Annotated in this window: 36 protein-coding genes, 1 tRNA gene, 3 rRNA genes and 2 pseudogenes (2 of these 42 only partly in view); 14 read left to right on the plus strand and 28 right to left on the minus strand. The window is 68.4% G+C overall.

Annotation, left to right across the window (positions count from 1 at the left end):
* The 3 genes in view from RLT59_RS08645 to RLT59_RS08655 are tightly spaced (at most 10 nt apart) and all read right to left on the minus strand, a layout consistent with a single transcriptional unit that may run on beyond the window.
* Positions 1-293: the 5' portion of an AzlD domain-containing protein gene (locus RLT59_RS08645; RefSeq protein ID WP_311302875.1), read on the minus strand. Its footprint begins 13 nt before the window's first position; only the first 293 of its 306 coding nucleotides appear in the window; it begins with the start codon at positions 291-293; its stop codon lies off the left edge, out of view.
* Complete coding sequence (locus tag RLT59_RS08650) at positions 290-1159, minus strand: AzlC family ABC transporter permease (protein WP_399125061.1); 870 nt, start codon at positions 1157-1159, stop codon at positions 290-292. Before RLT59_RS08650 ends, RLT59_RS08645 begins: the two co-directional genes overlap by 4 nt.
* Positions 1160-1169: 10 nt before the next feature.
* Positions 1170-2033 (minus strand): AraC family transcriptional regulator, encoded by an 864-nt coding sequence (locus tag RLT59_RS08655; RefSeq protein ID WP_311302876.1) that lies wholly within the window; start codon positions 2031-2033, stop codon positions 1170-1172.
* Between the two features lie 56 nt (positions 2034-2089).
* Here RLT59_RS08655 and RLT59_RS08660 point away from each other — a divergent pair, with 56 nt between their 5' ends.
* The 3 genes from RLT59_RS08660 (at position 2090) to RLT59_RS08670 (ending at position 8504) form a co-directional block, all read left to right on the plus strand.
* Positions 2090-6763: an Lhr family ATP-dependent helicase gene (locus RLT59_RS08660; RefSeq protein WP_311302877.1), complete on the plus strand. Its 4674-nt coding sequence runs from the start codon at positions 2090-2092 to the stop codon at positions 6761-6763.
* 88 nt (positions 6764-6851) lie between these two features.
* Positions 6852-7703, plus strand: a complete 852-nt coding sequence (locus RLT59_RS08665) for a DNA-formamidopyrimidine glycosylase family protein (protein WP_311302878.1) — start codon at positions 6852-6854, stop codon at positions 7701-7703.
* 36 nt (positions 7704-7739) lie between these two features.
* Positions 7740-8504 carry an SDR family NAD(P)-dependent oxidoreductase gene (locus tag RLT59_RS08670; protein ID WP_311302879.1) on the plus strand — a complete coding sequence of 255 codons (765 nt, stop codon included), beginning with the start codon at positions 7740-7742 and terminating at the stop codon, positions 8502-8504.
* Here the strand turns inward: RLT59_RS08670 and RLT59_RS08675 are convergent.
* The 11 genes and pseudogenes from RLT59_RS08675 to RLT59_RS08725 all read right to left on the minus strand — a co-directional run bounded on the left by RLT59_RS08675 (position 8452) and on the right by RLT59_RS08725 (position 23768).
* Positions 8452-8751, minus strand: coding sequence for a hypothetical protein (locus tag RLT59_RS08675; RefSeq protein ID WP_311302880.1), 300 nt, complete (start codon positions 8749-8751; stop codon positions 8452-8454). The genes RLT59_RS08670 and RLT59_RS08675 overlap by 53 nt on opposite strands.
* A 263-nt stretch (positions 8752-9014) precedes the next feature.
* On the minus strand, positions 9015-9209 hold the full coding sequence (locus RLT59_RS08680; protein ID WP_311302881.1) for a CsbD family protein: 195 nt from the start codon (positions 9207-9209) through the stop codon (positions 9015-9017).
* A gap of 38 nt (positions 9210-9247) precedes the next feature.
* Positions 9248-9718, minus strand: a complete 471-nt coding sequence (locus RLT59_RS08685) for a Dps family protein (protein WP_073737761.1) — start codon at positions 9716-9718, stop codon at positions 9248-9250.
* Positions 9719-9944: 226 nt separating this feature from the next.
* Positions 9945-10328, minus strand: a complete 384-nt coding sequence (locus tag RLT59_RS08690; RefSeq protein WP_024492760.1) for a helix-turn-helix domain-containing protein — start codon at positions 10326-10328, stop codon at positions 9945-9947.
* A 109-nt stretch (positions 10329-10437) separates the two neighbouring features.
* Positions 10438-10947: a CinA family protein gene (locus RLT59_RS08695; protein WP_311302882.1), complete on the minus strand. Its 510-nt coding sequence runs from the start codon at positions 10945-10947 to the stop codon at positions 10438-10440.
* A complete protein-coding gene (pgsA, locus tag RLT59_RS08700) occupies positions 10944-11726 on the minus strand; it encodes a CDP-diacylglycerol--glycerol-3-phosphate 3-phosphatidyltransferase (RefSeq protein WP_311302883.1) in 783 nt (260 codons plus the stop codon). The genes RLT59_RS08695 and pgsA overlap by 4 nt, the downstream gene beginning before the upstream one ends.
* Complete coding sequence (gene rimO / locus RLT59_RS08705) at positions 11723-13201, minus strand: 30S ribosomal protein S12 methylthiotransferase RimO (RefSeq protein WP_311302884.1); 1479 nt, start codon at positions 13199-13201, stop codon at positions 11723-11725. Before rimO ends, pgsA begins: the two co-directional genes overlap by 4 nt.
* Positions 13202-13332: 131 nt before the next feature.
* Complete coding sequence (locus RLT59_RS08710; protein ID WP_311302885.1) at positions 13333-14133, minus strand: helix-turn-helix domain-containing protein; 801 nt, start codon at positions 14131-14133, stop codon at positions 13333-13335.
* 236 nt (positions 14134-14369) lie between these two features.
* Positions 14370-17212 (minus strand): annotated as a pseudogene (locus RLT59_RS08715) (DNA translocase FtsK).
* A 158-nt stretch (positions 17213-17370) separates the two neighbouring features.
* Complete coding sequence (locus RLT59_RS08720) at positions 17371-18048, minus strand: response regulator (protein WP_024494564.1); 678 nt, start codon at positions 18046-18048, stop codon at positions 17371-17373.
* Between the two features lie 245 nt (positions 18049-18293).
* Positions 18294-23768: a HAMP domain-containing protein gene (locus tag RLT59_RS08725; protein WP_311302886.1), complete on the minus strand. Its 5475-nt coding sequence runs from the start codon at positions 23766-23768 to the stop codon at positions 18294-18296.
* 400 nt (positions 23769-24168) lie between these two features.
* On the opposite strand from RLT59_RS08725, the gene RLT59_RS08730 reads away from it, so the two are divergent.
* A complete protein-coding gene (locus RLT59_RS08730; RefSeq protein WP_311302887.1) occupies positions 24169-26796 on the plus strand; it encodes a SpoIIE family protein phosphatase in 2628 nt (875 codons plus the stop codon).
* Here the strand turns inward: RLT59_RS08730 and RLT59_RS08735 are convergent.
* A pseudogene (locus RLT59_RS08735) lies at positions 26793-26978 on the minus strand (alpha/beta fold hydrolase); the annotation flags it as partial. The gene RLT59_RS08730 and the pseudogene RLT59_RS08735 overlap by 4 nt on opposite strands.
* Before the next feature lie 63 nt (positions 26979-27041).
* Between RLT59_RS08735 and RLT59_RS08740 the strand changes: the two are divergent.
* Together RLT59_RS08740 and RLT59_RS08745 are read left to right on the plus strand one after the other, a co-directional pair.
* The gene (locus RLT59_RS08740) at positions 27042-30212 is read left to right on the plus strand and encodes a Tn3 family transposase (protein WP_311302888.1); all 3171 of its coding nucleotides are present in this window, start codon (positions 27042-27044) and stop codon (positions 30210-30212) included.
* Positions 30213-30644: 432 nt separating this feature from the next.
* Entirely contained in the window at positions 30645-31823 is a 1179-nt protein-coding gene (locus RLT59_RS08745; RefSeq protein ID WP_311302889.1) for a Cmx/CmrA family chloramphenicol efflux MFS transporter, read from the plus strand.
* Positions 31824-31938: 115 nt separating this feature from the next.
* Here RLT59_RS08745 and RLT59_RS08750 read toward each other — a convergent pair whose 3' ends face one another.
* The 8 genes from RLT59_RS08750 to thyX form a co-directional block, all read right to left on the minus strand.
* Positions 31939-32745, minus strand: a complete 807-nt coding sequence (locus tag RLT59_RS08750) for an alpha/beta fold hydrolase (RefSeq protein ID WP_311302890.1) — start codon at positions 32743-32745, stop codon at positions 31939-31941.
* A gap of 162 nt (positions 32746-32907) precedes the next feature.
* Positions 32908-32980 (minus strand) — tRNA-Thr (locus tag RLT59_RS08755).
* Between the two features lie 195 nt (positions 32981-33175).
* Positions 33176-33292: ribosomal RNA gene (rrf, locus tag RLT59_RS08760) — 5S ribosomal RNA — on the minus strand.
* Positions 33293-33371: 79 nt separating this feature from the next.
* Positions 33372-36499: ribosomal RNA gene (locus tag RLT59_RS08765) — 23S ribosomal RNA — on the minus strand.
* A 300-nt stretch (positions 36500-36799) separates the two neighbouring features.
* Positions 36800-38326: ribosomal RNA gene (locus RLT59_RS08770) — 16S ribosomal RNA — on the minus strand.
* Together the 16S, 23S and 5S rRNA genes with 1 tRNA gene alongside form the textbook arrangement of a ribosomal RNA operon.
* 642 nt (positions 38327-38968) lie before the next feature.
* A complete protein-coding gene (locus tag RLT59_RS08775) occupies positions 38969-40654 on the minus strand; it encodes a ribonuclease J (RefSeq protein ID WP_311302891.1) in 1686 nt (561 codons plus the stop codon).
* 132 nt (positions 40655-40786) lie between these two features.
* The gene (gene dapA, locus RLT59_RS08780; RefSeq protein WP_073739187.1) at positions 40787-41686 is read right to left on the minus strand and encodes a 4-hydroxy-tetrahydrodipicolinate synthase; all 900 of its coding nucleotides are present in this window, start codon (positions 41684-41686) and stop codon (positions 40787-40789) included.
* 152 nt (positions 41687-41838) lie between these two features.
* Positions 41839-42576 carry an FAD-dependent thymidylate synthase gene (gene thyX, locus RLT59_RS08785; protein WP_311302892.1) on the minus strand — a complete coding sequence of 246 codons (738 nt, stop codon included), beginning with the start codon at positions 42574-42576 and terminating at the stop codon, positions 41839-41841.
* 186 nt (positions 42577-42762) lie between these two features.
* On the opposite strand from thyX, the gene RLT59_RS08790 reads away from it, so the two are divergent.
* On the plus strand, positions 42763-43002 hold the full coding sequence (locus tag RLT59_RS08790; RefSeq protein WP_073739185.1) for a hypothetical protein: 240 nt from the start codon (positions 42763-42765) through the stop codon (positions 43000-43002).
* A 94-nt stretch (positions 43003-43096) separates the two neighbouring features.
* The gene (locus RLT59_RS08795) at positions 43097-43648 is read left to right on the plus strand and encodes an SCO5741 family PH domain-containing membrane protein (RefSeq protein ID WP_311302893.1); all 552 of its coding nucleotides are present in this window, start codon (positions 43097-43099) and stop codon (positions 43646-43648) included.
* Positions 43649-43717: 69 nt separating this feature from the next.
* Here RLT59_RS08795 and RLT59_RS08800 read toward each other — a convergent pair whose 3' ends face one another.
* From RLT59_RS08800 to rpsO, 5 genes are all read right to left on the minus strand, one after another.
* Positions 43718-44221 (minus strand): tetratricopeptide repeat protein, encoded by a 504-nt coding sequence (locus tag RLT59_RS08800; protein WP_311302894.1) that lies wholly within the window; start codon positions 44219-44221, stop codon positions 43718-43720.
* A gap of 14 nt (positions 44222-44235) precedes the next feature.
* Positions 44236-44988: a 4-hydroxy-tetrahydrodipicolinate reductase gene (dapB, locus tag RLT59_RS08805; RefSeq protein ID WP_311302895.1), complete on the minus strand. Its 753-nt coding sequence runs from the start codon at positions 44986-44988 to the stop codon at positions 44236-44238.
* A 19-nt stretch (positions 44989-45007) separates the two neighbouring features.
* Positions 45008-46387, minus strand: coding sequence for a M16 family metallopeptidase (locus tag RLT59_RS08810; RefSeq protein WP_311302896.1), 1380 nt, complete (start codon positions 46385-46387; stop codon positions 45008-45010).
* Positions 46384-48597, minus strand: coding sequence for a polyribonucleotide nucleotidyltransferase (locus RLT59_RS08815; RefSeq protein ID WP_311307656.1), 2214 nt, complete (start codon positions 48595-48597; stop codon positions 46384-46386). The genes RLT59_RS08810 and RLT59_RS08815 overlap by 4 nt, the downstream gene beginning before the upstream one ends.
* 270 nt (positions 48598-48867) lie before the next feature.
* Entirely contained in the window at positions 48868-49158 is a 291-nt protein-coding gene (gene rpsO, locus RLT59_RS08820; protein ID WP_018551846.1) for a 30S ribosomal protein S15, read from the minus strand.
* Positions 49159-49439: 281 nt separating this feature from the next.
* Between rpsO and RLT59_RS08825 the strand changes: the two genes are divergently transcribed.
* The 6 genes from RLT59_RS08825 to RLT59_RS08850 all read left to right on the plus strand — a co-directional run.
* Positions 49440-49673 (plus strand): DUF397 domain-containing protein, encoded by a 234-nt coding sequence (locus tag RLT59_RS08825; RefSeq protein WP_073739179.1) that lies wholly within the window; start codon positions 49440-49442, stop codon positions 49671-49673.
* Positions 49674-50085: 412 nt separating this feature from the next.
* A complete protein-coding gene (locus RLT59_RS08830) occupies positions 50086-52677 on the plus strand; it encodes an SCO5717 family growth-regulating ATPase (protein ID WP_311302897.1) in 2592 nt (863 codons plus the stop codon).
* A 197-nt stretch (positions 52678-52874) separates the two neighbouring features.
* On the plus strand, positions 52875-54752 hold the full coding sequence (locus RLT59_RS08835) for an ABC transporter substrate-binding protein (protein ID WP_311302898.1): 1878 nt from the start codon (positions 52875-52877) through the stop codon (positions 54750-54752).
* Between the two features lie 120 nt (positions 54753-54872).
* A complete protein-coding gene (locus tag RLT59_RS08840) occupies positions 54873-55955 on the plus strand; it encodes an ABC transporter permease (protein ID WP_311302899.1) in 1083 nt (360 codons plus the stop codon).
* Between the two features lie 11 nt (positions 55956-55966).
* Positions 55967-56920, plus strand: a complete 954-nt coding sequence (locus tag RLT59_RS08845) for an ABC transporter permease (protein ID WP_399126855.1) — start codon at positions 55967-55969, stop codon at positions 56918-56920.
* Positions 56917-57671 carry the 5' portion of an ABC transporter ATP-binding protein gene (locus tag RLT59_RS08850; RefSeq protein WP_311302900.1) on the plus strand. Its footprint extends 274 nt past the window's final position, so 755 of the gene's 1029 nt are visible here — the first part of the coding sequence; its start codon is at positions 56917-56919; the stop codon falls past the right edge of the window. Before RLT59_RS08845 ends, RLT59_RS08850 begins: the two co-directional genes overlap by 4 nt.

Genomic DNA, 57671 nt, shown 5'->3' on the forward strand with positions numbered 1-57671 from the left:
CGCACCGCGGCGGTGACGACCACGGCAGCGCCCACCACCACGAGGAAGGGCGCGCGCAGGACGAGCGCGAGCGCTGCCGCAGCGAGACCCGCGCCCCTGGCGTCCAGCGCCAGGTGCTGTCCGTCACCGAAGGTCTGCTGCGCGGTCAGGGCGGCCAGAAGCGCCACCGGCAGCAGCGCGGCGAGGCGCTGCACGATGGGGCGTTCCAGGACTCCGGCGGGCACCAGCAGGCCGAGGAGCTTGGCCAGGTAGCAGCCGACGGCGGTGAGTGCGATGGCGATCCAGACGTTCATCGGCCGTCCTCCGGCGTGGTCGTGCGTGAGCCCTTCGCGCCCTCTGCGCGCGGCGCCTTCCCGGCGGGCTGGGCGTGCTGATCGTTCCGAGGGGCCGGGCCCTTGTCGCGTCCCTTCATAAAGAGGACGACGGGCGCGGCGAGCGCGGAGACCAGTACGGGCACCCCTGCGGGCAGCAGCGGCAGCAGACCGAGGGCGAGGACGACCGCCAGCCCGGCGGTGACGCGCTCCGTCGTGGTCTTCAGCATCGGCGCGAGCAGGGCGAGGAAGACGGCGGGGCTGGCCGCGTCCAGTCCCCAGGCGTCGGTGTCACCGAGCGCCTCGGCGCCCAGGGCGCCGACCAGCGTGGTGAGGTTCCACAGCACGTAGAGCGTCAGCCCGGTGACCGTGAAGCCGATCCGGGCTGCGCGCCGGGTGGGCTGGGGCAGGGTCACGGCCGTCGTCTCGTCGATCACCCAGTGGGCGGCGAAGGGGCGCACGGCGCGCGGGAGGGCGAGCAGTTGCGACAGCCGCAGGCCGTAGAACGAGTTGCGCACTCCGAGGAAGAAGGCGCCGGCTGCCGCGGTGTACGGGTTGCCGCCCGCCGCGAGCGCGCCCACCAGGGCGAACTGGGAGGCGCCGGTGAAGACGAAGAGGCTGAGCGCGCAGGTCTGCAGCAGGCTCAGTCCGGAGCCGGCCGAGGTGACGCCGAAGGCGAAGCCGGAGAGTCCGACGGCTATGCCGACGCCGAGCGCGTCCCGTACGACGGCCGCGTCCGGTTTGGTACCGGCGGTGATCACACTGCCGTCGGCGATCATGCTTCCGTCGGCGATCGCACCGGCGTCGGCCGGTCCACCGACTCGTTGGGGTGTTGTCTGTTCTGCCACGTTCGGAACGCTACCGGGGCGGTTCCGGATCGGTCTTGTACGTTCTTGCGCGTTCGCGCTGGTAGGCGCCCGGTGGTACGCCCACGATCCGGGTGAAGTGACGGTTGAGATGCGGCTGATCGGTGAAGCCGACCTCGGCGGCCGCCACCGCCGGTGGCGTGCCCGCGTCGAGCATCCGGCGGGCACGGCGGACCCGGGCGTCGGTGAGCCAGGTGTGCGGCGGCATTCCGTACTGCTTCTTGAAGGCTCTCAGCAGCGCGAACGGGCTGGTGTCCAGCTCGGTGGCCAGCGCCTCCAGGGTGGGCGGCCCTGCCATCCTGCTCTCCAGTACGGCGCGGGCGCGCTCCGCGTCCCGCGATCCCGCCGCCCGGGGCTCGAACGTGGGAAGAGCGCTGCCGTGCCGGGTGAGCAGGTGCGTGACGAGGACCCGCAGCACGCTGTCCGCCGCCAGCGCGTTGCCCTCCTCCGCGGCCCGGTGAACCGCGCGGATCAGCCGGGCCGCTCGCGGATCGCTCACCCGGGTCTCCGCGAAGCCGACCGTGCCGCGCAGGCTCGTCGTATCCGCCGCGATGTCGCTGATCACCTGTGCGGACGGGTAGAGCGTGGCGTACACCCAGCCCTCGGGAACACCGGCCCTGGCGGTGTGCGGCACCTCCGGATTGATCATCACGACGGAGCCGGGGCCCGCGTGGACGGTGCCGCCGGGCAGGGCGACGTCCTCGATGCCCTGGCTGACGGCGCCGAGGACATAGCCCTCATGGCTGTGACGCGGGAAGGTGTGGCGGACGTAGCGGGCCCGCAGCAGGTCGAGCTCCGGCAGTGCCTCGTACTGCCAGTGCCTCGCCCACTCTCCCCGTCCCACGACTCCCGCCATACCCGGATTCTCGCAGCTCGCGGCCGTTGTCAGTGGCTGGGTGCACGATGGGGAGCATGACCGGCTCCGCACTCGATTCGTTCTCCGCCGCGACCCGCGGTTGGTTCACGGGGGCCTTCAGCGCGCCCACCGCCGCGCAGGAGGGTGCCTGGCGGGCGATCGGTGAGGGCTCTGACGTACTGGTCGTCGCACCGACCGGATCGGGCAAGACCCTGGCGGCCTTCCTCGCCGCTCTGGACCAGCTGACGGCGGTCCCGCCGCCCGCGGAGGCGAAGAAGCGCTGCCGGGTGCTGTACGTATCGCCGCTCAAGGCCCTCGCGGTCGATGTGGAGCGCAACCTCCGCTCCCCGCTCACCGGCATCCGCCAGGAGTCGGTGCGCCTCGGACTGCCCGAGCCCGAGGTACGGGTGGGCATCCGCTCGGGCGACACCCCGCCCGCCGAGCGCCGCTCGATGGCGACCAGGCCGCCGGACATCCTCATCACCACCCCCGAGTCCCTGTTCCTGATGCTCACCTCCTCCGCCCGGGAGGCGCTGGCCGGGATCGAGACGGTGATCCTGGACGAGGTGCACGCCGTCGCGGGCACCAAGCGCGGCGCCCACCTCGCCCTGTCCCTGGAGCGTCTCGACGAGCTGCTGCCGCGGCCGGCCCGCCGGATCGGCCTGTCCGCCACGGTCCGCCCTGTCGACGAAGTGGCACGGTTCCTCTCCCCGCAGCGAAGAGTGGAGATCGTCCAGCCGCCGTCCACCAAGCAGTTCGATCTCTCGGTGGTCGTACCCGTCGAGGATCTGGGCGAGCTCGGCGGCTCCCCCGCCGCAGGACCGGACAGCGCGGACCAGGCGGAGAAGCCTTCGATCTGGCCGCATGTGGAGGAGCGGATCGCCGATCTCGTCCAGGCGCACCGCTCCACCATCGTGTTCGCCAACTCCCGCCGGCTGGCCGAGCGGCTCTGCAACCGGCTCAATGAGATCGCGTACGAGCGGGCCACCGGCGAGACGATGCCGGAGGATCACTCACCCGCCGAGATCATGGCCGAGTCGGGTGCCGCGAAGGGCGCCCCCGCCCTGCTCGCCCGTGCGCACCACGGATCGGTCTCCAAGGAGCAGCGGGCCCAGGTCGAGGAGGACCTCAAGGCGGGCAGGCTGCCCGCCGTGGTCGCCACCTCAAGCCTGGAGCTGGGGATCGACATGGGCGCGGTCGACCTGGTGATCCAGGTCGAGTCACCGCCGTCGGTCGCCTCCGGGCTGCAGCGGGTGGGCCGGGCCGGACACCAGGTGGGCGCGGTATCCACCGGGGTCGTCTTCCCGAAGTACCGCGGAGACCTGGTGCAGGCCGCGGTGGTCACCGAGCGGATGCGGGAAGGGGCCATCGAGGCGCTGCGCATCCCGTCCAATCCGCTGGACGTGCTGGCCCAGCAGCTGGTCGCGATGGTCGCCCTGGACAGCTGGCAGGTGGACGACCTGCTGGCCGTGGCCCGCCGGGCGGCGCCCTTCGCCTCGCTTCCCGAGTCGGCGTTCACCTCCGTCCTCGACATGCTGGCCGGCCTCTATCCGTCCGACGCCTTCGCGGAGCTGCGCCCGCGCGTGGTCTGGGACCGCGTCGCGGGCACGGTCACGGGCCGCCCCGGCGCCCAGCGGCTCGCCGTCACCTCCGGTGGCACCATTCCCGACCGAGGGCTCTTCGGGGTCTTCCTGGCGGGCGCCGACCCGAAGAAGGGCGGCGGCCGGGTCGGTGAGCTGGACGAGGAGATGGTCTACGAGTCCCGGGTGGGGGACGTCTTCACGCTGGGCACCACGTCCTGGCGGATCGAGGACATCACCCGCGACCGGGTCCTGGTGTCCCCCGCGCCCGGCGTCCCCGGACGGCTGCCGTTCTGGAAGGGCGACCAGCTGGGCCGGCCGCTGGAGCTGGGCCGGGCCCTGGGCGCCTTCCTCCGCGAGCTCGGCGGGCTGTCCCCAGAGGACGCCCGCGAAAGACTGCTGGCCGCCGGACTGGACACCTGGGCCGTGGACAACGTGCTGTCGTACATCGACGAGCAGCGCCGGGCCTGCGGCCACGTACCGGACGACCGGACGATCCTCGTCGAGCGTTTCCGCGACGAGCTGGGCGACTGGCGCGTCGTCGTGCACTCACCGTTCGGCGCCCAGGTGCACGCCCCCTGGGCGCTCGCGCTCGGCGCCCGCCTGGCCGAGCGGTACGGCATGGACGCACAGGTCATGCACGCCGACGACGGCATCGTGCTCAGGCTGCCGGACGCCGACATGATGGGCCTGGATCTGCTGGACTTCGACCCGGTGGACCAGGACCGGGCACCCGAATCCGGGGGCGGGACGGCCCTTCCGCCACCGAACACCGCCCACGACAGCGACCAGCCCCCGGTCGGCGCCGCCGACGTCGCCTTCGAGCAGGGCGAGATCGGGCAGATCGTCACCGACCAGGTCGGCGGCTCCGCCCTGTTCGCCTCCCGGTTCCGCGAGTGCGCGGCGCGGGCCCTGCTGCTCCCCCGGCGCAACCCCGGCAAGCGCACCCCACTGTGGCAGCAGCGGCAGCGGGCCGCCCAGCTCCTCCAGGTCGCCTCCGAGTTCGGCTCGTTCCCCATCGTTCTCGAAGCGGTCCGCGAATGCCTTCAGGACGTCTTCGACGTCCCCGGGCTCACGGAAGTGATGGGCGATCTGGAAGCCCGCCGGATCCGCCTGGTCGAGGTGACGACCCAGGAACCCTCACCGTTCGCGCGCTCGCTGCTCTTCGGCTACGTCGCACAGTTCCTGTACGAGGGCGACTCCCCCCTTGCCGAGCGGCGGGCGGCCGCGCTCTCCCTCGACTCCCATCTGCTGGCCGAGCTGCTGGGCCAGGCGGAGCTGCGCGAACTGCTGGACGCGGACGTCCTGACCGAGCTGGAGCGGGAGCTCCAGTGGCTGGCCGATGACCGCAGGATCAAGGACATCGAGGGCGTCGCCGATCTGCTGCGGGTCCTCGGACCGCTCACCACCGCCGAGCTGACCGAGCGCGGGGCACAAGCGCCGTGGGCGCAGGAGCTGTCATCGGCCCGCCGGGCCATCCGGGTCCGGATCGGCGGTGACGAGCACTGGGCGGCGATCGAGGACGCGGGCCGGCTGCGCGACGCACTGGGCACGGCCCTCCCCGTCGGCGTCCCGGAGGCCTTCACCGAACCGGTGAAGGACCCTCTCGGTGACCTCCTCGCCCGCTACGCCCGTACGCACGGCCCGTTCACCTCCACCGCCGCGGCGGCCAGGTTCGGCCTCGGCACCGCGGTCACGGACGGCGCGCTGCAACGCCTGGCGGCCTCCGGCCGGATCGTCCAGGGGGAGTTCCATCCGGCCGGCATCGGCCAGGAGTGGTGCGACGCCACGGTGCTGCGCCGACTGCGGCGCCGCTCACTCGCCGCGCTCCGTCATGAGCTGGAGCCGGTCCCGCCCGCCGCCCTCGCGGGCTTCCTGCCCCAGTGGCAGCACCTCGGCAGCAACAGCCTGCGCGGAATCGACGGGCTGGCCCGCGCCATCGAGCAGTTGCAGGGCGCTCCGGTCCCCGCCTCGGCCCTGGAGAAGCTGGTCCTGCCCGGCCGCGTCACCGGCTACTCCCCCGCGCTCCTGGACGAACTCACCACCACCGGCGAGGTCGTGTGGGCCGGTGCGGGCGCACTCCCCGGCAAGGACGGCTGGCTCTCCCTCTACCTGGCCGACAGCGCGCCCCTGCTGCTCGCTGCCCCGCGCCCGCTCGAACTCAGCGCGCTGCACGAATCCGTGCTCACCGCCCTCACCGGCGGATACGGGCTCTTCTTCCGCCAGATCGCTGATCAGGTGCGGGCCACCACCCACCCGGACTGCACCGACCAGCAACTGGCGGACGCCGTCTGGGACCTCACCTGGTCGGGCCGGCTCACCAACGACACGCTCGCACCGCTGCGCTCCCTCCTGGGCTCGGGCCGCACCGCCGGATCCACCGCGCACCGCTCCAGACGGAACGTCCCGCGCGGCCGTTACGGCTCACTGACGGCCGCCGCCCGTCCGGCCTCGCGCACCGGTCCGCCCACGGTCTCCGGCCGCTGGTCCCTGCTGCCCGCCACCGAACCCGAACCCACGCACCGGGCCCACGCGCTGGCCCGCACCCTGCTGGACCGGCACGGTGTGGTGACGCGCGGCGCGGTCCAGGCCGAGGGCGTCGAGGGCGGGTTCTCCGCCGCGTACCGCGTGCTGGCCGCCTTCGAGGACAACGGGCAGGCCCGGCGCGGCTATGTCGTGGAGGGGCTGGGGGCCGCACAGTTCGCGATGGACGGCGCGGTGGACCGGCTCCGCGCGGCCTCCACCGCCCGCGACCGCAGGGAACCAGGCCTGGCCCCCACCGCCCTGGTCCTCGCGGCGGCCGACCCGGCCAATGCCTACGGAGCGGCGCTGCCCTGGCCGGAGCCGCCGGACGGAGCCGGGCACAAGCCCGGCCGCAAGGCCGGCTCCCTGGTGGTCCTGGTCGACGGCGAGCTGGCGCTGTACATGGAACGCGGCGGGAAGACGCTGCTGGCCTGGCCGGCCGATCCGGAGGACCCCGCGCTGCGGGCTGCCGCCGCCGCCCTGGCCGAGGCAGCCCGTGCCGGAGCCCTCGGCACGGTGACGGTGGAGCGCACCAACGGCGTCTCGGCGCTGACCTCACCGCTGGGCCGTACGCTGGAGGCGGCCGGCTTCCTCGCCACCCCCAGAGGCCTCCGCCTCCGCGCCTGACCCGGCGCGCACACGCGTACGGGCTCGTCCCCCGCCCGCGCACCGCGCATCCCCCGCATCACCCGCCCGCGCCCCGCATTATGGAGGCATGCCAGAAGGAGACACCGTCCTGCAGACCGCCAGGCGTCTGCACCGGGCGCTCGCGGGCCAGGTCCTCACCCGGTCCGACCTCCGCGTCCCTCGCTTCGCCACCGCCGACCTCACCGGCCGGACCGTGCTCGACGCCATCTCGCGCGGCAAGCATCTGCTGACCCGCTTCGAGGGCGGCCTGACCCTTCACAGCCATCTGCGGATGGACGGCGCCTGGCGGATCTACGGCCCCGGCGAGCGCTGGCGCGGCGGCCCCGCCCACCAGATCCGCGCCATCCTCGCCAACACCGCGCACACGGCCGTCGGTTACCGCCTCCCGGTCCTGGAGCTCCTGCGCACCTCGGACGAGGAGAAGGCGGTGGGCCATCTCGGCCCCGACCTCCTGGGCCCCGACTGGGACGCCGGCCAGGCGCTGCGCAATCTGCTGGCCGAGCCGGCCCGCCCGCTCGGCGAGGCGCTCCTCGACCAGCGCAACCTGGCCGGCATCGGCAACATCTACAAGGCCGAGCTGTGCTTCCTGGCCCGTGCCACCCCGTGGCTCCCCATCGGTGACCTGCCCGCCGCCACGGCCCCCCTGCTGGTGAGCACCGCCCACCAGCTCCTCGAAGCCAACCGTGACCGCCCGGTCCGTATCACCACCACCGGCGCACGCCCCCGGACAGCCACCGGCACACGCCCCCGCGCCGCCACCGGCCATCCGTTCCGCGCCGGCCGCCCGAGCGAGAACCTCTGGGTCTACGGCAGAACCCACCGCCCCTGTCTGCGCTGCGGGACACCGATCCGCGCGGCGGAGCAGGACGCCAGGCCCTCCTACTGGTGCCCGCGCTGCCAATCCGGCCCCACCCCCTAGTTGACGGCCCGTCAGATCCGGTCGTACGGTCCGGTCATGTCCCTTGCCGCGTACGACCTCACCGGCCGATCCGCGTTCGTCACCGGCGCGGCGGGCGGCATCGGCCGCGCCTGCGCCGTCCTGCTCTCGGAGGCGGGCGCCACCGTCCACTGCGCGGATCTCGACGCCAACGGCCTCCGGGAGACCCTGGAACTGATCACCGCGGCGGGTGGCGAAGCCCACACGCACCCGCTGGACGTCACGGACCGCGATCAGGTCCGGGCCGCCGTCGCGGGCGCCGGAGATCTCGACATCCTGGCCGCCGTCGCCGGGATCATGCACACCAGCAGCGTTCTGGAGACCACTGACGAGGACCTCGACCGCGTGCTCTCGGTCAACTTCAAGGGCGTGCTGTACGCCTGCCAGGAAGTGGCCCGCACGATGCTAGCCCGCGAGGCCCCCGGCTCCCTGATCACCATGGCCTCGGGTGCGGTCGACGCCGCGAGCCCGGGGCTGCTCTGCTACAGCGCGGCCAAGGCGGCGGTGGTCCAGCTGACCAGGACCCTGGCGACCGAACTGGGGCCGCACTCCATCCGGGTCAACGCCGTCGCGCCGGGCTGGGTCCGCACCCCCATGACCGCCCGCCACGACGCGGAGCAGCAGCACCGGGCGGAGGCCACCATGGCGCGGATCTCGCCGCTGGGCAGGGTCGGGGAACCCATGGACGTGGCGCACACGGTGCTGCATCTGGCGTCCGGCGCGTCGGCCTTCATGACGGGTCAGATCCTCCGCCCGAACGGCGGCGTCGCCATGCCCTGGTAGCCGCCGCACCGGCCCACCGGGACCGCGCCCCCGCGGCGCACCGCCGCAGCAGGCCGGTGCACGCGTCGAATATCCCGGTCGGCCGGGCGGTCGCCGCCACATGGACCGGCAGGAGGCTCAGCCCCCAGCCGCCCGCCGCCACCGCTCCCTCGACCACCCCGGCGTGCGCAGGCTCCAGCACCAGCCGCAGCACGGCCCACCACCACACACCGCCGAGCACGAGCGCCGGCACCCATCGCCGTACCATGGCTGCCTCCTCCGGCCGAACCCAGTACCTCCCGGCAATATGTCCGGCCTGATCACCCAATGGGAGAGCGCACCGGTGCAGTACCGGCGCGCACGGCGCAGGCGCACACCCTCGCAGTCTCACCCGGCTCCGCCGGGGCCGCATCCAGAGCGGAGCCCCCACCGTCTCCGATGGGGGCTCCGCACCCAGGCACAGGCACACGCGCTCAGGCCTCTCGGGCCTCAGGCGCAGCCCTCAGGCCTCACGGCCTCAGGCTTCGCGCCTCAGCTCTTGTCGTCGTCGGTCAGGGAGTCCTTGACGCCCTCGGCATGCCCCTTGGCATCGCCCACGGCGCCCTTGGCCTTGCCCTTCGCCTGGTCCGTCTTGCCCTCGGTCTCCATGCGGCGGTCACCGGTCATCTTGCCCATGGCCTCCTTGGCCTTACCGGCGATCTTGTCCTTCGCGCCCTTGTCGGTCATGGCTACTCCTCGGTTGGAAGGGAAATGGGGGCGGGGGCTCAGGCGCTTTCGGCCTGGAACATCCACGCGTGCTTCTCAAGATCAGCGGTCAGCGTGATCAGGATGTCCTGGCTGACCGGGTCGGGGTCGCCGGTCAGCTCGATCCGCTCCCGCATCCGGCCGATGACCACGCCCAGGGCGTCGACCAGCGTGCGTACCGCGTCCACGTCCTTGACCCAGCCCTCCGGGACGGAGTCGATGGCCGTGGTCCGGGCGATCGTCCCCGACCGCCCGTCCGGATTGACGCCGAGCGCGGAGGCCCGTTCGGCAACCGTGTCGGAGTGCTGGCGGGCGGTGTCGACGACCTCGTCGAGCTGAAGGTGCACAGACCTGAAGCGCGGCCCCACCACGTTCCAGTGGACCTGCTTGGCGACCAGGGAGAGGTCGACGAGGTCCACCAGCGCGCCCTGGAGCGCACCGCCGACAGACTTGAGGTCGGCCTCGGACAGCGGGCTCTTCACCACAGACATGCACGTCTCCGATCTGTATCCGTTCAGTTCAGCACCATCCACGATGGCACAAACGAAGCGAAACGGTCATTCGGGGGAATCTCTGGACGAGATCGCCCCCCGGTCTCACAGAGAGCGCCTTCCCGGCATCGCGCGGACGACACACGGAAACGGACCACACACAGAAACCCCGGTCCGCCCCCTGAGGGGAGGACCGGGGTTCCGGATTCACACCGAACCGAGCGGGTCAGGCGGCGACGACATCCACCGCTTCCGCAGGCGCCTTGATGGTCACCCGTCCCGTCGGTACACCAGCCACCGACGAAACAGAGACGGAATTGAGCCTGGGCCGCACCGGTACGGGTACCGGATCGCCGGCTGCTGCCGACTCGGCCAGTTCAGCCAGTGACAGATCATCGCTCACTTCACGCATGAGCTCGGACATCCGTACGTCAAGCGCGTCGCAAATGGCGGAGAGCAGTTCGGAGGATGCCTCCTTCTGCCCCCGCTCCACCTCGGAGAGATAGCCGAGCGAAACTCGGGCGGACGAGGAGACTTCGCGCAGAGTACGGCCTTGGCGCTGGCGCTGCCGACGCAGCACGTCACCAAGCAGGCGACGGAGCAAAATCATCGGTGGCTCCCTCCTCGGACCGCGTAGCCGCATCCTTCACGCCCCACCGTACCGCCTAGCGCCGCGGCCGTGCGGGGAGCGATGTCGTGTTCACTCAGGGCTGCAAACATCAATTCCCCCCGATCTGTTCCGTATCCTGTGCGCTCGCGTACCCGCCGAGTTCGCCGGAGAGCAGATCGAGCACGCTCCGTACGCTCTCATTACGAATGTCCGCTCGTCCGCCGTTCAACCTCAGTGTGGCCACTTTCGCCTCGCCGTCAGGCCCGCAGGCTGCGACGAAGACCGTTCCCACCGGCCGGCCGTCCTGCGGCTCGGGGCCCGCTACTCCGGTGGTGGCCAAGCCCCAGTCCGCGCCCAGTACCCGGCGTACTCCCGCCGCCATCTGGCGGGCCACTTCGGCGTCCACCGCACCGCGTGACGCGAGAAGGGCTGGATCCACACCCAGGACTTCACTCTTGAGGGGGGTCGCGTAGGCCGTCACGGACCCGCGGAAAGACCGCGAGGCACCGGGTACGGACGTCAACTCCGCAGCGACCAGGCCGCCGGTCAGCGACTCCGCCACAGCCAGCGTCTCGCCCCGCTCGACGAGCAGTCGCAGCACCCGGGCCGCGGCTGTCACCGCTCGGCCTCCGCCGCACCACGGGCCCCTGAGGCCCCGGAGACCCGGTCTGAGGCGCCGGAGACCCGCTCCGCGCCCTCGCTGCTCCCGGGCGCCTCCGCAGCCGCCTCGACGGCCTCCTGTGCCGCCGCGGACCGTTCCGCCGCGAGCCCCTGGCGACGCAGCACAATGGCCTGGCGCACATAGTCCAGACCGGTGACGACCGTCAGCACGACGGCCACCGCTATCACCCAGAACCGCAGCGTCGCCAGCGGCCCGGTCAGCGCCAGGACGTACATCCCGACCGCCGTTCCCTGCGCCAGCGTCTTCATCTTCCCGCCGCGGCTGGCCGGGATCACCCCGTGGCGGATCACCCAGAACCGCAGCACGGTGATGCCGAGCTCCCGGAAGAGGATCACGCCCGTGACCCACCAGGGCAGATCGCCCAGGTACGACAGGCAGATCAGCGCAGCGCCCATGATCGCCTTGTCCGCGATCGGGTCGGCGATCTTCCCGAAGTCGGTGACCAGGTTGTACGTACGCGCCAGATGCCCGTCGAACAGGTCGGTGATCATCGCGATGGCGAAGGCCGCCCAGGCGAAGGAGCGCCAGGCCGGGTCGTATCCGCCGTTGTGGAGCAGCAGCATGACGAAGCCGGGGACCAGCACCAGCCGCGCCATGGTGAGGAGATTCGCGATGTTCCACAGGCTCGCCTGATTGACGGCCGCAGTGCCCAGCTTCCCGCCGCGGACCGGCGTAGCGCCGGAGCCCCCTGTCGCGGATGCCGGCGCTCCGGTCATCTGGCCACCTCCGCAAGCTCACGGCATTCCGCCACCAGGTCGACGCCCTCGGTGCCCACTGCCTTTGCCTCGACCATACGGCCAGGGACGAGTCCCTCGCGTGCCGTGAAGAGCACTTGGCCGTCCGTTTCCGGGGCCTGGTGCGCCGCGCGGCCCACGGCGCGTGACTCGTCCTCGGTCGCCTCGACCGATTCCACGAGCACCTGGAGCGTCTCCCCGACACGTTCCTCCGCCCGCTGGGAGGTCAGCTCCTCGGCCAGCTGCGAGATGTGCGCGAGCCGTTCCGCGATGATGTCGGCGTCCAGCTTGTTGCCGTAGCCGACCGCCTCCGTGCCGTCCTCGTCGGAGTAGCCGAAGACGCCGATGGCGTCGAGGCGCGCACCGGTGAGGAACCGTTCCAGCTCAGCCAGGTCCGCCTCGGTCTCGCCGGGGAAGCCCACGATGAAGTTGGAGCGCGCACCGGCGTGCGGCGCCTTGCTCCGGATGGTGTCCAGAAGTTCGAGGAAGCTGTCGGTGTCCCCGAACCTGCGCATCGCCCGCAGCACGCCGGGGGCCGAGTGCTGGAAGGAGAGGTCGAAGTACGGCGCGACCTTCGGCGTCGAGGTCAGCACGTCGATGAGGCCGGGCCGCATCTCGGCGGGCTGCAGATAGCTGACCCGGATGCGCTCGATCCCGTCGACGCCCGCGAGCTCCGGCAGCAGCGTCTCCAGCAGCCGGATGTCACCGAGGTCCTTGCCGTACGAGGTGTTGTTCTCGGAGACCAGCATGACCTCCTTCACCCCCTGCTCGGCCAGCCACCTGGTCTCGCCCAGGACGTCCGAGGGGCGGCGCGAGATGAAGGAGCCGCGGAAGGACGGGATGGCGCAGAAGGAGCACCGGCGGTCGCAGCCGGAGGCCAGCTTCACCGAGGCGACCGGGCTGGTGCCCAGCCTGCGGCGCAGGGGTGCCCGGGGTCCGGAGACCGGGGCGATGCCCTCCGGGAGATCGGCGGGGGCCGGTGCGGCCTCCTGGGCGTGGCCGGGCAGGGCGACGGTGGCGTCCTGGCGCTCGGCCGGGCTGACCGGCAGGAGCTTTCGGCGGTCGCGCGGGGTGTGGGAGGCGTGGATGCCTCCGTTGAGGATGGTCTGGAGGCGGTCCGAGATGTCTGCGTAGTCGTCGAATCCGAGGACTCCGTCCGCTTCCGGCAGGGCCTCTGCGAGGTCCTTGCCGTAGCGCTCGGCCATGCAGCCGACGGCGACGACGGCCTGGGTGCGGCCGTGGTCCTTCAGATCATTGGCTTCGAGCAGGGCATCGACGGAGTCCTTCTTGGCGGCCTCGACGAATCCACAGGTGTTGACCACGGCGACATCGGCATCGGAGGCATCCTCGACGAGCTCCCAGCCGTCCGCTGCCAAGCGGCCTGCGAGCTCCTCCGAGTCCACCTCGTTACGGGCGCAGCCAAGAGTGACAAGGGCGACGGTACGGCGTTCGGGCATGGGCTCAAGACTACTTTGTCCCGGCACTGGCCCCCGCGTGCAGGTTCCTCGGTCACAGGGAGTGACAGAGCGGCGAGCGCCCGGCCTGGTGGCCGGGCGCTCGCCGCAGTGTGTGAGCCGTGGAGTACGGGTCAGCCGACCTCGGGGTCACCCTTGGTGTACGAGAGCCGCTCGACCTGACCGGGCTGGAACTGGTCCTCGACCTTCTTGCCGTTGACGAAGAGCTCGACAGAACCCGCGTCACCGAGGACGAGGTCGACCCGCTCCTTGTCCTGGAACGTCTTGGACTGGCCCTGCTGGAGCAGCCCGTCGAAGAGCAGCCGGCCGTTGTGGTCCTTGGCGGAGATCCAGCTCTTGCCCTGACTGGCGCTGAGCTTGACCGTCACCTTGTCCTGCGGCGCCGCGGCAATGGCGCTGTCGGAGGGGGCCGGCTTGGGATCGGCGGGCTTGCTGCTCGCCGGCTTGGGGGTGATCTTGTCGGACGTCGGGCCTTCGGCGACCCGGCCGGCGGTCGAGGGCTCGTCACCGCCCTTGAAGAAGGTGAAGCCGACGAACCCCACCACGGCGACGATGGCCGCGACCATGGCCGCGGTCCAGTTGGGCCGCCGGGGTTCGGAACGGATCCGCTCGGCTTCGAACAGCGGAGCCGCCGGGGTGGGCGAGGGACGGCCGCCGTGCTCGCCGTCGAACTGCGAGACCAGCGGTTCCGGATCGATGGAGACGGCGCGTGCCAGCGTACGGATGTGGCCGCGCGCGTACACCTCGCCGCCGCAGCGGGAGAAGTCGTCGTCCTCGATCGCGTGCACGATGGGGATGCGCACCCGGGTGGACGTGCTGACCTCTTCGACCGTGAGGCCTTCGGCGATTCGAGCCTGCTGGAGCACTCGACCGATCGAAGGCCGGTCGTCTTCGGGGGAGTTGCCGATGGACACGGGGGCGCCTTTCGAGCGTGAGCCACCTGCTGGATGTTCAGTCTAGGGGGGTTAGGAAAGGGTGGGGCAACCGGGAGGGAGCACTTTGTACGCCATCAGATTCGAACAGACTCCGATGCGCCGGACCGCCCCCCGGAAGGACACTCTGCCGTCCCTCCCTTCAACTTGACGTACGACCCGGCGAAACGGTTGCCCGCAAAACCCTCACGAACCAAAACCCGCACGGGTCAAAGCCCTCACGAACCGGATTCCCCGCGGATCAGCGCCAACACCCCGTCGAGCTCGTCCGGCTTCACCATGACGTCGCGCGCCTTGGATCCCTCGCTGGGTCCGACGATGTTCCGGGACTCCATGAGGTCCATCAGCCGGCCGGCCTTGGCGAAGCCCACCCGCAGCTTGCGCTGGAGCATCGAGGTGGATCCGAACTGGGTGGAGACGACCAGTTCGGCAGCCTGGCAGAGCAGATCCAGGTCGTCGCCGATGTCCTCGTCGATCTCCTTCTTCTGCTTCGTGCCGACCACCACGTCCTCGCGGAACACCGGGGCCATCTGGTCCTTGCAGTGCTGGACCACCGCGGCGACCTCGTCCTCCGTGACGAAGGCGCCCTGCATCCGGGTCGGTTTGTTCGCCCCCATCGGCAGGAACAGTCCGTCACCCTTTCCGATGAGCTTCTCGGCTCCGGGCTGGTCGAGGATGACCCGGCTGTCGGCGAGGGACGAGGTCGCGAAGGCGAGTCTGGAGGGCACGTTCGCCTTGATCAGACCGGTGACGACGTCCACGGAGGGCCGCTGGGTGGCGAGCACCAGATGGATACCGGCGGCGCGGGCCAGCTGGGTGATGCGGACGATCGAGTCCTCGACATCGCGCGGGGCGACCATCATCAGGTCGGCCAGCTCGTCGACGATCACCAGCAGATACGGGTACGGCGAGAGCTCCCGTTCGCTGCCCTCGGGCGTCTTGAGCTTTCCGGTACGCACCGCGTGGTTGAAGTCGTCGATGTGCCGGTACCCGAACGCGGCGAGGTCGTCGTAGCGCAGATCCATCTCGCGCACGACCCACTGAAGGGCCTCCGCGGCCTTCTTCGGGTTGGTGATGATCGGCGTGATCAGGTGCGGAATGCCCTCGTACGCGGTCAGCTCGACGCGCTTGGGGTCGACCAGGACCATACGGACGTCCTCCGGGGTCGCCCTTATCATCACCGAGGTGATCAGGCAGTTGATGCAGGAGGACTTTCCGGAACCGGTCGCACCGGCCACCAGGACGTGCGGCATCTTCGCCAGGTTGGCCATCTCGTAGCCGCCCTCGACGTTCTTGCCGAGCGCGACGAGCATGGGGTGGTCGTCCTCGGCCGCGTCCGCGAGACGGAGCACGTCTCCGAGGTTGACCATCTCGCGGTCGCTGTTGGGGATCTCGATGCCGACCGCCGACTTCCCCGGGATCGGGGAGATGATCCGGACGTCGGGGCTGGCGACGGCGTACGCGATGTTCTTGGCGAGCGCCGTGATCCGCTCGACCTTCACGGCCGGGCCGAGCTCCACCTCGTACCGCGTCACCGTCGGCCCGCGGGTGAAGCCGGTGACGGCCGCGTCGACCTTGAACTCGGTGAAGACGTTGGTCAGTGACGCGACGATCGCGTCGTTGGCGGCGCTGCGGGTCTTGCCGGGGCCGCCGCGCTCCAGCAGATCGAGCGAGGGCAGCGAGTACGTGATGTCGCCGGACAGCTGGAGCTGCTCGGCGCGGGCCGGCAGCCCCTGCGGCTCCGGGCGCTCGGGCACCGGCTTGGTCAGGTCGGGTACGCCGCCGGAGGGCGAGGACGCCTTCTCGCCGGGCCGCCGGGCGGGCTCCGCCTCTCCCCTGGCCCCCGGTACCGGGGTGCCGGGGCGCTCGCGGTCCACGGAGACGCCCTGGGTGAGGTCGGCGACGACGGGCGAGGGCGGCATGCCGTTGAGCACGGCTCCGTCGAGCGCTGCTGCGGCGGCGGCCGCGACGTCGACCGCGTCCATGGTGCGGTTCATCGCGGGCTGTACGGAGGGCCTGCGCGGCCGGCCGCGGCGCTTGGCGAGTGCCTCGGCCTCGACGCGGTCGGTGTCGTACACATCCTCGGACGCCTCGGGGGCCTCAGAACGCCGGAAGGAGCGCCGGGAGCGGGCGGGCAGCGCCTCGCGCCACTGCTCGCCGTACCGCTCGTCGTCGCTCCCGTCCTCCGCCTCCGGGCCGTCCAAGGGGTCGACGATCCCGAGCCGGACGCCGAGCAGCCGCAGCCGCTGCGGGATGGCGTTCACCGGGGTCGCCGTGACCACCAGCAGGCCGAAGACGGTGAGCAGCAGGAGCAGCGGGACGGCGAGCACCTCGCCCATGGTGAAGATCAGCGGTTTGGACGCGGCCCAGCCGATCAGCCCGCCCGCGTCCTGCATGGCCTCCGTGCCGTCCTCGCGCCCGGGTGATCCGCAGGCGATGTGGACCTGGCCGAGCACCCCGACGACGAGCGCGGACAGTCCGATGACGATCCGGCCGTTGGCCTCTGGCTTCTCCGGATAGAGGATCAGCCGTACCGCGATGGCGCCCAGCAGTATCGGCACCAGCAGGTCGAGCCGACCGAAGGCGCCGGTGACGAGCATCTCGACGAGATCACCGACGGGACCGCGCAGATTCGACCAGGTGCCGGCGGCGACGATCAGCGCGAGGCCGAGGAGCAGCAGCGCGACACCGTCCTTGCGGTGCGCGGGGTCGAGCCCCTTGGCGCCACGCCCTATGCCGCGGAACATCGCGCCGATGGCGTGGGCCGCGCCGAGCCAGACCGCGCGCACCAGGCGGTACACACCGCCGGTGGGTGAGGGCGCCGGTCTGGGCGCGGCCGCTTTCTTGGCCACCGCCTTCTTCGCGGGGGCCTTCCTGGGGGGCGCGCTCTTCTTGGCAGCCGCCTTCTTCGCGGGCGCGGCTTTCTTCGCCGGACCCGGGCCACCGCCGACGCGCTTCGCGGTGCCCGCCGTGCCCTGGGAACCCTTGCCGGACGTACGTGAGGCCATGGGCCGAGGTTACCGTTGTCCGCGGTGGTGAACACGTGCGCGGGCCCGTTCACCCGACCGTGTCGTCCTGCGGAGGACGCGAACTGACGCGCCCTCACCCGCTCCGCACCCCGCGTGGACCGCCGACCGGCCCGCCCCGCCGGGCACTTGTCGCAGCCGGGACCCGAAGGCACCTGCCGGGAAAGGGCGGTACGGGCCGTGGCCCGACGCGCTACGAGGTGAGCGGGGCGGGTCCGCCGTTGGTGCCGGGCTCCAGGGCGTCCAGCGCCCGGCGCAGCCCGGTCAGTTTCCGTTCGAGATGGGCGGCGGTGGCCACCGCTCCGGCGTCCGCCGACTCGTCGTCGAGCTGCTTGGACAGCGCCTCGGCCTGCTCCTCGACGGCCGCGAGCCGTGCGGAGAGTTCGGCCAGCAGCCCGGCGGGCTCCTTCTCGTGGTTCGCACCCGCGGGCACGCCCCCTTCGAGCTGGAGCCGCAGCAGCGCGGCCTGCTCGCGGAGCTGGCAGTTCTTCATGTACAGCTCGACGAAGACCGAGACCTTCGCCCGCAGCACCCACGGGTCGAACGGCTTCGAGATGTAGTCCACCGCGCCGGCCGCATAACCCCGGAAGGTGTGATGCGGACCATGATTGATCGCGGTGAGGAAGATGATCGGGATGTCCCGTGTCCGTTCCCGCCGCTTGATGTGCGCGGCGGTTTCGAAACCGTCCATGCCCGGCATCTGCACATCCAGCAGAATGACCGCAAAGTCGTCCGTGAGCAGCGCTTTGAGCGCTTCCTCCCCTGACGATGCCCGCACCAGTGTCTGATCGAGCGCAGAGAGGATGGCCTCCAGCGCCAGCAGATTCTCCGGCCGGTCATCGACCAGGAGGATCTTGGCCTTCGGCACCATGGCCCGTCCTCCTCGCCCCGGAATTGCACCGGGCGCCGCCCCAGGGGACGACTCCCTTACGCCGTCCGTCCTTGTGCCGGTCATGGTAGCCGCACCCCGCCCGTCACCACACCCTGTCACCGCGATGTCACTGTGCACATACCAGAAACGCGGTGAGAGACCAAAAGGTTCCCCGGATACCGCATTCCCACACCACTTCGGACACACTCGATCAACAAATCATCATTGATTCGCTCAATCGACGATCACTCTCCGCGCATCCAACCCTCCATGACGGAAAGAAGATGATCAGGATCGACCGGCTTGGTGACGTAGTCGGAGGCTCCCGACTCGATCGCCTTCTCCCGGTCGCCCTTCATCGCCTTGGCCGTCAGCGCGACGATCGGCAGCCCGGCGAACTGCGGCATCCTGCGGATCGCCGAGGTCGTCGCGTAACCGTCCATCTCCGGCATCATGATGTCCATCAGTACGACCGTCACATCGTCGTGCTGCTCAAGGACTTCGATCCCCTCGCGCCCGTTCTCCGCGTACAGAACGGCCAGTCCGTGCTGCTCCAGCACGGAGGTGAGCGCGAAGACGTTCCTGATGTCGTCGTCGACGATCAGCACCTTCTCGCCGTTGAACCGGAACGTCCTGCGGACCTCTGGCTCCTCCTGGACCGCGGGCGTCCAGGACTCCTGCGGAGCGCTCCTGGGCGCCTGGGGGGCCGCGGGGGCCTCCGGCAGTGCGGGCTGCTGCCCGGAGCCGCCCAGCGCCTTGCGGCGGCGCCTGAACAGCCCTGCGGCGCCACTCTGGTCGTGGCCGCCGCCCTGCTGGCCCATCTCCCGTCCGAAGTCCTGGAAACCCTCTCCGAGCCCCTGGCCGGCCTCGGGCAGCCGCCCGCTCTCGACCCCGGCACCATGCGTCTCGATGGGGCCGGGGCCGATCTGCGGGTAACCCTGCGGCGGGAGTTCGCTCGGGTGCAGCGGCAGGTACAGCGTGAAGGTCGAGCCCCGGCCGGGCTCGCTCGCCGCGTGGATCTCGCCGCCCAGCAGCCGGGCGATCTCCCGGCTGATGGAGAGGCCCAGGCCCGTACCGCCGTACTTGCGGCTGGTCGTGCCGTCCGCCTGCTTGAACGCCTCGAAGATCACCAGCATCTTGCTGGAGGCGATCCCGATACCGGTGTCGGTCACCGAGAACGCGATCAGATCGGCATCGGCGTCACGCAGCGAACCGGCCTCCAGCAACTGTTCCCGGATGGCGTTCGGCACCTCCGCCCCCGCATGCCGGATCACCAGCTCGACCGCACCGCTGTCGGTGAACTTCACCGCGTTGGAAAGGAGGTTGCGCAACACCTGGAGCAGCCGCTGCTCGTCGGTGTGCAGCGTCGCCGGAAGTTCCGGCGACACCCTGACGGAGAAGTCCAGCCCCTTCTCCGCGGTGAGCGGGCGGAATGTCGCCTCCACGTAATCGACCAGCTGGACCAGCGCGATCCGGGTCGGGCTGACATCCATCTTGCCCGCCTCGACCTTCGACAGATCAAGGATGTCGTTGATCAGCTGGAGCAGGTCGGATCCGGCGCCGTGGATCGTCTCGGCGAATTCCACCTGCTTCGGTGACAGGTTGCCCTCGGCGTTGTCCGCCAGCAATTTGGCCAGAATGAGCAGCGAATTGAGTGGCGTACGCAGCTCGTGCGACATGTTCGCCAGGAACTCCGACTTGTAGCGCATCGAGACCGCGAGCTGCTCGGCGCGCTCCTCCAGGACCTGCCGCGCCTCCTCGATCTCGGTGTTCTTGACCTCGATGTCGCGGTTCTGCTGGGCGAGCAGCTCGGCCTTCTCCTCCAGTTCCGCGTTGGACGCCTGGAGGGCCTTCTGCCGGTTCTCCAACTCCTGTGAGCGGTCCCGCAATTGCTCGGTCAGTTCCTGCGACTGTTCCAGCAGTTTCTCGGTGGTCGTATTGACGCTGATGGTGTTGACGCTCGTGGCGATCATCTCCGCGAGCTGGTTGAGGAAGTCCCGCTGGATATGGGTGAACGGCTGGAAGGAGGCCAGTTCGATCACTCCGAGGACCTTCCCCTCGAAGAGCACCGGCAGCACGATCACATGCGCGGGCGGCGCCTCACCGAGGCCGGAGGAGATCTTCAGGTAACCCGGCGGAACGTTGTCCACCTGAATCGTCCGCTTCTCCTCCGCGGCCGTGCCGATGAGCGTCTCGCCGGGCCGGAAGGACGTCGGCATGGAGCCTGCGGAGTAGCCGTAGCTGCCCCGCATCCGGAGCACGTACGCCCCCTCCTTGTCGCCCTCCGCGCCCAGCGCGTCGGTGTCGCCGGTGGCCATGGCCAGGAAGAACGCGCCGTGCTGGGCGGAGACGACCGGGGTCAGCTCGCTCATGATCAGCGAGGCCACGTCGTCGAGATCGCGCCGCCCCTGCATCAGGCCGGAGATCCGGGCGAGGTTGCCCTTGAGCCAGTCCTGCTCCTTGTTGGTCGCCGTGGTGTCACGCAGGTTGGCGATCATCGTGTTGATGTTGCCCTGCAGCGCCTGGATCTCGCCGGCCGCGTCCACGTCGATCTTCAGGTTGAGATCGCCGCGGGTCACCGCGGTGGCCACGGCCGCGATGGCGCGCACCTGACGGGTGAGGTTTCCGGCCATCTCGTTCACCGACTCGGTGAGGTCGCGCCAGGTGCCGTCGACACCCCGGACACGGGCCTGGCCGCCCAGCTGCCCCTCGGTACCCACCTCCCGGGCCACCCGGGTCACCTGCTCCGCGAAGGAGGACAGCTGGTCCACCATCGTGTTGATGGTGTTCTTGAGCTCCTGGATCTCGCCGCGGGCATCGATGTCGATCTTCTTGGTGAGATCGCCCTTCGCGATGGCCGTGGTGACGGTGGCGATCTGGCGCACCTGACCGGTCAGATTGGACGCCATCGAGTTCACGGACTCGGTGAGGTCCTTCCAGGTACCCGCGACCCCGGGAACCCGCGCCTGTCCGCCCAGTTCGCCTTCGGTACCCACCTCGCGGGCGACCCGGGTCACCTCGTCCGCGAACGAGGACAGCGTCGTCACCATCGTGTTGACGGTGTCCGCCAGTTCGGCCACCTCGCCGCGTGCCTCGACGGTGACCTTCTTCGTCAGGTCACCGTTGGCGACGGCGGACGAGACCCGGGAGATGTTCCGCACCTGACTGGTCAGGTTGTTGGCCATCAGGTTGACGTTCTCGCTGAGGTCCTTCCAGATGCCCGTGGCACCGCGCACCCGCGCCTGGCCACCGAGGATGCCCTCGGTACCCACCTCACGGGCGACCCGCGTCACCTCGTCACCGAAGTTCATCAGCTGGTCGACCATCGTGTTGACGGTCGTGACCAGTTCGAGGATCTCGCCCTTGGCGTCGACAGTGATCTTCTTGGAGAGGTCTCCCTTGGCCACCGCGGTGGTGACCTCCGCGATGTTGCGGACCTGGAGGGTCAGGTTGTTCGCCATGCCGTTGACGGACTGCGTGAGGTCCTTCCACGTACCGGACACGCCCTGCACCTCGGCCTGGCCGCCGAGAATGCCCTCCGTGCCCACCTCACGGGCGACCCTGGTCACCTGCTCCGCGAAGTTCGACAGCTGGTCGACCATGGTGTTGAGGGTGTTCTTGAGCTCCAGGATCTCGCCACGCGCGTCCACGTCGATCTTCTGCGACAGGTCACCGCGCGCCACCGCCGTGGCGACCTGCGCGATGTTACGGACCTGAGCGGTGAGGTTCCCCGCCATGCCGTTCACCGAGTCGGTCAGATCGCGCCACACACCGGCCACGCCGGGCACCTGCGCCTGACCGCCGAGCCGCCCGTCGGTGCCCACCTCGCGGGCCACCCGGGTCACCTGCTCGGCGAAGGCGGAGAGCTGGTCGACCATCGTGTTGATGGTGTTCTTCAGCTCCAGGATCTCGCCGCGCGCGTCCACGTCGATCTTCTGCGACAGGTCGCCCCGCGCCACCGCCGTGGTCACCTGGGCGATCTGGCGCACCTGGGAGGTCAGGTTCCCCGCCATGAAGTTGACGGAGTCGGTGAGCTCCTTCCACGTACCGGAGACACCGTCGACGCGCGCCTGACCGCCGAGGCGGCCCTCGGTGCCCACGTCCCGCGCCATCCGCGTCACCTGGTCCGCGAACGACGACAGCTGCGCCACCATGGTGTTCACGGTGTTCTTCAGTTCGAGCATCTCGCCCGCGACATCGACCGTGACCTTCTGCGACAGGTCACCGTTGGCGACCGCCGTCGTCACCTGCGCGATGTCCCGCACCTGGCCCGTCAGGTTCCGGAACGCCGTGTTCACGGAGTCCGTGAGGTCCTTCCAGGTACCGGCCGCGCCGGGCACCTCCGCCTGGCCGCCCAGCCGGCCCTCGACGCCGACCTCCCGGGCCACCCGGGTCACCTCGGAGCCGAACGACTGGAGCTGGTCGACCATGGTGTTGACGGTGTTCTTGAGTTCGAGCATCTCGCCGGCCACGTCGACGGTGACCTTCTGCGTCATGTCGCCGCTGGCCACCGCCGTGGTCACCTGCGCGATGTCCCGCACCTGGGTCGTCAGGTTGCGGAAGACGGTGTTCACCGAGTCGGTGAGGTCCTTCCACGTCCCCGCGGCACCCGGCACCTGCGCCTGTCCGCCCAGCACACCGCCGCCGCCGACCTCGCTGGCCACCCGGGTGACCTCGTCCGCGAAGGTGCGCAGCGTCTCGGTCATCTGGTTGATGGTCTCCGCGAGCTGGGCGACCTCGCCGCGCGCACTCACCCGGACCTTCTGCGACAGGTCGCCGTTGGCGACCGCCGTCGTCACCTCCGCGATGCCGCGCACCTGGGAGGTGAGGTTGCCCGCCATCGTGTTGACGGAGTCGGTGAGGTCCTTCCACACCCCGGCCACGCCCGGCACGGTCGCCTGCCCGCCCAGCTCGCCCTCCGTACCGACCTCACGGGCGACCCTGGTCACCTCTGAGGAGAACGACGACAGCTGGTCGACCATCGTGTTCACGGTGTTCTTCAGCTGAGCCATCTCGCCCGCCACATGGACGGTGACCTTCCGGGACAGGTCTCCCTTGGCGACCGCCGTCGTCACCAGGGCGATGTCGCGCACCTGCGCGGTCAGCCGGAAGGCCATGGTGTTCACGGAGTCCGTGAGGTCCTTCCAGGACCCGGACATGCCGCGCACCTGGGCCTGTCCGCCCAGCTTGCCCTCTGTCCCCACCTCGACCGCGACCCGCGTCACCTGCTCGGTGAACGCCGACAGCTGGTCGACGAGGTTGTTGACCGTACGGGCAACCTTCAGGAACTCGCCCCGCAGCGGCCGTACCGTCTCGTCGGTGGAGTGCGACCGGAGCTCCATCCGCTGCCCGAGGTCACCGTCGGCCACCGCCGACAGCACCCGTCCGACCTCGGACACGGGGCGCGCGAGGTCGTCGACGAGCTCATTGGAGGCGTCGATCGCGGCGGCCCAGGCCCCTTCGCAGGCGCCGGTCTCCAGCCGCTCGGTGAGCTTGCCCTCCCGTCCGACCACCCGCCGTACCCGGGCGAGCTCACCCGTGAGGTGGACATTGCGGTCGGCGACCTCGTTGAAGACGGCGGCGACCTCCGCCATCACACCGTCACCGGAGACGGTCAGGCGCCTGCGGAAGTTGCCGTCACGCATGGCCACCAGACCGGCCAGCAGTCTGTTGAGCGCTGCGGCGTCGACTTCGATGGTTCCATTGCGCTGCTTCTTCACGGACTGTCCGCCTCTAGTGCGCGTGCCTGTTCCCCGCGCCGCCACGCCAGACTCCACCGTGTCCCTCCCGCAGGGTTGACCGTATCGCTCGGGTCTTCTCTGGGAGCTTGCCCAGATCCTCAATGGCTCACCGCCACAGCACACCGTTGACGGGTGACTATGCAGACGTCAAATCGTTGAAACCTACCAGGCCGGAACCGGTCGGGGTGGAACGTCCCATGGTTGTCCCACATCCCTTCTTCGGGAAGCCCACACTTGCCCGGTCACAGGCCCGTATCCCTCCGTCCTCGCCCCAAGTCTGCCCTCGTGTACCCGGTACCCGAGGGGAGCGTCTAGCCTGGCAAGCGAATCGAAGCGGCTAGAAACGGGCACAGGACTCGGGGAAGCGACGAGACACCATATGGGGAGTGCTGTGATCACGGCGCGCGCGGCTGCCACCTTCGACCCGGTCGGGCGCTCCGTCGCGACCGCCCGCGCCTTTGTCCGCGACACCCTCCAGGGGTGGGGATACACCGACGTCGTCGACGATGCCGTCGTCCTCACCAGCGAGCTGGTCACCAATGCCGTGGTCCACGCGGGCACCGCGGCGGACGTGCTGTGCCTTCGTACGGAGGACGGCGTCCGGGTCGAGATCTCGGACCACTATCCGGAACGGGAGATCCCGCTGCAGTCCGCGGGCCCCGATTTCGGCAGCCCGGACCGCGAGGGCGGCCGGGGGCTGCTCCTGTGCGCCGCGCTCGCCTCGCGCTGGGGCGTCGAGTACTCCCCCGCGCACAAGCACGTCTGGTTCCAGCTCGACCTCCCCGACCGCCCGGTGGGCATCCGCTCCGCGGGCCCGCTGCTCCCCGTCGACCTGCTCCCGGTCACCGACGAACGCGTCCGGGTCGCCGTCGTCCAGATCGACAGCGTCGGCGCCATCGCCGCGTGGAACGACGACGCCGCGTATCTGTTCGGATACACCGTCGAGCAGGTCATCGGCAAGCAGCTCACCGACCTCACCGCCTGGCCGCAGACTCCCGGAACCAACACCGGTATCGCCGACGCGCTCCGCCTCTCCCGCTGGGAGGGCAGCTACGGCATCCGGGGCGCCGACGGCCGCACCATCCCGGTCTACGGCTCCCACCTGCGCGTACGGGACACCCGGGGCGAGCCCTCGACGGTCTGTCTGCTGGTCCGCGACTACGAGCGGGCCGTGCTCCAGTCACCGGTACGCACCCCCGTCACCGACAACGGCACGGAGAGCCGCAAGACGGACCCCTTCGAGGTCTTCATCGGCTCCCCCGCCCCCGACGACCTCGACGGACTGCTCCAGCGCACCGTCGAGCGGGCCCGCGACATGCTCGACGCCGACGCCGCGTTCCTGCTGCTGGCCACGGACGACGAGACCGAGCTGGAGGTGCGGGCCACGACCGGCCTCCCCTCGGCCCGCCAGCGCTTCGCCCGCGTCCCCGTGGAGGCAGGCACCGGACGGTACGGCTCGGCCCGCATGCCCGCGGTCCACGAGGACCTCGACGCCGTTCCGGGCGCCGTCCCGCTGCTGGGCAACACCGGTATGCGTTCGGTGGTCACCGTCCCGCTGAAGGTCGAGGGCCGTCTGACGGGCTCCCTGGGCGTCGCGGCGGAGGCCGCGGGTCGGTACTCGAACGAGGAGGCCCTGCGCCTCCAGTTCGCGGCCGACCGCATCGCCCTGGCCGTCGAGTCGGCCCGCCTGGGCGAACTGGAACGGCTGAGACGCGGCTCGCTCTCCTTCCTCGTCGAGGCCTCGGACCTGCTGGCAGGCACGCTCGACCGGGACCAGACCCTGGCGCTGATGGCTCAGATGACGGTCCCCACCCTGGCCACCTGGTGCGCCGTCTACACGATCGCCGACCAGTCCTCCGACCCGTACCTCTCGTACGTGCTGCACGAGGACGAGGAGCTCATCGACGGCCTCAAGGCCCTCCTCTCCAAGATCGCCCCGCCGGATCCGGTGCCGGCCCCCGGCGCCCGCTCCTGGGCGGCCCCCTCCGAGGCGGCCCATCAGGCGGCCCTGCGCACTTCGATGCGGAGTATCGGCCTCGGTGACGCGGGCAGCCTGGGCGCGGGTATCCGTACGACGCTCGCGACGGCGGCCGCGGTGGGCGGGGAGACGGTGGTCCTTCCGCTCGTCGCCCGCAACCGGGTCATCGGCATGCTCACGCTCGGCAAACCGTCCGACGACCATTTCCGCCAGGAGATCCTGGAACTGGCCGAGGACCTGTCCCGCCGGGCCGCCCTGGCGCTCGACAACGCCCGCCTCTACTCGGAGCGCATGGCGATCAGCCAGTCCCTGCAGCGCAGCCTGCTGCCGCCGGGGCTGCCGGATGTGCCCAATGTCGAGATCGAGGTCATCTACCGGGCAGCCGGCGAGGGCAACGAGGTGGGCGGCGACTTCTACGACGTCTTCCCGATCCGGGACGGCGCCTACGGGTTCGCCATCGGCGACGTCTGCGGCACGGGCCCCGAGGCCGCGGCCGTGACGGGGCTGGCCCGCCACGCCCTGCGCCTGCTGGCCCGCGAGGGCTTCGGCGGCCCCGCCGTCCTGGAGCGGCTGAACGCCGCCATCCTCGACGAGGGCGCCCGCAGCCGCTTCCTGACCCTGCTGTACGGCGAGCTGTGGCCCCAGGAGGACGGCAGCGCGCTGCTGAAGGTGGTCTGTGCGGGGCATCCGCTGCCGCTGCGCCTGCGCCAGGACGGCTCGGTCGAGGCCGCGGCCGAGCCCCAGCCGTTGCTGGGCGTCATCGAGGATCTGGAGCTGTACGAGCAGACGGTGACGCTCGATCCCGGCGACGTCCTGCTGTGCGTGACCGACGGTGTCACCGAACGCCGTGAGGGCACCCGCATGCTCGGCGACGACGGACTGGCGGACGTACTGGCCACTTGTACGGGCCTGACGGCCGGCGCGGTGGCGGCACGCATTCTGCGGGCGGTCGAGCGGTTCGCGGCGGACCCCGCCTCGGACGACATGGCCATCCTGGCGATGCGCGTCCCGGAGCCGCAGGCGGGTTAGGCCCCGCCTGCGGGGCCGGTGTGCGACACCAGGGCGTCGATGAGCCGGGGCCAGAGCTCGCGGGGGCGGTCGTGGCCCATGTCGGGGATCATCGGGAGTTCGGCACCGGGCACCAGTTCCGCGGTGCGCTTCCCGCCGCTGGGGTCGATCAATGTGTCGTCGAGGCCGTGGATCACCAATGTGGTGGGCGGAGGAGATACGCGTAAAAGCCGCCACTTCATGGCAGAGCGTGACGCTCGAATACGGTGAGTGTGCCTACGTTCCGTGATCTGGCCCTGGCCTCCGCTGCCGGGATCGTCGCTGTCTATGGTGGCCGCTGTCAGTCGGTCGGGCGTGGGGCGGTTGGTGTGGCGTCGCTGGAGCGGACGGCGTATCCGAGGTTCAAGAGGCTGATCTCGGAACGAGAGTTGCGGGAGTTCTTCACGCCGTCGGCGGAGGAGGTGACGTGGGCGCGTGATCGTACGCATGACCGCCCAGGCCGGGTCTTGGCGCTGCTGGTGATGCTGAAGTCCACGGCGCGGTTGGGCCGTGTCCCCAAGCTCGGGGAGATACCCGAGGTGGTCGTGGCCCATGTGCGCGATCAGGCGGGGCTCGCTGCGGGGACGGTGCCAGAGGCGGACTCCGAGCGGAGCGAGGAGCGTTACCGGTCGGCCGTACGTGAACGCTTGGAGCTGAAACACAAGCCGGGCGAGGCCCGCGCGGTCGCGGAGGCGGCGATGCGAGGGGCGGCGCAGGTGAAGGCGCATACCGCGGACCTGGTGAACGTGGCGCTGGAGGAGTTGGTCCGGCAGAAGGAGCGGCTGGAGCTGCCGGCGTTCTCCACATTGGACCGGATGGCTTCCCGTATCCGCTCCGAGGTGGAAGCCGCGCAGTGCGAGGCGATCGTCGCGCGCATGAGTGACGCGGCGCGGGAGCGGGTCGCGGGGATGCTGGAAGTCGCCGAGGGCGAGTACCAGAGCCTGTTCGCGTGGATCAAGCAGCCCGCCCGGCGGGCGACGTGGTCGCGGTTCCGGGCCCATGCGGAGCGGATGGAGACGGTGGACGGGCTGGGAGATGCCGTCTTCTGGGTGGGGAAGACACCGCCGGCGAAGGTGGCCGCGCTGGCCGAGCAGGCGAAGGTGCTGTCGGTGGGCGAGATGAAGGACATCGCCGAGCCCCGCCGCACCGCGCTGACCGTGTGCCTGCTCGCGCAAATGCAGGCGGCGGTGCGGGACGAGACCGTGGTGATGCTCTCCAAGCGCATGTCCCGGCACCTCAAGCGGGCCCAGGAAGAGCTGCTGGAGATCGAGAAGCGGCAGAAGGAGACTACCGAGCAACTCCTGGCCACCTTCCGGGATGTACTGACCGCCCTGCGCGGCAGCGGCGAGGCCGCTCTCGGCGGGTGGGACGGGGAGGCGTCGCTGGATGACCTGCTGGCGCTGAAGAACGCCCGGGCTGCGATCGAGACGGGCGGCGGGTTCGACACCCAACTGGCGCAGCTGGAGGCCCTCGACGCCTACCGGGGCAGCAACTACACGGCACTGGTGGAGCGCATTTTCAAGCCGGACCGGCCGACCATGTTCAAGACCGCCCGCCGTCTGTCGTTCACCGCGACCTCGACCGACCGCAGCGTGCTGGACGCGCTGGACCACGTCCTCGCTCACCAGCACCTCACCCGACCCCTCGTGGCGGACACGCATCCCACCCGCAGGGATGAGAACGGGGAGTTGGTACGGCTGGACCTGTCGTTCGCGCCGAAGATGTGGCTGAAGACCGTCTACTCCCGTGAACAGCCGGGGATGCTGGTCCGCCGCCATTTCGAGGCCATGGTGTTCGCCTGTCTCGTGGAGGAACTGCGCTGCGGTGATGTCGCCGTGATCGGCGCCGAGGACTACGGTGACTGGACCCGCATGCTCCTGCCCTGGGAACAGTGCGAGCCCAAGCTCGCCGACTTCTGCGAGCAGGCCGGCCTCCCAGCCACCGCGAGCGAGTTCACCATTCGGCTCCGCGAGCGGCTCACCACGATCGCCGAAACCGTGGACGCCGGGTACCCGGACAACAAGGACCTCACCATCGACCCGGTCACCGGCGTCCCCTCCCTCGCCGTACGCAGAGCCGGCGAGCGCACCGACTCCGCAGAGAAGCTGGAAGAAGCCCTCTCCGACCGGCTTCCCGCCCGCAGTGTGCTGGAACATCTGGCGCGGGCGGCGCACTGGACAGAGTGGTGGAAACGGCCCGGCCCACGCTCGGGCAGCGAGCCGAAGCTGAAGGAGCCCCTGCCGCGCTACGTGACCACCGCCTTCGTCTACGGCTCCGGGCTCGGCCCCGCCCAGGCGGTGCGCCACATGCGGGGCAGCGTGGCCGCGCACGCCCTCGGCGCGATCGCCAAGCGCCACTTCACCATCCCGGTTCTCAACCGGTGCGGGGCCGACGTCGTCAACGCCCACGCCGGCCTGGACCTGACCGCGGCGTGGGGTGACGGGTCGGTGGCCGCGGTGGACGGCACCATGATGGACACCGTCATCGACAACCTGCTCGCCGAGACCTCGATCCGCTACGGCGGCTACGGCGGGATCGCCCACCACCTCGTCTCCGACACCTACGTCGCGCTCTTCTCCCGGTTCATCCCCTGCGGGGTGTGGGAGGCCGTCTACCTCATCGACTCGCTCCTCGCGAACGAGTCGGAGGTCAAGCCGGACACCGTGCACGCCGACACCCAGGGGCAGTCCTTCCCGGTCTTCGGGCTCGCCCACCTGCTCGGCATCGACCTGCTGCCGCGGATCCGCAACTTCCAGGACCTCACCTTCCACCGCCCCGACCCACGAGCACGCTACTGGCATATCGACGCGCTGTTCTCCGCCGATCCGCGCACCTGCATCGACTGGCAGCTCATCGAGAATGGCTGGAAGGACCTTATGCAGGTCGGGCTGTCGGTACGGGAAGGCACCGTGTCCTCCGTCACCCTCCTGCGGCGCCTGAACAACCACTCCCGCAAGAATCAGATCTACAGGGCCTTCCGCGAGGTCGGCCGCGCCGTCCGGACGATCGTTCTGCTCCGCTACCTGTCGGACCCACAGCTACGGGAACAGATCAGTAGGGCGACGAACAAGGCCGAGGCATACAACGGGTACACGAAGTGGCTCCACTTCGGCGGAGACGGCTACCTGCGCTCCCGCGATCCCGAACTCCAGGAGAAGGCCGTCAAATTCCTCGACCTGATGGCCAACAGCATCATCTTCTCCACCACCGTCGACATGACCGACACACTGCGCCAGATGGCCGCCCAAGGCCGGGAGGTAAATCCCGACGACATCGCCGCGCTCAGCCCGCACCGCAGGGACAACGTGCTGCGTTTCGGTGACTACGACACTGCTAACCTCCACGTTCCGCCAGGTCCCTACGACAGCGCACTTCGCCTTTCAGCGGACGGCCTCTGACGATGAGGGTGGACCCGACGCACGAGGTGGGGCCGGTGACCACGCCAGCGAATGGGCGTATTCGACGAGCTTGCACACCATTGCCAGGGCAGTGGCCGGACTGCTGGCGCCGCCCTCGGGGAGTCAGCGGCAGTTGAATACGAAAGCCAACCAGTAGAAGGCCATGCTGGTGCGGGACGTTGACGTTGGTGACACGGGCCGATGCCCGTGCAACCCAGGTGCCTCGACGGGTATCGGTCGGGTAGCGTGCAGGCCATGTCGAGTCCTGAGTCAGACAAGGTGGGGGCTTTCGGTCACGCCGTCAGCCCCCTGAAGCCCTGAGCTCGTAGCCCTGTCGTTGCGCCGCATTCTGTGGTGGGACGAGTGAGCCCGTGGGGCTGGCCGCGGTGACGAGATGACCTTCTCGTGCTTCTCCTCACCTCGGAGCCTTCGATGCCTTTCCCGCTGTACCTGCTTGCCATGGCGGTTTTCGCCATGGGCACCTCGGAGTTCATGCTCGCTGGCCTGTTGCCGGACATCGCCTCAGATTTCACCGTCACCGTCGGGACAGCAGGTGTGCTCACCCCGGCCTTCGCGACCGGCATGATCGTCGGCGCCCCCCTTGTGGCTGCGCTTGCCCGCAACTGGCCCAGGCGCTCCAGCCTGCTCGGATTCATCCTTACTTTTGCGGCAGCTCACGCTGCAGGGGCCATCACCGAGAGCTTCCCGGTCCTGTTCGCTACCCGAGTCGTCGCCGCGCTCGCGAACGCAGGGTTCCTTGCCGTCGCTCTGACGGCTGCCGCCGCCCTGGTCCCGCCCGACAAGAAGGGACGTGCGCTGGCCGTACTGCTGTCGGGCACGACAGTGGCCACGATCGCCGGTGTCCCTGGCGGGTCGGTACTCGGCATGGTGCTCGGCTGGCGAGCCACATTCTGGACTGTCGCCGTTCTCTGTCTGCCTGCGGCTCTCGGCATTCTGAAGGGCATCCCAGCGGGACGTGTGAAGGAAGAAGTGACGGGCGGGCCTGCCTTGCGAGCAGAGCTCGCCCTGCTCACAAGGCCGCGGTTGATCCTGGCGATGCTGCTCGGCGCGCTGGTGAACGCGGCAACATTCGGAAGCTTTACCTTCCTCGCCCCCGTTGTGACCGACACCGCCGGGCTGGGTGAGCTTTGGATCTCTGTCGTTCTGGTGCTCTTCGGTGCCGGTTCCTTCGTCGGCGTCACCGTCGCCGGGCGCCTGTCCGACCAGCGTCCCGGTCTGGTCATCGCAGTCGGTGGTCCGCTGTTGCTCGTTGGCTGGCTGGCCTTGGCGGTATTGGCCGATAAGCCGGTCGCCCTGTGCACCCTCGTGTTCGTGCAGGGTGCACTTTCGTTCGCACTGGGCAGCACGCTGATCACGCGAGTCCTCTACGAGGCAGCGGAAGCCCCCACCATGGCCGGCTCGTATGCGACCGCGGCACTCAACATTGGCGCCGCCGCCGGCCCCCTCATCGCCGCGAGCACCCTCAGTACCGAGGCCGGGGACCTTGGACCGATGTGGGCGAGCGGGCTCCTGGTCGCTGTCGCGCTACTCATCGCATTCCCCCTCCGTGCTGTCGTCACGGCCGCCCGAAGCGCCGAGGTGCTCCAGTGACACATGCGAACGCTCCCTTGAACATCGAGGGACGCCGAACCTGGAGCGATACACCGCTGGCGACCACACTCGGTCACCAAGTGACATATACGAGAGTCTGACCCCCCCGTTTGCTCTACAAAATACAGCCGTCCGGCGGTTGGAGGAGATACGCCCGAAGGGCGCCCCCGCGGGGGCGCCCTTCGGGCGTATCTCCTCCAACCGCCAATGTCGGCGTCCGCAGTTCGCGGAGGGCGTCTGCGCGTGAACCGCTGAGGATCATCGCGCCGAGCTGTCGCCCGATCCCTGCGGGGTAGTAGGAGCGGTCATAACTTTCGGCAGCCAGCTCACGCAGCGCGTCGGCGCTGCCGTATCGCTGGGAGGCCCAGACGAGTTCCTTCTCCGCCGCCGCGACATATCCCTCGCGGTCCGCGGGCTTCGGAGCGAACAGCACCGCCTGTGCCTCCGGGCTGGACCGCCCGTATTCGCTCTCGCCGGTCGAGGACATCATCGACGTCAAGGTCAGCACGCGCTCCGGGTAGGAGAGGGCCATTGTCTGGGCGATCATTCCGCCCATCGAGGCGCCGACCACGTGGGCGCGTTCGATACCGAGGGCGCTGAGCAGCCCGAGACCGTCGTCGGCCATCTCGCGAAGCCGGTAGGGAACCATCGCGAGGGCGGTGGGGAGGTCGCCCGAACTGGGGGCTGCGATGAACTCGCCCATGTCGACGGGGTGATCGTCGAACTTGGTGGACAGTCCGCAGTCTCGGTTGTCGTATCGGATCACGTGGCGGCCACGGTCTGCCAGTGCCCGGCAGAAGTCCTCGTGCCAGCCGAGCAGCTGTGCGCCGAAGCCCATCACGAGCAGTACTGGCGGGTCCTCCGGGTCACCGAAGCTCTCGTACGCGATGGATACCTCGGCGGACACGCCAATGATCGACATGCGTGGAGCCTGCCATGTCCGGTCGAGGAGCGCACTCACAATACTTCCGCCTGCCTTGCCTGCCCTGCCCTGTCCATGTGCAGTGGCGCCGGCGGGTGCGGGCACGTAGCTCCTCATACGCGAAAGGCTCCCGCCACGTGGCGGGAGCCTTTCGTCTGTGCGAGCCCCAATGCGGAATCGAACCGCAGACCTTCTCCTTACCATGGAGACGCTCTACCGACTGAGCTATTGGGGCCTTGCTGCCCTGCGGCAACGAGATAAAGCATACCCTGAATCAGAGGGTGCGCAAAACCGCCTGATGCCCCATCACCAGCCTTCACCCCGGGGCCCGTCCGGGCCGGCCCGGACCGCGGCAGCGAGGCTCGGGTACGACCGGGGAACGCAGAAAAGCCCCGTGCCACAAGGGCACGGGGCTCAACTATTAAAAGGAGTTCGGCGGCGTCCTACTCTCCCACAGGGTCCCCCCTGCAGTACCATCGGCGCTGAAAGGCTTAGCTTCCGGGTTCGGAATGTAACCGGGCGTTTCCCTAACGCAATGACCACCGAAACACTATGAAATTAACCAACACCGGAACAAAACACGGCCGTTCGTTATTTCAGAACTAACACAGTGGACGCGAGCAACTGAGGACAAGCCCTCGGCCTATTAGTACCAGTCAGCTCCACCCGTTACCGGGCTTCCACATCTGGCCTATCAACCCAGTCGTCTACTGGGAGCCTTAACCCCTCAAAGGAGGTGGGAATACTCATCTCGAAGCAGGCTTCCCGCTTAGATGCTTTCAGCGGTTATCCTTTCCGAACGTAGCCAACCAGCCATGCCCTTGGCAGGACAACTGGCACACCAGAGGTTCGTCCGTCCCGGTCCTCTCGTACTAGGGACAGCCCTTCTCAATATTCCTACGCGCACAGCGGATAGGGACCGAACTGTCTCACGACGTTCTAAACCCAGCTCGCGTACCGCTTTAATGGGCGAACAGCCCAACCCTTGGGACCGACTCCAGCCCCAGGATGCGACGAGCCGACATCGAGGTGCCAAACCATCCCGTCGATATGGACTCTTGGGGAAGATCAGCCTGTTATCCCCGGGGTACCTTTTATCCGTTGAGCGACAGCGCTTCCACAAGCCACTGCCGGATCACTAGTCCCGACTTTCGTCCCTGCTCGACCCGTCGGTCTCACAGTCAAGCTCCCTTGTGCACTTACACTCAACACCTGATTGCCAACCAGGCTGAGGGAACCTTTGGGCGCCTCCGTTACTCTTTAGGAGGCAACCGCCCCAGTTAAACTACCCATCAGACACTGTCCCTGATCCGGATCACGGACCCAGGTTAGACATCCAGCACGACCAGAGTGGTATTTCAACGACGACTCCACAACCACTGGCGTGGCCGCTTCAAAGTCTCCCACCTATCCTACACAAGCCGAACCGAACACCAATATCAAACTATAGTAAAGGTCCCGGGGTCTTTCCGTCCTGCTGCGCGAAACGAGCATCTTTACTCGTAGTGCAATTTCACCGGGCCTATGGTTGAGACAGTCGAGAAGTCGTTACGCCATTCGTGCAGGTCGGAACTTACCCGACAAGGAATTTCGCTACCTTAGGATGGTTATAGTTACCACCGCCGTTTACTGGCGCTTAAGTTCTCAGCTTCGCCGACCCGAAAGTCAGCTAACCGGTCCCCTTAACGTTCCAGCACCGGGCAGGCGTCAGTCCGTATACATCGCCTTACGGCTTCGCACGGACCTGTGTTTTTAGTAAACAGTCGCTTCTCGCTGGTCTCTGCGGCCACCCCCAGCTGACGGAGTAAATCCGATCACCAGTGATGGCCCCCCTTCTCCCGAAGTTACGGGGGCATTTTGCCGAGTTCCTTAACCATAGTTCACCCGAACGCCTCGGTATTCTCTACCTGACCACCTGAGTCGGTTTAGGGTACGGGCCGCCATGAAACTCGCTAGAGGCTTTTCTCGACAGCATAGGATCATCCACTTCACCACAATCGGCTCGGCATCAGGTCTCAGCCTTAACGTGTGACGGATTTACCTACCACACGGCCTACACCCTTACCCCGGGACTACCACCGCCCGGGCTGGACTACCTTCCTGCGTCACCCCATCGCTTACCTACTACAAGTCTGGTTCGCTAAGCTCCACCACTACCCTCAACTCCGAAGAGATCGGGCTTAGCTTCACGGACTTAGCATCGCCTGATTCAGTACTGGGCGTTTCAAAGCGGGTACCGGAATATCAACCGGTTATCCATCGACTACGCCTGTCGGCCTCGCCTTAGGTCCCGACTTACCCTGGGCAGATCAGCTTGACCCAGGAACCCTTAGTCAATCGGCGCACACGTTTCTCACGTGTGTATCGCTACTCATGCCTGCATTCTCACTCGTGAACCGTCCACAACTCGCTTCCGCGGCTGCTTCACCCGGCACACGACGCTCCCCTACCCATCCACACAGGCGTTGGCCCTATATGTGTGAATGACACGACTTCGGCGGTACGCTTGAGCCCCGCTACATTGTCGGCGCGGAATCACTTGACCAGTGAGCTATTACGCACTCTTTCAAGGGTGGCTGCTTCTAAGCCAACCTCCTGGTTGTCTCTGCGACTCCACATCCTTTCCCACTTAGCGTACGCTTAGGGGCCTTAGTCGATGCTCTGGGCTGTTTCCCTCTCGACCATGGAGCTTATCCCCCACAGTCTCACTGCCGTGCTCTCACTTACCGGCATTCGGAGTTTGGCTAAGGTCAGTAACCCGGTAGGGCCCATCGCCTATCCAGTGCTCTACCTCCGGCAAGAAACACACGACGCTGCACCTAAATGCATTTCGGGGAGAACCAGCTATCACGGAGTTTGATTGGCCTTTCACCCCTAACCACAGGTCATCCCCCAGGTTTTCAACCCTGGTGGGTTCGGTCCTCCACGAAGTCTTACCTCCGCTTCAACCTGCCCATGGCTAGATCACTCCGCTTCGGGTCTAGAGCGTGCAACTCAAACGCCCTATTCGGACTCGCTTTCGCTACGGCTTCCCCACACGGGTTAACCTCGCTACACACCGCTAACTCGCAGGCTCATTCTTCAAAAGGCACGCAGTCACGACGCACCGAGTAAACTCGGCGCGCGACGCTCCCACGGCTTGTAGGCACACGGTTTCAGGTACTATTTCACTCCGCTCCCGCGGTACTTTTCACCATTCCCTCACGGTACTATCCGCTATCGGTCACCAGGGAATATTTAGGCTTAACGGGTGGTCCCGCCAGATTCACACGGGATTTCTCGGGCCCCGTGCTACTTGGGTGTCTCTCAAACGAGCCGTTAATGTTTCAGCTACGGGGGTCTTACCCTCTACGCCGGACCTTTCGCATGTCCTTCGCCTACATCAACGGTTTCTGACTCGTCTCACAGCCGGCAGACTATGAAAAAGAGATCCCACAACCCCGCATGCGCAACCCCTGCCGGGTATCACACGCATACGGTTTGGCCTGATCCAGTTTCGCTCGCCACTACTCCCGGAATCACGGTTGTTTTCTCTTCCTGCGGGTACTGAGATGTTTCACTTCCCCGCGTTCCCTCCACACTGCCTATGTGTTCAGCAGCGGGTGACAGCCCATGACGACTGCCGGGTTTCCCCATTCGGACACCCCCGGATCAAAGCTTGGTTGACAGCTCCCCGGGGCCTATCGTGGCCTCCCACGTCCTTCATCGGTTCCTGGTGCCAAGGCATCCACCGTGCGCCCTTAAAAACTTGGCCACAGATGCTCGCGTCCACTGTGCAGTTCTCAAACAACGACCAGCCACCCATCACCCCACCCTTAACCAGGTGAGTGCACTGGGGCCGGCAACCGAAGGACGACCATGACGGCCGTACCTTCAGATACCCAACAGCGTGCCCGACCCGACCGATCCCTTCCCACATTCCACGCCGAAGCAGTACTAGTGAAAAACAACCTGTCGTGCCGAATAGTCAACGTTCCACCCATGAGCTGACCACCGCCGAACATTTGCCGACGTAGTGGCTCTGAATTCCTTACGGAATCTAGATGCTCCTTAGAAAGGAGGTGATCCAGCCGCACCTTCCGGTACGGCTACCTTGTTACGACTTCGTCCCAATCGCCAGTCCCACCTTCGACAGCTCCCTCCCACAAGGGGTTGGGCCACCGGCTTCGGGTGTTACCGACTTTCGTGACGTGACGGGCGGTGTGTACAAGGCCCGGGAACGTATTCACCGCAGCAATGCTGATCTGCGATTACTAGCAACTCCGACTTCATGGGGTCGAGTTGCAGACCCCAATCCGAACTGAGACCGGCTTTTTGAGATTCGCTCCGCCTCGCGGCATCGCAGCTCATTGTACCGGCCATTGTAGCACGTGTGCAGCCCAAGACATAAGGGGCATGATGACTTGACGTCGTCCCCACCTTCCTCCGAGTTGACCCCGGCAGTCTCCTGTGAGTCCCCATCACCCCGAAGGGCATGCTGGCAACACAGAACAAGGGTTGCGCTCGTTGCGGGACTTAACCCAACATCTCACGACACGAGCTGACGACAGCCATGCACCACCTGTACACCGACCACAAGGGGGGCACCATCTCTGATGCTTTCCGGTGTATGTCAAGCCTTGGTAAGGTTCTTCGCGTTGCGTCGAATTAAGCCACATGCTCCGCTGCTTGTGCGGGCCCCCGTCAATTCCTTTGAGTTTTAGCCTTGCGGCCGTACTCCCCAGGCGGGGAACTTAATGCGTTAGCTGCGGCACCGACGACGTGGAATGTCGCCAACACCTAGTTCCCAACGTTTACGGCGTGGACTACCAGGGTATCTAATCCTGTTCGCTCCCCACGCTTTCGCTCCTCAGCGTCAGTAATGGCCCAGAGATCCGCCTTCGCCACCGGTGTTCCTCCTGATATCTGCGCATTTCACCGCTACACCAGGAATTCCGATCTCCCCTACCACACTCTAGCCTGCCCGTATCGACTGCAGACCCGGGGTTAAGCCCCGGGCTTTCACAACCGACGCAACAAGCCGCCTACGAGCTCTTTACGCCCAATAATTCCGGACAACGCTTGCGCCCTACGTATTACCGCGGCTGCTGGCACGTAGTTAGCTTAGCGCTTCTTCTGCAGGTACCGTCACTTTCGCTTCTTCCCTGCTGAAAGAGGTTTACAACCCGAAGGCCGTCATCCCTCACGCGGCGTCGCTGCATCAGGCTTTCGCCCATTGTGCAATATTCCCCACTGCTGCCTCCCGTAGGAGTCTGGGCCGTGTCTCAGTCCCAGTGTGGCCGGTCGCCCTCTCAGGCTGGCTACCCGTCGTCGCCTTGGTAGGCCATTACCCCACCAACTAGCTGATAGGCCGCGGGCTCATCCTTCACCGCCGGAGCTTTTAACCTTCCCCCATGAGAGAGAAAGTATTATCCGGTATTAGACCCCGTTTCCAGGGCTTGTCCCAGAGTGAAGGGCAGATTGCCCACGTGTTACTCACCCGTTCGCCACTAATCCACCCCGAAAGGCTTCATCGTTCGACTTGCATGTGTTAAGCACGCCGCCAGCGTTCGTCCTGAGCCAGGATCAAACTCTCCGTGAATGTTTTCCCGTAATCGGGGATCACACCACGAGAGCGGAACAGTCGAGTCGGAATAAGACCGACCGTTCACTGTGTCCTCGCTATGTGCATTGCCTGGTAGAACCACAAGTGGGTCTGCCAGGACTTTCAAAGGAACCTCGAACCTGCCGAAGCAGGTCGGGGTATCAACGTATCTGGCGTTGACTTTTGGCACGCTGTTGAGTTCTCAAGGAACGGACGCTTCCTTTGTACTCACCCTCATCGGGCTTTCCTCCGGGCGCTTCCCTTCGGTCTTGCGTTTCCGACTCTATCAGACTCTTTCGTGTCCGATTCCCGGTCGAAGCAGGCCTCGCAATTTCGCTTTCCAGTTCTTCGCTTTCGCGTTTCCCTTTCCGGCGAGTCCAACCTTACCAGACTCGATTTCGTTCCGTTTCCGGTTCGAATTTCAATTCCAGTGGCCGTTGAAGTGGCCTTGCCTTTCGGCGGTTCCGACTTTATCAGAACTTCTGAGTCGGAATTTCCATCCTCTGTGGGAGTCACACGGCGCACGAGTGCGCGCGGTGCTTCCCGGTGAGGCGGAGCCGTAAACGTACTGGAGCGGGGCTCCCCGATGCAAATCGGGGGCCCCGCTCCGGAGTTCGTGCCTGTTCGTGCGCGTCGGGATCAGACCTCGACGACGACCGGAAGGATCATCGGGCGCCGGCGGTAGGTGTCGGAGACCCACTTGCCCACCGTGCGGCGGACCAGCTGCTGGAGCTGATGCGGCTCCATCACGCCGTCTTGGGCGGACTTGTTCAGTGCGTCCTGGACCTTCGGTACGACCGCGCTGAACGCCGAATCATCGATGCCGGAACCCCGGGCCTGGATGTGGGGGCCGCCCACGATCTTGCCGGAGTTGCTGTCGACCACGATGAAGACGGAGATGATCCCCTCGTCGCCGAGGATCCGGCGGTCCTTGAGGGAGGTCTCGGTGACGTCGCCGACCGAAAGGCCGTCGACGTACACATAGCCGGCCTGGACCTTGCCGACGATCTTGGCCTTGCCGTCGATCAGGTCGACGACCACGCCGTCCTCGGCGATGACGATGTGGTCCTTCGGTACGCCGGTGAGGGCGCCCAGCTCGGCGTTGGCCCTGAGGTGGCGCCATTCGCCGTGGACCGGCATCAGGTTCTTCGGCTTGCAGATGTTGTAGAAGTACAGCAGCTCGCCGGCCGAGGCGTGGCCCGAGACGTGGACCTTGGCATTGCCCTTGTGGACGACGTTGGCGCCCCAGCGGGTGAGGCCGTTGATCACGCGGTAGACCGCGTTCTCATTACCGGGGATCAGCGACGACGCCAGGATGACCGTGTCGCCCTGGACGATCCGGATCTGGTGATCGCGGTTGGCCATCCGGGACAGCGCCGCCATCGGCTCACCCTGCGAACCCGTGCAGACCAGCACGACCTCGTCGTCCGGCAGGTCGTCGAGAGTCTTCACGTCGACGACGAGACCCGCGGGAACCTTCAGATAGCCGAGATCACGGGCGATGCCCATGTTCCGGACCATCGACCGCCCGACGAAGGCGACCCGGCGGCCGTATTCGTGAGCCGTGTCGAGGATCTGCTGGATGCGGTGCACATGGCTGGCGAAGCTCGCCACGATGATGCGCTTCTGGGCATTGGCGAAGACCGTGCGCAGGACGTTCTGGATGTCCCGCTCCGGCGGTACGAAGCCGGGAACCTCGGCGTTCGTCGAGTCGGAGAGCAGCAGGTCGATGCCCTCCTCGCTCAGCCGCGCGAAGGCGTGCAGGTCGGTGAGGCGGCCGTCCAGCGGGAGCTGGTCCATCTTGAAGTCACCGGTGGCGACGGCCATGCCCGCAGGGGTGCGGATGGCGACCGCGAGGGCGTCCGGAATGGAGTGGTTGACGGCGATGAACTCGCAGTCGAAGACGCCGATGCGTTCGCGCTGGCCCTCCGTGACCTCAAGGGTGTACGGACGGATGCGGTGCTCCTGGAGCTTCGCCTCGATGAGCGCGAGGGTCAGCTTGGAGCCGATCAGCGGGATGTCCGGCTTCAGGCGCAGCAGATACGGGACGCCACCGATGTGGTCCTCGTGGCCGTGCGTGAGGACGATGCCCTCGACGTCGTCGAGGCGGTCCCGGATCGTCGTGAAGTCCGGAAGGATCAGGTCGATTCCGGGCTGCTCCTCCTCGGGGAACAGGACGCCGCAGTCGACGATGAGCAGGCGGCCGCCGTACTCGAAGACCGTCATGTTGCGGCCGATTTCGCCGAGGCCACCGAGCGGGGTGACCCGCAGGCCGCCCTTCGGGAGCTTCGGCGGGGTGCCGAGTTCAGGATGCGGATGACTCAAAAGACTCTCCTTACCACACGCGCCACGTACCGCTTGGGCACGTGGCGCGCATGTCAATCGTGCACTTGCTGTTGTCTTGGGGTGTTGCCCTCTTGCGAGGTTTCTTCGCGTATTCAGTTGTGAAGTCTGTGGTTACAGCTGTACCCCACCGGCGGCGAGATCGATCTTGAGCTGCGCCGTTTCGTGCGCGGAGAGTTCGACCAGGGGGAGGCGCAGCGGGCCTGCGGGGAGACCCTGGAGGGTCAGCGCGGCCTTGGTGGTGATCACGCCCTGGGTACGGAACATGCCGGTGAAGACGGGGAGCAGCTTCTGGTGGATCTCCGTGGCCTTCTGGACGTCGCCGCCGAGGAAGGCCTCCACAAGGGCCCGCAGGTCGGGGGTGACGACATGGCCGACGACGGAGACGAGGCCGACCGCGCCGACCGAGAGGAGCGGGAGGTTCAGCATGTCGTCGCCGGAGTACCAGGCGAGGCCCGACTGGGCGATGGCCCAGCTGGCCCGGCCGAGGTCGCCCTTGGCGTCCTTGTTGGCGACGATGCGCGGGTGCTCCGCGAGCCTCACGAGCGTCTCTGTGTCGATCGGCACACCGCTGCGGCCGGGAATGTCGTACAGCATCACCGGCAGGCCGGTGGTGTCCGCGATCGCCGTGAAGTGCCGCAGCAGGCCCTCCTGCGGCGGCTTGTTGTAGTACGGCGTCACGGCGAGGAGGCCGTGCGCGCCGGTTCGCTCGGCGGTGCGGGCGAGCTCGACGCTGTGGCGGGTGTCGTTGGTGCCGATGCCGGCGACGACGTGCGCCCGGTCTCCCACTGCTTCAAGTACAGCCCTTACGAGCTGGTCTTTCTCCGCGTCGCTGGTGGTCGGGGACTCGCCGGTGGTGCCGTTGATGATCAGGCCGTCGTTGCCTGCGTCCACCAGATGGGTGGCGAGCCGCTGGGCGCCGTCGAGGTCGAGTGCGCCGTCCGCCGTGAAGGGCGTGACCATAGCGGTGAGGACCCGCCCGAAGGGGGTCTGCGGAGTGGAGATCGGAGCCATGGGTAACACGCTACTCGTTGCTCGGCGCCCGGTGTCCCCTCGGGGGGACTAGCGATAGGAGCCCGGCACTGCCTGCTCGGGGGTTCAAGCAGTGCCGGGTCCGTTTGATCAGCCTAGATGAACTTCACGAAACGCCGCAATACGGACACCGCCTATGGGGCGACGCGTCCATTTTTGTTGAAGGCTGCATGGGTGAGCGGCATGAGCTCCGCCCAGTGCGCCTCCATCTGTTCTCCGACCATTTCGATCTCGCGCTGCGGGAAGGACGGGACCTTCGCCAGCTCGTGCTGGGTGCGCAGGCCGAGGAAGTGCATCAGCGAGCGGGCGTTGCACGTGGCGTACATCGAGGAGAACAGCCCGACCGGGAGAACCGCGCGGGCCACCTCGCGGGCCACACCCGCCGCGAGCATCTCCTGGTACGCCTCGTACGCCTGGCGGTAGGAGTCCTCCATGACGCGGCCCGTCAGCTCCTGCTGGGCCTCGGTTCCCTCGACGAACTCGTACTTGCCGGGACGGCCCTGCTGGACGAGCTTGCGGGACTCCCCCGGTACGTAGAAGACCGGCTCCAGCTCCCTGTAGCGGCCCGATTCCTCGTTGTACGACCAGCCGACGCGGTGCCGCATGAACTCGCGGAAGACGAAGATCGGGGCGCTGATGAAGAAGGTCATCGAGTTGTGCTCGAACGGGCTTCCGTGCCGGTCCCGCATCAGGTAGTTGATGAGCCCCTTGGAGCGCTCAGGGTCCTTGGTGACCTCCTCCAGGGACTGTTCGCCGGCCGTGGAGACACGGGCTGCGAAGAGCACATCGGAGTCGCCTGCGGCATGTTTCACCAGCTCAACGGTGACATCACTGCGGAAGCTGGGCTTTGCGGGCTCGGGGGTCTCGGTCACCGGCGGGGTCCTTCCAATGGCGTCGCTCGGGCGGCGCCCACTCTACGGGCCGTCACTGACAACGCGGTCGGCACCGCCTTTTCGAGGATTCTTTCGACCAATTCGGCTATTCGGGGCACCGATCGGGCCCGCCATGCGTCTGACTCAGTAGCACCACCCGATACAGAGTTCAAGGAGAGTTACCTCATGTTCCGCCGGCGTGAAGCCGTCCCGTTCTCGTTCGTTGCCGAGGCCGACCGATTCCGCAGCAACGTCACACCGCCACCCCGGGAGCGCACCACCCTCTCCGAGCTGGCGGCCCGCAGCCTCGTCGGCTTCGCCGTGATCGCCGGCCTCGCCGGATCGCTGCTGCTCGGCCTTCCGGCCCTGGCACCCGATCAGTCGTCGTCGCACAGCCAGCAGACCGAGGCAGCACCGGGGCACTGACTCGTACGGGCCCCCTGGGGTGGTACGCCCTGCCACCCCCTCGGTAGCCTCACCGGGCACAGCAATCGAGCGTGCTTGTGAGTGAGGATCAGTCGTGCCCCTGCCCTTCCTGACGGCCGACCGCGCGTTTGACGCGAGCGCTGAGGATGTAGCGCTGCCGTTCGACGACCACGACAGCTGGCGGCGTCCCTACCGCCCCGGACCGTGGCGGGTCGCGGCTGCGGCCACTCTTTTGCTGCTCGCCTCGTTCATCCTGTTCGCGGGGATGATCATCGCGTTCGCCGGAGCCGGGCCCGGGGCGGGTGCCTGTCTCGCGCTCGCGCTCGCCGTGATCATCTGCGCCCTGCGGATGCTGCGGATCGGCGCCTGGGTGAGCCGGCACGGCGTGCGCCGAGTCGGCTTCTTCCGCACGACGACCGTGCCGTGGAACCGGGCCACCGCGGTCCGTACGGTGCAGCAGCCGGTGAAGTGGCTCGGGTTCCCCCGGACGGTTCAGGGCCAGGCCCTGATCGTCGTGCGCCGGGGTGGCGACGCGGTGCCGCCACTGCTCACGGACTCCAACGCGGACTTCCTCACGCGGGGAGAAGCGTTTGACCGGGCCGCCGACACGATTGAGGCCTGGGGGGACGAGTACCGGCAGCAGTAGGCCGCCTGCGGGCCTGCCGTCCGGCGACCGGGGTATCTCCCTCGGTCGCCGGACGGCTTTTCTGTGTCCTCAAACGCCGGACGGGCTCGGGGTGTCTGCCGGGCCTGAGGTGCCCGAGTGGGTCGGGGGCGGTGTGCCGGTGCTGTGCAGTGCGATTGCCCGTTGCATGGCCTTGCGGGCCCGGGGAGTGTCCCGGGCGTCCTGGTAGGCGACCGCCAGGCGGAACCAGCAGCGCCAGTCGTCCGGGGTGTCCTCCGTCTCCGCCTGGCGGCGGGCGAAGGCCGCGTCGGCGGAGTCGCGGTCGATGCGGCCGCTCGGGGTGCGGGCCAGGTCGTCGACCGGAAGCCCGCCCTCGGCGTCGAGCTCTGCGGCCAGGACGTTGGCCCGCCGGACGAACTGGGTGTTCTTCCAGAGGAACCAGATGCCGATCAGCGGCAGGATCAGCACCGCGGCCCCGAAGGTCACCGTGAGCAGCGTGCCGTGCCGGATGAGCAGGACGCCACGGCTGCCGGCCAGGACGAAGTAGAAGACCAGGACGGCGGCGGTGACGGTGTACGTGATCTTTGCGCGCATGGCGGTGGGCTCAGTCAGTTCAGGTCGAGGAAGTTTTCCAGGCCGAACGTGAGGCCCGGAGTGGTCACGACACGGCGGGTACCGAGCAGGATGCCCGGCATGAAGCTGCTGTGGTGCAGCGAGTCGTGCCGGATGGTGAGGGTCTCGCCCTCACTGCCGAGCAGCACCTCCTGGTGGGCCAGGAGGCCGCGGAGCCGGACCGAGTGGACCGGGATCCCGTCGACATCCGCTCCGCGCGCGCCGTCCAGCGCCGTGCTGGTGGCGTCCGGCTGGGGTGCGCTGCCCGCGTCGCGGCGGGCAGCGGCGATGAGCTGGGCGGTGCGGGCGGCAGTGCCGGAGGGGGCGTCGGCCTTGTTCGGGTGGTGGAGCTCGATCACCTCGACCGACTCGAAGTAGCGCGCGGCCTGCTGCGCGAACTTCATCGTGAGGACCGCGCCGATGGAGAAGTTCGGCGCGATGAGCACACCGGTCTCCGGCGAGCCGGAGAGCCAGGTGTTCAGCTGCGCGAGCCGTTCGTCGGTCCAGCCGGTGGTGCCGACCACCGCGTGGATGCCGTGCCGGACGCAGAAGTCGAGGTTCTCCATCACCGATGCGGGCGTGGTGAGCTCGACGACTGCCTGGGCGCCGGTCTCCGTGAGGGCCTCCAGCTTGTCGCCGCGGCCGAGTGCGGCCACCAGCTCCATGTCCTCGGCGGCCTCGACAGCTCGTACCGCCTCTGAGCCGATCCGGCCCCTGGCACCGAGAACGGCTACGCGCAGCTTGCTCATGCTTACTTCTTTCGGGTGACTAGGCCACTGATTCGTGGAGGCGGTCGGCCTGCTTGTCCTTGAGCGGACCGATGACCGACAGCGAGGGGCGGTGTCCGAGGACCTCGCCCGCCACCGCACGGACGTCGTCCGGGGTGACCTGTGCGATGCGGGCCAGCATGTCGTCGACCGACATCTGCTCGCCCCAGCACAGTTCGCTCTTGCCGATGCGGTTCATCAGCGCGCCGGTGTCCTCCAGGCCGAGGACCGTGGATCCGGAGAGCTGGCCGATGGCCCGGCTGATCTCGTCGTCGTCCAGTCCGTCCGACGCGACGCGGTCGAGCTCCTCGCGGCAGATCTTGAGGACGTCGTGCACCTGGCTGGGCCGGCAGCCCGCGTACACCCCGAAGAGGCCGCAGTCCGCGAAGCCCGAGGTGTACGAGTACACGCTGTAGGCGAGGCCACGCTTCTCCCGTACCTCCTGGAAGAGGCGGGAGCTCATTCCGCCGCCGAGGGCGGTGTTGAGTACGCCGAGTGCCCAGCGGCGCTCGTCGGTGCGGGCCAGTCCCGGCATGCCGAGGACGACGTGGGCCTGCTCGGTCTTGCGGTTGATCAGGTCGACCCGGCCCGCGGTGCGCAGCGTGCGGGAGCCCGTACGGGGCGCCACCGGCGTCGCGTCGGTGCGGGCGAGCGCGCCGGCCCGCTCGAAGGCCTTGCGGACCTGGCGTACGACCGTGGCGTGGTCGACGTTGCCCGCGGCGGCGACGACGAGGTGCGTGGGGTCGTAGTGCTTCTTGTAGAAGCGGGCGATCTGGCCGCGGCTCAGTGCGTTGACCGTGTCGACCGTGCCGAGGACCGGGCGTCCCAGGGGGGTGTCGCCGAGCATGGTGTGCGCGAACAGGTCGTGCACACAGTCGCCCGGGTCGTCCTCCGTCATGGCGATCTCCTCAAGGATGACGCCGCGCTCGGCGTCGACGTCCTCGGGGGCGATCAGGGAGCCGGTCAGCATGTCGCAGACGACATCGATGGCCAGCGGCAGGTCCGTGTCGAGGACCCGCGCGTAGTAGCAGGTGTACTCCTTCGCCGTGAAGGCGTTCATCTCGCCGCCGACCGCGTCGATGGCGGAGGAGATGTCCAGGGCGCTGCGCTTGCCGGTGCCCTTGAAGAGGAGGTGTTCGAGGTAGTGCGTCGCGCCGTTCAGGGTCGGGGTCTCGTCGCGTGATCCGACGTTGGCCCAGATCCCGAAGGTGGCGGAGCGTACGGAGGGCAGGGTCTCGGTGACGATGCGCAGGCCGCCGGGGAGGACCGTGCGGCGGACCGTGCCGATGCCGTTGCTGCCCTTGAGAAGCGTTTGGGTACGGGCGACGGCCCGCGCCTCCGAAGAGGTGCGGGCCGTCGTCGCGGAACTACGGGACGTCACTTGGCGGCGTCGTCCTTCTTCTCGTCCTCTTCACCCTCGACGACCGGGATCAGCGAGAGCTTGCCGCGGGAGTCGATCTCGGCGATCTCGACCTGGACCTTGGCACCGACGCCGAGCACGTCCTCGACGTTCTCCACGCGCTTGCCACCGGCGAGCTTGCGGATCTGCGAGATGTGCAGCAGGCCGTCCTTGCCGGGCATCAGGGAGACGAACGCACCGAAGGTGGTGGTCTTGACGACCGTACCCAGGTAGCGCTCGCCGACCTCCGGCATGGTCGGGTTGGCGATCGCGTTGATCGTGGCGCGCGCGGCCTCGGCCTGCGAGCCCTGCTGGGCACCGATGTAGATGGTGCCGTCGTCCTCGATCGTGATGTCGGCGCCGGTGTCCTCCTGGATCTGGTTGATCATCTTGCCCTTGGGGCCGATGACCTCACCGATCTTGTCCACCGGGATCTTGACGGTGATGATCCGCGGGGCGTTCGGGGACATCTCGTCCGGGACGTCGATGGCCTCGTTCATCACGTCGAGGATGTGGAGGCGGGCGTCACGGGCCTGCTTCAGCGCGGCGGCCAGGACCGAGGCGGGGATGCCGTCGAGCTTGGTGTCGAGCTGGAGCGCGGTCACGAACTGCTTCGTACCGGCGACCTTGAAGTCCATGTCACCGAACGCGTCCTCGGCACCGAGGATGTCGGTGAGGGCGACGTAGTGGGTCTTGCCGTCGATCTCCTGCGAGATCAGGCCCATGGCGATACCGGCGACGGCGGCCTTGAGGGGCACACCGGCGTTCAGCAGGGACATGGTGGAGGCGCAGACCGAGCCCATGGACGTCGAGCCGTTGGAGCCCAGCGCCTCGGAGACCTGGCGGATCGCGTAGGGGAACTCCTCGCGCGACGGCAGCACCGGCACGATGGCGCGCTCGGCGAGCGCGCCGTGGCCGATCTCGCGGCGCTTGGGCGAGCCCACGCGGCCGGTCTCACCGACGGAGTACGGCGGGAAGTTGTAGTTGTGCATGTAGCGCTTGCGGGTCACCGGGGAGAGGGTGTCCAGCTGCTGCTCCATGCGGAGCATGTTGAGAGTGGTGACGCCCAGGATCTGGGTCTCGCCACGCTCGAACAGCGCCGAGCCGTGCACGCGCGGGATGGCCTCGACCTCGGCGGCGAGCGTACGGATGTCCGTGACGCCTCGGCCGTCGATGCGGACCTTGTCCTTGATGACGCGCTCGCGGACCAGCTTCTTGGTCAGCGCGCGGTAGGCACCGGAGATCTCCTTCTCGCGGCCCTCGAAGGCCGGGAGGAGCTTCTCGCCCGCGATCTCCTTGATGCGGTCGAGCTCCGCCTCGCGGTCCTGCTTGCCGGCGATGGTGAGTGCCTTGGCGAGCTCGGTGCTGACGGCCTTGGTGAGCGCCTCCAGGACGTCGTCCTGGTAGTCGAGGAAGACCGGGAACTCGCCGGTGGGCTTGGCGGCCTTGGCGGCGAGGTCCGACTGGGCCTTGCAGAGCGACTTGATGAAGGGCTTCGCGGCTTCCAGACCGGCGGCGACGACCTCTTCGGTCGGGGCCTCCGCGCCGTCCTTGACGAGCTGGATGGTCTTCTCGGTGGCCTCGGCCTCGACCATCATGATCGCGACGTCGCCGTCCTCCAGGACGCGACCGGCGACGACCATGTCGAAGACGGCGTCCTCAAGCTCGGTGTGCGTCGGGAAGGCGACCCACTGGCCCTTGATCAGGGCGACGCGGGTGGCGCCGATGGGGCCGGAGAAGGGCAGGCCCGCCAGGATCGTCGAGGCGGAGGCGGCGTTGATCGCGACCACGTCGTACAGGTGGTCGGGGTTGAGCGCCATGATCGTCTCGACGATCTGGATCTCGTTGCGCAGGCCCTTCTTGAAGGAGGGGCGCAGCGGGCGGTCGATCAGGCGGCAGGTGAGGATCGCGTCCTCCGAGGGGCGGCCCTCCCGGCGGAAGAAGGAGCCGGGGATCTTGCCGGCGGCGTACTGCCGCTCCTCGACGTCCACCGTGAGGGGGAAGAAGTCGAGCTGGTCCTTGGGCCGCTTGGAAGCGGTGGTGGCCGACAGCACCATGGTGTCGTCGTCCAGGTACGCGACGGCGGAGCCGGCGGCCTGCTTGGCCAGGCGGCCCGTCTCGAAGCGGATGGTGCGGGTGCCGAAGGTTCCGTTGTCGATAACGGCCTCGGCGTAGTGGGTCTCGTTCTCCACTAGTGTTTTCTCCATACTCGTCGTCTTTCGTCCTGTCGCCCGTGTGGCGCAGGACGGTGCGGAGAGGCGCACCGTGTGTGCGGGGCCGGTCTTCGATCGAAGCTCCCGGGCGTTGTCCCGGGGGCCACTACCGAGGACCGGCGGCGGCCGTGGGGCGCCTCTCCTCGTCTGGTGTTGTACGTCCAGGTTACTGAGCTTGACGCCAGTCCCGCACGTACGGCAAAGGGAGCGGCCCCACGAATACGGGCACCGCTCCCTTTCACAGCGTCTTTACTTGGCGCCGCCGGCCGCACCGCGGCGGATGCCGAGGCGGTCGACGAGCGCACGGAAGCGCTGGATGTCCTTCTTGGCCAGGTACTGCAGAAGGCGGCGACGCTGGCCGACCAGGATCAGCAGACCACGACGGGAGTGGTGGTCGTGCTTGTGCGTCTTGAGGTGCTCGGTGAGGTCCGAGATGCGGCGAGAGAGCATGGCCACCTGAACCTCGGGGGAACCGGTGTCGCCCTCCTTCTGCGCGAACTCGGTCATGATCTGCTTCTTCGTAGCGGCGTCGAGCGGCACGCGGTACTCCTCTAGGTGTTCGATGCGCCCACGAGTGCCCCTGGTCTTGATCTCAGGGGAGCTTGCGTGACTCGGGAGCGAAGGTCCGATGAGCGCAGTTCCCAGAACGAACCGGGAACGCGTACACAAACGGCCACACCCAGACTACCAGCCGCCCGGAGCGCACCCGACGGGAGCACGGATCCGGGCCGCGCGCTGCGGATTCCCGGACCTGGTCCCCCGCCCGTTCCGGGCCTGTACGGTGCCGTGCAGAGCCACCGTACGGAGAGGAACCCTTGACGATGGGCACGCAGGCGGAGAAGGACGAGCTGTACGCACTCGACATCTCGGGAGTGGAATGGCTGAGTGCGCCCGGCACCGAGGATGCCGAGGAGCGCGTCGAGATCGCACACCTTCCCGGCGGGGCGGTGGCGATGAGGTCCTCGCTGGATCCCGAGACCGTACTGCGCTATACGGAGGCCGAGTGGCGCGCCTTCGTGCTGGGCGCCCGGGACGGCGAGTTCGACCTCAAGTAGCGAGGCGGGGCGAGCGACGGTACGGCGGTACGCGGACTCAGCCGCTGTCGCGGCGGGCACGGGTCCCGGTCGCGGTGCGCACAGTGGGCACGTTCAGGTGGACGTGCCCACTGTCGTGTGCGAAATGTTCAGGTTTCCCTGCGTAGATGTGTCCGTTTGATCGCATGTCCCTTCACTCTCTGCCCTACTCAGTTCACTTGGGGGCAGTACGTGACGTAGGGGACAGTGCCCGCGGTGCCGTACGGCCTGCCGTACCGGGCCCGATGACGATTAGGGTGGGTCCGGACGCGGCAGAGGAACCTGCGGGCAGGCAATTCGCGTTACAGGGGGAGAGCCGGGCGGTTCGCACTGTGGGAACGGTCGCCCCCACCCACCACGGCACAGAGGGTGCTCGACCACACCAGGAGGCAAAGTGAACGGCGATCGGGACGAGATGCGCGGGAGCTGGGACAGGCCCGTCGACGAGTCGACCGACGCGGAGCCCGCCGAGACGACGGGTGAGTTCACCATCGACTACACCCCGCCCGCCTGGTACACGCAGAATACGCCGGGCGACGCCTCTGGCGGCGCAGGAACACACCTGGCTCCGCCCCCGCCGCCCAACGGCGCACCGGTGTCCGCACCCGGGCTTCAGCCCGGCGGCGGTTTCGAACCCGGCTGGACTCCGCCCCCGCCCGCCCCGGCCCAGCCGACCCCGGCTCAGCCCGCCCCGGTGCCCGCTCCCCCGGTGCGGCCGACGGGCGCCGCGGACGTCGGCGGTGCGGCCGATCCGTCCGGGAACGGCGATGTGGAGAGCGGCTCGACCGTGCGGTTCTCGTCCGCCGCGCTGAGGCGGGAGATCGCCGAGCGCGAGACGCCGGCCGGTTCGCCGGGTGCCGACGCGGACGCGGCTGACGCCGGTACGGACCCGGCCGCGGGTGACCCGGGTACGGACCCGGACGCCGGACAGGACGGGGCCACCGGGGAGAGCGCCGAGCCCGAGACGGCCGCGCCGTCCGACACCGCGGCGGCCGAGTCCGACGAGCCCTCGGCCGACGCGACGAACGGCGCGGGCTCCGACAGCACGCCGCAGGCCGGCGCGCCGTCCACCGACGCACCGCAGAACGCCCCCACCCCCTGGGCACCGGCGCCGCCGCAGGGCGGGCTGCCGCCGCTGCCGCCCTCCTTCCAGCCGGCCGGGCCGCAGCCCGGGGCGCCGCAGCCCGCGCCGCAGTGGCCGGGACAGCCTCCGGCGAACGAGGCACCGGGCGGCTACGGGTTCCCGCAGAACCCGGCGGCCCAGGCCGCCCAGAACCCGCAGCAGCCCGCGTTCCCTCAGCAGCCCCAGCCCGGAGCGCCCGCGCCGCAGGTGGGCTACGGCTTCCCTCAGCAGCCTCCCGCGCCGCAGCAGCCGCAGCAGCCCCAGCCCGGAGCCCCGCTCCCGATGCCGCACGCGCAGCCGCCCTCCCCCTATGCGCCGCAGGCCCCCCAGCCGCCGCAGGCAGCGCAGTGGCCCGCTCAGCAGCAGGGCGGCTACGGCTTCCCCCAGGGCAGCCCGAACAACCCGAACCTGCCCGCCCAGATCACCCCGCCCCAGCCCCAGCAGGGTCAGCCGGGTCAGCAGCTTCCGCCGCAGGGCGCGCCCGTCGACCCGCGCACCGGAGCCGCCTGGCCCACCCCCGTCACCCACGACCAGCGGGAGCGTTCGGTGCAGGGCGCGCCGCTGGGGTACACGGCCGCGGTGGAGCTCTCGTCCGACCGGCTGGTCCGGGGCAAGCAGAAGACGAAGAGCAGCCGCAGGCCGTCCGCGGCCTCCCGCTTCAAGATCGGTGGCAAGAAGGAGGAGATCGAGCGGCAGCGCAAGCTCGAACTGATCCGCACCCCGGTCCTCTCCTGCTACCGGATCGCGGTGATCAGCCTCAAGGGCGGCGTCGGCAAGACCACGACGACCACCGCGCTCGGCTCCACCCTGGCCACCGAGCGGCAGGACAAGATCCTCGCCATCGACGCCAACCCGGACGCCGGAACGCTGGGCCGCCGGGTCCGCCGCGAGACCGGGGCGACCATCCGCGACCTGGTCCACGCTATCCCGCACCTCCACTCGTACATGGACATCCGGCGGTTCACCTCGCAGGCGTCCTCCGGTCTTGAGATCATCGCCAACGACGTGGACCCGGCGGTCTCGACGACGTTCAACGACGAGGACTACCGGCGCGCGATCGAGGTGCTGGGCAAGCAGTACCCGATCATCCTCACCGACTCCGGCACGGGGCTCCTGTACAGCGCGATGCGCGGTGTGCTGGACCTCGCCGACCAGCTGATCATCATCTCCACGCCGTCGGTCGACGGTGCGTCAAGTGCCTCCACCACACTGGACTGGCTGTCGGCGCACGGCTATGCCGATCTCGTGCAGCGGTCGCTCACGGTGATCTCCGGTGTCCGCGAGACCGGCAAGATGATCAAGGTCGATGACATCGTGCAGCACTTCGAGACGCGCTGCCGGGGCGTGGTCGTCGTACCGTTCGACGAGCATCTGTCGGCCGGCGCGGAGGTGGACCTCGACATGATGCGTCCGAAGACGCGGGAGGCGTACTTCAACCTCTCCGCCCTCGTCGCGGAGGACTTCGCGCGCGCCCAGCAGCAGCAGGGGCTGTGGACGTCGAACGGCGGCAACCAACCGCCGCAGTACGCGCCGCCGATGCCCGGCCAGCAGCAGGCACCGGGCCAGCAGCCCTATCCGCCCCAGCAGCCGGGCCAGCCGTATCCGCCCCAGCAGCCCTACGGCGGGCAGCAGCCCCAGCAGCCGTACGGCGGACAGCAGCCCTACCCCCAGCAGCAGGCTCCCGGTGGCGGGCAGGGCCGGCAGCAGCAGCCTCCGCAGGCCCAGCCGTCCGCAGACCCGAGCGGTCCGCCTCAGCAACAGCAGTACGGCGGACAGCCCGGTCAGCCCTCCCACCCCGGGCTGCAGGGCCCCGTGCCGCCTGCGGGATGGCAGCAGCAGCCGCCGTCAGCGCCTCAGCAGTAAGGCGTCAGAGGTCTAAACCAATGAGGGTCCGCATCGTCTCCACGATGCGGGCCCTCTGCGCATTCCCGCAGCCCACACGCCGTTTCGATGACCGTTGACGCGGCTCGACCACCGCTGATAAACCTTCGCTTCACCAGCTGGCGATCCACAGATCAACCCGCCTTCTCCGTGCGAGTCATGACGCGAGGTCCCTGACCATGGTCGAAAGAGTCCCGCCCCACGCCGCCCAGCCACGTTCACGTCTGCGTGTCCTCCTGGCCTCCGGTGCCGCCGCCCTCGGGCTCGCCGCCGCGTCCGTCGTGCCGGGGGTCCCGCTCGGGGCCGCCTCGCCCCAGCAGGCGCAGGCCGCCGACAGCGGCAAGACGACACTGACCGTCGCGGTCGCGCAGAGCGTCGACTCACTGAGTCCGTTCCTTGCCCAGAAGCTGATGAGCACCAGCCTCACCCGGCTCATGTACGACTTCCTGACGAACTACGACGCCAAGGACAACCACGCGATCCCGGGCCTGGCCACCAAGTGGGAGCCGTCCGCCGACAAGCTGACGTGGACCTACACCATTCGGTCCAACTCCAAGTGGTCCGACGGCCAGCAGGCCACCGCCGAGGACGCGGCCTGGACCTTCAACAAGATCATGACCGACGACGCCGCCGGCCAAGCCAACGGCAGCTTCGTCACCAACTTCAAGAAGGTGACGGCTCCGAGCCCCACGAAGCTGGTCATCGAGCTGAAGGAACCGCAGGCCACCATGGCCGCGCTCGATGTCCCGATCGTCCCCAAGCACCTCTGGGACAAGGTCGGGGACTTCTCGAAGTTCAACAACGACACGAAGTTCCCGATCGTGGGCAACGGGCCGTTCATCCTGACCGACTACAAGGTCGACCAGTATGTGAAGCTCAAGGCCAACAAGGACTTCTGGCGCGGCTCGCCCAAGTTCGACGAGGTCGTCTTCAAGACCTACAAGGACCAGGACGCCGCGGTCGCCGCACTCCGCAAGGGCGAGGTCTCCTTCGTCGCCGGTTCCCCCGCGCTGACGCCCGCCCAGGCCAACTCGCTCAAGGGCGAGAAGAACGTCAAGGTGAACGAGGGACCGGGCCGCCGGTTCTTCGCGCTGGCCAGCAACCCCGGCGCGCAGACCAAGGACCACAAGAAGTTCGGCAACGGCAACAAGGCGCTGCTCGACCTGAAGGTCCGCCAGGCGCTCTTCCTCTCCATCGACCGCGAGACCCTCATCGACAAGGTCTTCCAGGGCCATGCCGTCAGCGGTGCGGGCTACATCCCGCCGCGCTTCCCGGCGTACAAGTGGGAACCCTCCGCGGACCAGAAGCTGGGCTACGACCCCGCCAAGGCGGCCAAGCTCCTCGACCAGGCGGGCTACAAGCTCAAGGGCGACCAGCGCGTCGGCAAGGACGGCAAGCCGCTCGACCTGCGCATCCTCTGCCACGCCACGGACCCGAACGACAAGGCGGTCGGCAAGTACCTGAAGGAGTGGTGGGGCAAGCTCGGCATCGGCCTCAAGGTCGACTGCCTCGACGACGTCTCCGTGCCCTGGTTCGCCGGTGAGTACGACCTCGCCTTCGACGGCTGGTCCGTCAACCCGGACCCGGACTTCGTCCTCGGCATCCACACCTGCGCCGCGCTGCCGGCCAAGGCCAAGGAGAGCGCGGCCACGGACGACTTCATCTGCGACAAGACGTACGACGAGCTGTACAAGAAGCAGCTCGCCGAGTACGACCCGGCCAAGCGGGCGGACATCGTCAAGCAGATGCAGTCCTGGCTCTACGACTCCGGGTACATGAACGTCATCGCGTACCCGAACGCGGTCGAGGCCTACCGCACCGACCAGATCAAGTCGATCACGACCATGCCCGAGGCGGCCGGCAACATCTACGGCCAGGACGGCTACTGGAGCTGGTGGTCGGCCGTACCGGCGGGCAGCGGCGACGGCACAGACAGCGGCGGCGGATCGAGCTCCACCGGGGTCGTCATCGGCATCGTGGTCGTCGTCGTGGTCCTCGCGGGTGGCGGATTCCTCCTCATGAGGCGGCGTCGCACCACCGCGGACGACCGCGAGTAGTTCCATGGACCGCGGGTACTTCCCGCGGACGGGATGAGAGAGAGCGGCGGCGGGGCCCGATCCAACGCGGCCCCGCCGGCCGGTCCCTCTAAGTGCAGCACGAGTAACGAGAGTTCCCTCATGACAGCTGACAGCACTCCGGCGCTCGTGAAACAGGCGGATGCGGATACCGAAGGGCCGGCTCCGGCCGGTCCGGCGGCCGCCCGCGGCCCACGGGCGGGCAACACCAAGGCCTACCTCAGGTATGTGGCCGCCAAGATCCTCGGCGCGATCGTCTCGCTGTTCGCCGTTCTGGTCACCAGCTTCTTCCTCTTCCGGCTGATCCCCAGCGACCCGGTGAAGCAGATGACCGGCGGCCGCCGGGTCTCGACAGAACAGCTCCAGTCGCTGCGCCATCAGTTCGGCCTGGACCAGCCGATGTGGAAGCAGTTCACCAGCTACGTGGGCGACGCGCTCACCGGTGACTTCGGCACCTCGTACCAGTTCCACGCCCCGGTGATGGACAAGATCGTCGAGGCGCTTCCGGCGACGCTGCTGCTCACCGGCACGGCGTACGTCCTCTACAGCGCGCTCGGCATCTGGCTCGGCACCCGTACCGCCTGGCGCAACGGCTCCACGAGCGACCGGTTCAACACCGCGCTGGCGCTCACGCTCTACTCGGTGCCGTCGTTCTGGCTCGGGCTGCTCCTGATCATCGTCTTCTCCGTGGGCATCGGACCGATCCCGGGCATCTTCCCGACCGGTGGCCTGGAGTCGGGCAACGAGACCGGCTTCGCCTACGTCCTCGACGTGGCGCACCACATGGTGCTCCCGGTGATCACCCTGGTCGCGGTCGGCTACGCGCAGACACTGCTGGTGATGCGCTCCTCGCTGCTCGACGAGATGGGCAGCGACTACCTGACGACGGCCCGCGCGAAGGGGCTGCGCGACGACGCGGTACGCCGCAAGCACGCCGTGCCCAACGCGATGCTGCCGACCTTCACGCTGATGTTCGTCAACCTGGGACATGTGGTCGCCGGACAGATCCTGGTCGAGACGGTGTTCTCCTGGCCGGGCCTCGGCGGCCTCTTCTACCAGGGGCTCAGCGTCCCTGACCTGCCACTCGTCCAAGGGCTGTTCTTCGTCTTCGCCACCGCGGTGATCCTGGCGAACACCCTGGCCGATGTGCTGTATCCGCTGCTCGATCCCCGGGTGGGCCGATGACGACCGAATCCATGCCGGCCTCCACCCCCGAGGCCGAGAAGCCCACGCCCGAAGAGACCGGCACCGGGACGGCCAAGAGCCCGCGTGCGCTGGCACGGGCCCGCAAGCGCCGCTCGATGGCCCGCTTCTGGCGCGAGTACCGCAGGCACCCTGGCGGGCTCTGGGGGCTGGCCGGACTGATCCTGATCGGGCTGACCGCCCTGTTCGCGCCGGCCCTGGTCGGCGCCGACTCGCAGAGCGTCACCTCCGCACCCGGTGGTGCGCTGGAATCCCCGAGCAGCGAGTTCCCGCTCGGCACCGACCAGTTCGGCCGCAGCGTGCTCGCCCTGCTGGTGTGGGGGGCGCGCGTCTCGCTGACGGTGGGGCTGCTCGCCGCCTTCCTCTGCGTCGCCATCGGCACCGTCGTCGGCATCCTCGCCGGCCACTTCCGCGGCTGGTACTCGACGGTCCTGATGCGGGTCACCGACTGGTTCCTGGTGATGCCGACCCTGGTCCTGGCGATCGCGCTCGCCACCGTCATGGACCGCTCGCTGTGGACGGTCATCATCGCGATCGGCGTCACCACCTGGCCGACGACGGCCCGTCTGGTGCGGGCGCAGACGCTCGCCGTGGAGTCCCGCCCCTACATCGAGCGGGCCCGCGCGCTGGGCGGCGGACACGGCCACATCATGACCCGGCACGTCCTGCCGAACGTGATGCCGCTGGTGCTGGCCCAGACCACGCTGGTGATCTCCAGCGCGATCCTGACCGAGGCCACCCTGGCCTTCCTCGGCCTCGGTGACCCGACCATCACCTCCTGGGGCGGCATGCTCCAGGACGCCCGCGAGGCCGGCGCGGTCAGCGCGGGCGACTGGTGGTACCTGGCGCCGCCCGGTATCGCCATCGCCCTGGTGGCCCTGGCGTTCACGCTGTGCGGCCGCGCCATCGAGACCGTCCTCAATCCCAAGCTGGGGGTGGCCCGTTGAGCACGACGAGCATCCGTAAGACGCCGCTTCTCCAGGTCCGCGATCTGACGGTGACGTACGCCGGCGGCGCCCAGGCCGTCCGCGGGGTGGATCTGGAGGTGGACGCGGGCCGGAAGCTCGGCATCGCCGGGGAGTCGGGCTGCGGGAAGTCGACGCTGGCGCTCGCGCTGCTGCGGCTGCTTCCGGCGGGCACCAAGGTCACCGGCGAGATCCTGCTGAACGGCGAGAACGTCCTCACCATGAAGTGGGGCCAGGTCCGGGCCGTGCGCTGGGCCGGTGCCTCGATCGTCTTCCAGGGCGCGATGCACTCGCTCAACGCGGTGCACCGCATCGGTGACCAGATCGCCGAGCCGATCGTGCTGCACAGCAAGGCGTCCCAGACCGCCGCCCGCGAACGGGCCGGTGAGCTGCTGGAACAGGTGGGTCTGCCCGCGGCCCGGGTGGACGCCTATCCGCACGAGCTGTCCGGCGGGCAGCGGCAGCGCGTGATGATCGCGATGGCGCTCGCCTGCGACCCGGGGCTGATCATCGCCGACGAGCCGACGACCGCCCTCGATGTGATGATCCAGGCCCAGATCCTGCGCCTGATCGAGCAGCTGGTCTCCGAGCAGGACCTCGGACTGATCATGATCAGCCATGACCTGGCGGTGCTCTCCGACACCTGCGACCGGCTCGCGGTGATGTACGCGGGACGGGTCGTCGAGCAGGGCCCCGCCTCCGAGGTCTACGAGAACGCGACCCATCCGTACAG

The organism is Streptomyces sp. ITFR-6, assembly GCF_031844725.1.
GTDB lineage: Bacteria > Actinomycetota > Actinomycetes > Streptomycetales > Streptomycetaceae > Streptomyces.

Bases quoted from the DNA above. Each gene is read 5' to 3' on its own strand.
- RLT59_RS08655 (WP_311302876.1), bottom strand. From the start codon at position 2,033: ATGGCGGGAGTCGTGGGACGGGGAGAGTGGGCGAGGCACTGGCAGTAC.
- RLT59_RS08660 (WP_311302877.1), top strand. From the start codon at position 2,090: ATGACCGGCTCCGCACTCGATTCGTTCTCCGCCGCGACCCGCGGTTGG.
- RLT59_RS08665 (WP_311302878.1), top strand. From the start codon at position 6,852: ATGCCAGAAGGAGACACCGTCCTGCAGACCGCCAGGCGTCTGCACCGG.
- RLT59_RS08670 (WP_311302879.1), top strand. From the start codon at position 7,740: ATGTCCCTTGCCGCGTACGACCTCACCGGCCGATCCGCGTTCGTCACC.
- RLT59_RS08675 (WP_311302880.1), bottom strand. From the start codon at position 8,751: ATGGTACGGCGATGGGTGCCGGCGCTCGTGCTCGGCGGTGTGTGGTGG.
- RLT59_RS08680 (WP_311302881.1), bottom strand. From the start codon at position 9,209: ATGACCGACAAGGGCGCGAAGGACAAGATCGCCGGTAAGGCCAAGGAG.
- RLT59_RS08685 (WP_073737761.1), bottom strand. From the start codon at position 9,718: ATGTCTGTGGTGAAGAGCCCGCTGTCCGAGGCCGACCTCAAGTCTGTC.
- RLT59_RS08690 (WP_024492760.1), bottom strand. From the start codon at position 10,328: ATGATTTTGCTCCGTCGCCTGCTTGGTGACGTGCTGCGTCGGCAGCGC.
- pgsA (WP_311302883.1), bottom strand. From the start codon at position 11,726: ATGACCGGAGCGCCGGCATCCGCGACAGGGGGCTCCGGCGCTACGCCG.
- rimO (WP_311302884.1), bottom strand. From the start codon at position 13,201: ATGCCCGAACGCCGTACCGTCGCCCTTGTCACTCTTGGCTGCGCCCGT.
- RLT59_RS08720 (WP_024494564.1), bottom strand. From the start codon at position 18,048: ATGGTGCCGAAGGCCAAGATCCTCCTGGTCGATGACCGGCCGGAGAAT.
- RLT59_RS08730 (WP_311302887.1), top strand. From the start codon at position 24,169: ATGGGGAGTGCTGTGATCACGGCGCGCGCGGCTGCCACCTTCGACCCG.
- RLT59_RS08745 (WP_311302889.1), top strand. From the start codon at position 30,645: ATGCCTTTCCCGCTGTACCTGCTTGCCATGGCGGTTTTCGCCATGGGC.
- RLT59_RS08750 (WP_311302890.1), bottom strand. From the start codon at position 32,745: ATGTCGATCATTGGCGTGTCCGCCGAGGTATCCATCGCGTACGAGAGC.
- dapA (WP_073739187.1), bottom strand. From the start codon at position 41,686: ATGGCTCCGATCTCCACTCCGCAGACCCCCTTCGGGCGGGTCCTCACC.
- RLT59_RS08790 (WP_073739185.1), top strand. From the start codon at position 42,763: ATGTTCCGCCGGCGTGAAGCCGTCCCGTTCTCGTTCGTTGCCGAGGCC.
- RLT59_RS08800 (WP_311302894.1), bottom strand. From the start codon at position 44,221: ATGCGCGCAAAGATCACGTACACCGTCACCGCCGCCGTCCTGGTCTTC.
- dapB (WP_311302895.1), bottom strand. From the start codon at position 44,988: ATGAGCAAGCTGCGCGTAGCCGTTCTCGGTGCCAGGGGCCGGATCGGC.
- RLT59_RS08825 (WP_073739179.1), top strand. From the start codon at position 49,440: ATGGGCACGCAGGCGGAGAAGGACGAGCTGTACGCACTCGACATCTCG.
- RLT59_RS08835 (WP_311302898.1), top strand. From the start codon at position 52,875: ATGGTCGAAAGAGTCCCGCCCCACGCCGCCCAGCCACGTTCACGTCTG.
- RLT59_RS08840 (WP_311302899.1), top strand. From the start codon at position 54,873: ATGACAGCTGACAGCACTCCGGCGCTCGTGAAACAGGCGGATGCGGAT.
- RLT59_RS08845 (WP_399126855.1), top strand. From the start codon at position 55,967: ATGCCGGCCTCCACCCCCGAGGCCGAGAAGCCCACGCCCGAAGAGACC.